At 64.1% G+C, this 43283-nt stretch carries 45 protein-coding genes (1 of these 45 only partly in view); 23 read left to right on the plus strand and 22 right to left on the minus strand.

The annotated features are described in order from the left end of the window. Positions 1–287, minus strand: partial view of an acyl-CoA dehydrogenase family protein gene (locus B8784_RS20965; protein WP_084400020.1) — the 5' end (the start) only. 829 nt of this gene lie to the left of the window's left edge; 287 of the gene's 1116 nt are visible here — the first part of the coding sequence; the start codon lies at positions 285–287; the stop codon falls past the left edge of the window. A 175-nt stretch (positions 288–462) separates the two neighbouring features. Here B8784_RS20965 and B8784_RS20970 point away from each other — a divergent pair, with 175 nt between their 5' ends. The 3 genes from B8784_RS20970 to B8784_RS20980 all read left to right on the plus strand — a co-directional run bounded on the left by B8784_RS20970 (position 463) and on the right by B8784_RS20980 (position 6224). Beyond that, a complete protein-coding gene (locus B8784_RS20970; protein WP_084400021.1) occupies positions 463–1035 on the plus strand; it encodes a hypothetical protein in 573 nt (190 codons plus the stop codon). A 113-nt stretch (positions 1036–1148) separates the two neighbouring features. Further along, a complete protein-coding gene (gene pepN, locus B8784_RS20975) occupies positions 1149–3743 on the plus strand; it encodes an aminopeptidase N (RefSeq protein ID WP_084400022.1) in 2595 nt (864 codons plus the stop codon). 87 nt (positions 3744–3830) lie between these two features. Then, positions 3831–6224: a PAS domain-containing sensor histidine kinase gene (locus tag B8784_RS20980; RefSeq protein ID WP_143435668.1), complete on the plus strand. Its 2394-nt coding sequence runs from the start codon at positions 3831–3833 to the stop codon at positions 6222–6224. Here the strand turns inward: B8784_RS20980 and B8784_RS20985 are convergent. The 4 genes from B8784_RS20985 to B8784_RS21000 are packed head-to-tail and all read right to left on the minus strand — an operon-like array spanning position 6221 to position 9697. Further along, positions 6221–6841 carry an ABC-type transport auxiliary lipoprotein family protein gene (locus B8784_RS20985; RefSeq protein ID WP_084400024.1) on the minus strand — a complete coding sequence of 207 codons (621 nt, stop codon included), beginning with the start codon at positions 6839–6841 and terminating at the stop codon, positions 6221–6223. The two genes, B8784_RS20980 and B8784_RS20985, sit on opposite strands and share 4 nt — an antisense overlap. Beyond that, a complete protein-coding gene (locus B8784_RS20990; protein WP_084400025.1) occupies positions 6838–7800 on the minus strand; it encodes an MlaD family protein in 963 nt (320 codons plus the stop codon). Before B8784_RS20990 ends, B8784_RS20985 begins: the two co-directional genes overlap by 4 nt. Beyond that, positions 7800–8570 (minus strand): ABC transporter ATP-binding protein, encoded by a 771-nt coding sequence (locus B8784_RS20995; RefSeq protein WP_084400026.1) that lies wholly within the window; start codon positions 8568–8570, stop codon positions 7800–7802. The genes B8784_RS20990 and B8784_RS20995 overlap by 1 nt, the downstream gene beginning before the upstream one ends. Further along, positions 8567–9697 (minus strand): ABC transporter permease, encoded by a 1131-nt coding sequence (locus tag B8784_RS21000; RefSeq protein WP_084400027.1) that lies wholly within the window; start codon positions 9695–9697, stop codon positions 8567–8569. The genes B8784_RS20995 and B8784_RS21000 overlap by 4 nt, the downstream gene beginning before the upstream one ends. A 103-nt stretch (positions 9698–9800) precedes the next feature. Between B8784_RS21000 and dgcA the strand changes: the two genes are divergently transcribed. Then, positions 9801–10778: an N-acetyl-D-Glu racemase DgcA gene (gene dgcA / locus B8784_RS21005; protein WP_084400028.1), complete on the plus strand. Its 978-nt coding sequence runs from the start codon at positions 9801–9803 to the stop codon at positions 10776–10778. On the opposite strand, the gene B8784_RS21010 is transcribed toward dgcA, so the two are convergent. The 3 genes from B8784_RS21010 to B8784_RS21020 are packed head-to-tail and all read right to left on the minus strand — an operon-like array spanning position 10775 to position 13360. Then, positions 10775–11206, minus strand: coding sequence for a hypothetical protein (locus tag B8784_RS21010; RefSeq protein WP_084400029.1), 432 nt, complete (start codon positions 11204–11206; stop codon positions 10775–10777). The two genes, dgcA and B8784_RS21010, sit on opposite strands and share 4 nt — an antisense overlap. After that, positions 11203–12264, minus strand: a complete 1062-nt coding sequence (locus B8784_RS21015) for a phosphotransferase family protein (RefSeq protein ID WP_233356272.1) — start codon at positions 12262–12264, stop codon at positions 11203–11205. Before B8784_RS21015 ends, B8784_RS21010 begins: the two co-directional genes overlap by 4 nt. Continuing rightward, complete coding sequence (locus B8784_RS21020) at positions 12257–13360, minus strand: hypothetical protein (RefSeq protein ID WP_084400030.1); 1104 nt, start codon at positions 13358–13360, stop codon at positions 12257–12259. Before B8784_RS21020 ends, B8784_RS21015 begins: the two co-directional genes overlap by 8 nt. Before the next feature lie 111 nt (positions 13361–13471). On the opposite strand from B8784_RS21020, the gene B8784_RS21025 reads away from it, so the two are divergent. From B8784_RS21025 to B8784_RS21060, 8 genes are all read left to right on the plus strand, one after another. Beyond that, entirely contained in the window at positions 13472–13891 is a 420-nt protein-coding gene (locus tag B8784_RS21025; protein ID WP_084400031.1) for a PaaI family thioesterase, read from the plus strand. Positions 13892–13999: 108 nt separating this feature from the next. Continuing rightward, positions 14000–15523 carry a flavin-containing monooxygenase gene (locus B8784_RS21030; RefSeq protein WP_084400032.1) on the plus strand — a complete coding sequence of 508 codons (1524 nt, stop codon included), beginning with the start codon at positions 14000–14002 and terminating at the stop codon, positions 15521–15523. Between the two features lie 64 nt (positions 15524–15587). Then, entirely contained in the window at positions 15588–15938 is a 351-nt protein-coding gene (locus B8784_RS21035) for a DUF423 domain-containing protein (RefSeq protein ID WP_084400033.1), read from the plus strand. Between the two features lie 101 nt (positions 15939–16039). Continuing rightward, positions 16040–16810, plus strand: a complete 771-nt coding sequence (locus tag B8784_RS21040; protein ID WP_084400034.1) for an SDR family NAD(P)-dependent oxidoreductase — start codon at positions 16040–16042, stop codon at positions 16808–16810. Positions 16811–16817: 7 nt separating this feature from the next. Beyond that, positions 16818–17189 carry a tRNA-binding protein gene (locus B8784_RS21045; protein ID WP_084400035.1) on the plus strand — a complete coding sequence of 124 codons (372 nt, stop codon included), beginning with the start codon at positions 16818–16820 and terminating at the stop codon, positions 17187–17189. Continuing rightward, positions 17186–17680, plus strand: a complete 495-nt coding sequence (locus B8784_RS21050; protein WP_084400036.1) for a PaaI family thioesterase — start codon at positions 17186–17188, stop codon at positions 17678–17680. The genes B8784_RS21045 and B8784_RS21050 overlap by 4 nt, the downstream gene beginning before the upstream one ends. Before the next feature lie 787 nt (positions 17681–18467). Next, positions 18468–18836 (plus strand): hypothetical protein, encoded by a 369-nt coding sequence (locus B8784_RS21055; RefSeq protein ID WP_084400037.1) that lies wholly within the window; start codon positions 18468–18470, stop codon positions 18834–18836. A 280-nt stretch (positions 18837–19116) separates the two neighbouring features. After that, on the plus strand, positions 19117–20610 hold the full coding sequence (locus B8784_RS21060) for an alpha/beta hydrolase (protein WP_233356273.1): 1494 nt from the start codon (positions 19117–19119) through the stop codon (positions 20608–20610). 133 nt (positions 20611–20743) lie between these two features. Here the strand turns inward: B8784_RS21060 and B8784_RS21065 are convergent, their stop codons facing one another. Continuing rightward, a complete protein-coding gene (locus B8784_RS21065; protein WP_084400038.1) occupies positions 20744–21013 on the minus strand; it encodes an usg protein in 270 nt (89 codons plus the stop codon). A gap of 302 nt (positions 21014–21315) precedes the next feature. On the opposite strand from B8784_RS21065, the gene groES reads away from it, so the two are divergent. The 10 genes from groES (at position 21316) to B8784_RS21110 (ending at position 29585) form a co-directional block, all read left to right on the plus strand. After that, positions 21316–21603: a co-chaperone GroES gene (gene groES, locus B8784_RS21070; RefSeq protein WP_084400039.1), complete on the plus strand. Its 288-nt coding sequence runs from the start codon at positions 21316–21318 to the stop codon at positions 21601–21603. 62 nt (positions 21604–21665) lie between these two features. After that, positions 21666–23318: a chaperonin GroEL gene (gene groL, locus B8784_RS21075; protein WP_084400040.1), complete on the plus strand. Its 1653-nt coding sequence runs from the start codon at positions 21666–21668 to the stop codon at positions 23316–23318. A gap of 339 nt (positions 23319–23657) precedes the next feature. Next, entirely contained in the window at positions 23658–24275 is a 618-nt protein-coding gene (locus B8784_RS21080) for a YceI family protein (RefSeq protein WP_084400041.1), read from the plus strand. A gap of 66 nt (positions 24276–24341) precedes the next feature. After that, positions 24342–25079: a CoA transferase subunit A gene (locus B8784_RS21085; RefSeq protein WP_084400042.1), complete on the plus strand. Its 738-nt coding sequence runs from the start codon at positions 24342–24344 to the stop codon at positions 25077–25079. Continuing rightward, on the plus strand, positions 25079–25708 hold the full coding sequence (locus tag B8784_RS21090; protein ID WP_084400043.1) for a CoA transferase subunit B: 630 nt from the start codon (positions 25079–25081) through the stop codon (positions 25706–25708). The genes B8784_RS21085 and B8784_RS21090 overlap by 1 nt, the downstream gene beginning before the upstream one ends. Further along, positions 25705–26037, plus strand: coding sequence for a zinc ribbon domain-containing protein YjdM (locus B8784_RS21095; RefSeq protein WP_084400044.1), 333 nt, complete (start codon positions 25705–25707; stop codon positions 26035–26037). The genes B8784_RS21090 and B8784_RS21095 overlap by 4 nt, the downstream gene beginning before the upstream one ends. Positions 26038–26057: 20 nt before the next feature. Next, positions 26058–26477, plus strand: a complete 420-nt coding sequence (locus B8784_RS21100) for a GFA family protein (protein WP_084400045.1) — start codon at positions 26058–26060, stop codon at positions 26475–26477. A 134-nt stretch (positions 26478–26611) separates the two neighbouring features. Next, positions 26612–28120: an acetyl-CoA acetyltransferase gene (locus tag B8784_RS21105; RefSeq protein WP_233356274.1), complete on the plus strand. Its 1509-nt coding sequence runs from the start codon at positions 26612–26614 to the stop codon at positions 28118–28120. Between the two features lie 50 nt (positions 28121–28170). After that, positions 28171–28602 carry a hypothetical protein gene (locus tag B8784_RS21725; protein WP_158085778.1) on the plus strand — a complete coding sequence of 144 codons (432 nt, stop codon included), beginning with the start codon at positions 28171–28173 and terminating at the stop codon, positions 28600–28602. Further along, positions 28599–29585 (plus strand): zinc transporter ZntB, encoded by a 987-nt coding sequence (locus tag B8784_RS21110; RefSeq protein ID WP_158085779.1) that lies wholly within the window; start codon positions 28599–28601, stop codon positions 29583–29585. Before B8784_RS21725 ends, B8784_RS21110 begins: the two co-directional genes overlap by 4 nt. Before the next feature lie 16 nt (positions 29586–29601). Here B8784_RS21110 and B8784_RS21115 read toward each other — a convergent pair whose 3' ends face one another. The 13 genes from B8784_RS21115 to B8784_RS21175 all read right to left on the minus strand — a co-directional run bounded on the left by B8784_RS21115 (position 29602) and on the right by B8784_RS21175 (position 42733). After that, positions 29602–30285 (minus strand): DUF938 domain-containing protein, encoded by a 684-nt coding sequence (locus tag B8784_RS21115; RefSeq protein ID WP_084400047.1) that lies wholly within the window; start codon positions 30283–30285, stop codon positions 29602–29604. A gap of 10 nt (positions 30286–30295) precedes the next feature. Next, positions 30296–32041 carry a class I adenylate-forming enzyme family protein gene (locus tag B8784_RS21120; protein ID WP_084400048.1) on the minus strand — a complete coding sequence of 582 codons (1746 nt, stop codon included), beginning with the start codon at positions 32039–32041 and terminating at the stop codon, positions 30296–30298. 105 nt (positions 32042–32146) lie between these two features. Continuing rightward, positions 32147–32299 carry a hypothetical protein gene (locus B8784_RS21730; RefSeq protein WP_158085780.1) on the minus strand — a complete coding sequence of 51 codons (153 nt, stop codon included), beginning with the start codon at positions 32297–32299 and terminating at the stop codon, positions 32147–32149. 73 nt (positions 32300–32372) lie between these two features. Beyond that, the gene (locus B8784_RS21125) at positions 32373–33020 is read right to left on the minus strand and encodes a tetratricopeptide repeat protein (protein WP_143435669.1); all 648 of its coding nucleotides are present in this window, start codon (positions 33018–33020) and stop codon (positions 32373–32375) included. 75 nt (positions 33021–33095) lie between these two features. Beyond that, a complete protein-coding gene (locus B8784_RS21130) occupies positions 33096–33704 on the minus strand; it encodes a hypothetical protein (RefSeq protein WP_084400050.1) in 609 nt (202 codons plus the stop codon). Between the two features lie 85 nt (positions 33705–33789). After that, entirely contained in the window at positions 33790–35712 is a 1923-nt protein-coding gene (gene dxs / locus B8784_RS21135; protein WP_084400051.1) for a 1-deoxy-D-xylulose-5-phosphate synthase, read from the minus strand. 45 nt (positions 35713–35757) lie between these two features. Then, complete coding sequence (locus B8784_RS21140) at positions 35758–36642, minus strand: polyprenyl synthetase family protein (RefSeq protein WP_084400052.1); 885 nt, start codon at positions 36640–36642, stop codon at positions 35758–35760. A gap of 10 nt (positions 36643–36652) precedes the next feature. Continuing rightward, positions 36653–36901, minus strand: coding sequence for an exodeoxyribonuclease VII small subunit (locus B8784_RS21145; protein ID WP_084400053.1), 249 nt, complete (start codon positions 36899–36901; stop codon positions 36653–36655). 73 nt (positions 36902–36974) lie between these two features. After that, a complete protein-coding gene (locus B8784_RS21150; RefSeq protein ID WP_233356275.1) occupies positions 36975–37532 on the minus strand; it encodes a histidine phosphatase family protein in 558 nt (185 codons plus the stop codon). Positions 37533–37746: 214 nt separating this feature from the next. Beyond that, entirely contained in the window at positions 37747–38901 is a 1155-nt protein-coding gene (locus B8784_RS21155; RefSeq protein ID WP_084400055.1) for a GNAT family N-acetyltransferase, read from the minus strand. 84 nt (positions 38902–38985) lie between these two features. Next, positions 38986–39858, minus strand: a complete 873-nt coding sequence (gene lepB / locus B8784_RS21160; RefSeq protein ID WP_084400056.1) for a signal peptidase I — start codon at positions 39856–39858, stop codon at positions 38986–38988. A gap of 364 nt (positions 39859–40222) precedes the next feature. Continuing rightward, the gene (locus B8784_RS21170; protein ID WP_084400058.1) at positions 40223–41287 is read right to left on the minus strand and encodes an MBL fold metallo-hydrolase; all 1065 of its coding nucleotides are present in this window, start codon (positions 41285–41287) and stop codon (positions 40223–40225) included. A 66-nt stretch (positions 41288–41353) separates the two neighbouring features. Beyond that, a complete protein-coding gene (locus tag B8784_RS21175; protein WP_084400059.1) occupies positions 41354–42733 on the minus strand; it encodes an L-serine ammonia-lyase in 1380 nt (459 codons plus the stop codon). 125 nt (positions 42734–42858) lie between these two features. On the opposite strand from B8784_RS21175, the gene B8784_RS21180 reads away from it, so the two are divergent. Then, the coding region (locus B8784_RS21180) for an amidase family protein (RefSeq protein ID WP_267890008.1) at positions 42859–43283 on the plus strand (425 nt) is incomplete at its 3' end.

Genomic DNA, 43283 nt, shown 5'->3' on the forward strand with positions numbered 1-43283 from the left:
CTGAAGAAATAGACCGTGGAAGCGAATGGCACCGGCGCCAGCGCACGGCCCATTTCCTCGGCAATCACACAGAGTTCGAGCATGCCGAGGCCGAGCCCGCCATATTCTTCCGGGATCGCCGTGCCCAGCCAGCCCATCTCGACGACCTGCTTCCAGACGCCTTCATGATGGCTCTTCTTGTCGTCATCCAGCACCTCGCGGACATGCGCTGTGGTGCATTGCGCACTGAGAAACTTCCGCGCTTCACTGGCGAGGAATTTCTGGTCTTCTGAAAAGTCGAAATTCATACGACCTCGTCTCCCTGTCTTATCTCTCTCTGCCCCCACAATAGCGCACTGCCACGGCGCGGAAAGCCGTCTCGCAGCGGAAGGCCGCAAGGGCAGCGGTAGATGAAATTTGTCAGACCAGTTTCACGCTGCTTCAAGCCCGCTGTGCAAGAAGGGCTCAGGAACGGAGATCAGCATGGCCAAAGCCCTCTTTCACAAATCCCAGCGCGTATTCGTGAAACCGGTTGGAACCTGGGCCCTTGTCGAGCGGGTCATTCCCCACTGGGTCAAGGATGTCGAGGAACCCCTGCGGGTGACATACGATGTCGGCCTTGGCCGTGACTTCACTGCCGGGGACCTTGTGTCCGAAGAGGCGATGCATGGGCGCGACCGCATGCACTCCAACGACGATCTCGTCACCGAACACTGGCGCATCCAGCGGGCAAAGAACCGCTGGCAGGACGGTGACGAAACAGCCGGTCATCCTTTTCCGGGCACATTCCCTGTCGTGATGACAGACGAGAATAACTGGGGCGGCTGGCGCGTGCCCGGCTCTGAGTATGATCGCGACCCCGAAAAGATCGAATATCAGGCCCGCCTCATCGCGAATGCGCCGCGCATGCTGCGCTTCTGCCGACAGCTGGCGGAGCTCGCCGCACAGAGCCCGGAGAAATTCCCGGAGGAAATGAAGCCGGCGGCGAGAGAGTGCCAGCTTGTCCTGCGTCACGTCTATAATGTGACGGATGCGCCGAAACAGGCGGCCGAATAAACAGCTTCGCGTGAAAGAATCGCTGCGGACTGGCCCGCTCGCGATTGTGGCAGTGCAGGCAGCATCCTATCTCTTCTGGCAACACACCTTGCCACGAAGAAGGACAGAACACGATGCGCACCGACACGCCGGTTTCCGTCAAGCTTGAGAACTACAGCCCCTACCCCTTCGAGATCGAGCACGTCTCGATGGACTTCTCTCTTGAGCCGGATGCGACCCGTGTGCGCACGAAGATGCAGGTCAAGCGCCTGAGGCCGGGCGCCTTCGTGCTGGATGGCGTCGGCCTGACGCTCAATTCCATCGCGCTCGACGGCACGACGCTCAGCGAGGCGGCCTATCAGAAAGATGAGGAAACCCTCACCATCGCCAGTGTGCCGGATGCCTTCACGCTCGAAACCGACGTGACGATCAATCCGTCGAAGAACACCGCGCTCTCCGGGCTTTACATGTCCGCCGGCCGCTTCTGTTCCCAGTGTGAGGCAACCGGCTTCCGCCGTATCACCTACTGGCCCGACCGGCCCGACGTGATGAGCCGCTTCCATGTCCGCATCGACGCCGACAAGGCGAAATATCCCATCCTCCTCTCCAATGGCACACCCGGTGAGGCCGGCGCCCTTTCCGATGGACGTCATTTTGCCGAATGGGACGACCCACACCCGAAACCCTCCTATCTCTTTGCGCTTTGTGCGGGCGACTATGATGTCTGGCGCGACACCTTCACCACGATGAATGGCGACCATGTCGATCTCGGCGTCTATGTCGACAAGGGCCAGGCCGACCGCGCCGAATGGGCGATGGAGAGCCTGAAGGCCGCCATGGTCTGGGACGAAAAGCGGTTCGGGCGGGCCTATGATCTCGGTGTCTTCAACATCGTGGCCGTGCGCGACTTCAACTTCGGCGCCATGGAGAACAAGGGCCTCAACATCTTCAACTCGGCCTATGTGCTCGCCCGGGAAGACAGCGCAACCGATGCCGACTTTGAAGCGATTGAGAGCATTGTCGGCCACGAATACTTCCACAATTGGACCGGCAACCGGATCACCTGCCGCGACTGGTTCCAGCTCTGCCTGAAGGAAGGCCTGACGGTCTTCCGCGACCAGGAGTTTTCAGCAGACCTGCGGTCCCGCCCGGTGCAACGCATCAAGGATGTGATGCGTCTGCGTGCGCGCCAGTTCGCCGAGGATGCCGGGCCGCTCGCCCATCCGGTGCGCCCGCAAGCCTATGGCTCGATCGACAATCTCTACACCGCCACCGTCTATGAAAAGGGCGCAGAGCTGATCCGCGCGCTCACCGTCTTCATCGGCGATGAGGCGTTCAATCGCGGCATGCAGATCTATTTCGACGAATATGACGGCACGGCCTCCACGATCGAGGACTTCTATGCCTGCTTCGAAAAGGCCTCGGGCCGGGACCTGTCGCAGTTCCGCCGCTGGTACGCCCAGGCCGGCACGCCGGAAGTCACCGTCAAGGAACGCTGGGATGGCGACAGCGCGACGCTGACCATCGATCTGGCACAGGAGACCCCGGTAACGCCGAAACAGCCGACCAAGCAGCCCGTGCCGATTCCGCTTCGGGCCGCCCTGCTTGATGGCAAGGGCGCCCATGCCGAGGCCGAGGGCTGGGACAAGGGCGAAACGGTGATTCGCCTCGAGGATGACCGGCAGAGCGTGACGGTCCAGCTGCCGGCCGGCAGCAAACGCCCTCTCCTTTCTATCAATCGCCACTTCAGCGCGCCTGTCCGTATCAAGCGCGCCCTCAGCAATACAGACCTGCTGGCGCTGGCGGCGGCGGAAACCGATGCCTTCAATACCTGGGACAATTTCCAGACGCTTGCGAAGACAGAGATCTTCCGCCTGCTGGATGAGCCGCAATCGCCGCCTGATGAAGCGCTTGTGGACGCGCTCGCTGAAGCGGTCCGTGCCAATAGCGACGATCCGGCCTTCGCCGCGCTGCTGACTGTCCTGCCTGACATCGGCGAACTCTTCCAGGAGCGCGAGCCGGTCGATCCGGCCGGCCTGAACGTCGCCCGTAAACGGTTGCGTCAGGCCCTGGCCGAGGCCCTGGCTGCGGATGCCGAGCGTCTTCTGGAGGCCCCCTCGCCTGCCCCCTTCAAGCCGAACGCGGAGCAAGCCGGCATCCGGGCGCAGAGAACCGCCATGATCGGCCTGACCGGCGCGCTGGACACAAGCGAGGCGGCAGACCGTCTGAAAGCGCTTTTCGACAAGGCGCCGAACATGACCGAAAGCCTGGCCTGCCTGCGCGCCCTGGTCACGCTGCCCGGCAAGCCGCGCGACGAGGCCATCGAGACCTTCTACCAGCGCTGGAAGGACAATCCGCTGGTCATCGACAAATGGTTCGCCGTCCAGGCCGGACAGGGCACCGCCGAGGATGCCCGACGCCTGTCACAGCACCCGGATTACGATCTCTCCAATCCGAACCGCGTGCGTTCGGTTGCCGCCGCCTTCTCCATGACCAACCTTGCGGGCTTCCATGCCCCCGATGGCGAAGGCCACAAGGTGATCGGCGACATCATCGCCCGGGTCGACCCGCTGAACCCGGCCCTGGCCGCGCGGCTGCTGACAAGCTTCGAACAGTGGAAGAAGCTGGAACCGGTCGCACAGGCAAGCGCGAAGCGTGTTCTGGAGGAATTGCGCGATCAGGGCCTGTCGAAGAACGCGATGGATATCGTCTCCCGGGCTTTGGATTAGAGCCCGACTCACGCTCATTAACGTAAGCGCAAACATTTCGGCGGATTTTTACGCTTTGTTTGCAAATTGCGTCGGGGGCATGAGGCGGTGGCTCGATCTCGCCAGCGAGGATACGGACGGAAGACCGAGACAGCGTCCGGCCAGCGATCGGCCGGCGCGCTGAAAACCGTTCTCGCGCTGACCCTTCTTGTCCTGACAGCGGCCCTCTCCCTGATGGGCTGGAACGGCTATCAGCAAAGCAAGACCCAGGAGCTGCGCGTACTGCAGCGCGACGCACTTCTGGCCGGCGAACGTCTGAACCGCCGTGCTGACCAGGCCATCGAGCGCATGGAAAACGAGCTGCGCGCCGGCGCGCGAAGCAATGCCATTGATCCGGACTATGTCGGTGTGGACGCGATCTTCACGCTCGACAGCGCCCTGGCGTCGGACGATGCCGAGCGAGTGCGTACCGGCGAACGCGCGGCCGAAATGATCAATGCGAACCGCCGGCTCGAACTGCTCGATGATGGGCGTTTCCTGCTGGTCGATGTCCCTGCGGTGGGCAATCCCGTCATCGCCACCGTAGACGCCGGAAAATGGCTGACCGCCCCCAATGGCGGCGCGCGCCTTCTGCTCTATGGCGAGACCAGTATGTCGGTTGGCAACCGGTCGGTTGTGCCGCCGGACCGGCGCATTCTCGAACGTGGCAGCGGCTTTCGCACAAGGCAGCTGATCGACCGCTCAGCGACAGCGTGTGTCGACCTGTCGAAAGCCGGCTTTTCGCTCTGCCTGTCACGGCCAAGCCCTCTGCTGACCGTACAAAGCGGGCTCAATATCCTGCTTGGCCTGCTCCTGCTGGCCGCCACGCTTCTGGCTTTTTCTGGCCTTTACAGTCAGGCCAGCCGGCTGCCGCGCCAGGGCGCAAGCCGCCAGCCCGCGCCAGAGCCGGTATCGGTGCCGGGCGGCAAGCTCGAGATTGCGGCGGCCAATGCCAGCATGGGATTCTGGAACGTGCGCACAGGCGACGGCAAGGCCTGGCTGAGCGACGAGGCGGCCCGGCTCCTCGGTGTGCCGAGCCATGGGGACATGCCCTTCGGCGCGCTCGTCAATGCCGTCTATAGCGGCCACCGCACACTCCTGAACGATGCCATCGGCGAAGCCCGGCCCAGCCGGCCATTTTCCATTCACGTGGCTACGACCTCATCCGGCGGAGAGACCTGGCTCGAACTGCGCGGCGGCCAGGCTTATCGCGAGGGGGCCGGTTCGGCGATTATCAGCGGGGTCATGTTCGATGTCACCGAAACCGTGCGCTCGCGCGAGAAGCAGCGTAACGCCGAAGCCCGGCTGCGTAGCGCCATTGAAAGCTTCCCCTGCCCCTTCGCGCTCTGGGATTCCAACAAGCGGCTCTTCTTCTGGAACCGGACCTTCGAACGCATCTTCGGCCTCGAAGAAGTCCTGCGCCCGGGCGTCAGCCAGGAAACGGTGCTGCTGGCACGCAGCGCCAATGTGGTGAGCGAAAAAACCGATCCGAACGATGGCGGCGTCACCTTGCTCGGCCTGCGCAGCGGCGAATGGATCAAGCTGGTCGAGCGTGCGACGAGTGCCGGCACGATCATCAGCTTCGGTCTCGATATGACGAGCGATGTCCGCAACGAGGAGCAGCTGACCCGGCAGAAGAAACAGCTGAAGAACCTCGTCCAGGAGCTTGAACGCTCCGAGGGGCATAATGCCGAACTCGCACGCAAATATAATGAAGAGAAGGCGAAAGCCGAACGCTCGGCCGATTCCAAGAGCGCCTTCCTCGCCAGCATGAGCCATGAGCTGCGCACCCCGCTCAATGCCATCAACGGCTTTTCGGAAATCCTGGCCAACGAGATGTATGGGCCCCTCGGCGACAAGCGCTACAGCGAGTACGCCATGGACATACTCAACTCCGGCCAGCACCTGCTCGACATGATCAATGACATCCTCGACATCGCGAAGATCGAGGCCGGCAAGATGACCATCGATCCCAAACCGATCGATCTCGTCGATCCTGTCGATGCGGCGGTGCGCATGATCCGCCGCAAGGCCGAGGACAAGGGCATCCGCATCGCCCTGCAAGCGGAAGAAAACCTGCCCGAAGTCGATGCCGACCACCGCGCCGTGCGCCAGATGGTGCTCAACCTGATTTCCAATGCGATCAAGTTCACCGATGCCGGCGGACGCATCATCGTCGCCGTCCAGCGCCGCGGCGATCAGATCCGCGTGGCGGTGCGCGATACCGGTGTGGGCATTCCCAAGGAACACCTGCCCCGGCTCGCCAAACCATTCGAGCAGGTCAACGAGACGCGCGAGCGCAATTCCGAAGGCACCGGCCTCGGCCTGGCGCTGACCAAGTCATTCGCTGAAATGCATGGCGGCTCGCTGACCATTGCCAGCGAACCCGGCCGCGGCACCATGGTGAGCTTCTACCTGCCGGTCAGCACCGAAACGCAGACGTCAGACCGGAACGTGGCCTAGCCCTCAAGCTCGGCATCGTCCTTGTCCGGGCGCGCCACGGCATGGTCGGCGACAAAGTCCGCTCCCTTGGCGACGCAGTCCCGCCCGGCCGCCGCTAGCGCCTTGGCCCGGGCCACCGGCTGGTTGCCCGATCCGCTGACCCTCGCCGAGACTGTGCCTTTCTCGACCGGTTCCCGGCTGCGCCCGTCCATCAGGGTCAGCTGGGCTTCGCAATAGCCATCATTGCCCTTCAGGCTGAAATCGGTGACCCGCCAGTAAAGCTCATAATGCCCACTGACCCCGGTCGCGTCATCGACGGCCAGGCCATCGCCATCGGCGGAGAAGCTGTCGACCATGGTGACCTGCAGCATGCGGGTTGCCCGGTCGGCCCAGGCAATGCCCGGCACGATGCGCAGCCCGCCATCGCCGCCTTCCGCGGCAATGGCACGGCTTGCAAAGAGACGCGGCGCATCCGGCTCGCGGACGACGACGGTCGCATTCAGCGATCGCTGGCTTTGTGGCACGCCGATCTGGAAGACGGCTTCCGGGCGCGGCTGTTCGGGCAGGACCGAAACACAGCCGGAGAGGCTCAGTCCCGACAGGGACAGGACGATTGCAGACAGGGTGGGCCGGATCACTTGCGGTCTCCTTCATACGGGACGGGGTCACTGCGCAGGAGGCCCTGCGGGTTCTGTTCGAGTTCACGGGTCAGCCGGTCAAGCCGGCGGATCAGGACGCGCAGGTCCTGCGCGATCAGGCGGAAGTCTGTCACCGCATCGGTTGCCGGGCCTTCGATGACGCCGGTTGCCGCGGTAATCGCCTGTTCGCTCGATTCGATGCTGCGGCGCGCGGAATCGGACATGCCTTCCAGTTCGGTCAGCAGGTCGCTGATCTGCGTACCGATCCGCGTCACTTCCTTCTCGGCATTCGTGCCGAGGCTGTCGAAACTGCGCGAGGCGCGGTCAATGCTCTCGGCGGCCTGGTTGACCGAAGCGAGCACTTCGGAAAGGTCTGCCGAAAGATTGCCCTCACCACTCAGGGAGCTGGAGATGGCCTCGATGTTCGCAATTGTGTTCGACACCGATTCCACATTCTCGTCGCTCAACAGCTTGCCGATGTTTTCGAGCGCGAGATTGGCCCGCCCCATCACTTCATTGCCGCTGGAAAACAGCTCGGCCACCGGGCTTGATATCGACTTGATTTCCGGCACCTCCTGATTGGAGGCCCGCTGCAAGCGCTCGGCATCCGGCGATCCGGCATTGATCTGGACGAAGGTCACACCGGTGATCCCGGCAAATTCAATGCTGGCCGTGGAGTCGGTCTTCACAGGCGTTTCGGAATCGACGCGGATACGGGCGCGCACCTTGGAGGCATCGTTGCGGTCGATGCCGATGCTTTCCACCTCGCCCACCTTGATACCGATATAGCGCACCGAAGCGCCGTCCTCGAGATTGACCGGGCCGTCGAAGACAATGTCATAGACATCGAAATCCTGGTTGAACTGAGACTGTCCGAGCCACAGCACAAAGCCCAGCCCTGACAGAATTGCCAGAATGACGAAGGCGCCGATCATGGCGTAATTCGCACGCGTTTCCATTACATCACTCCTGCCGCAGCCGCCCGTCCGCGCGGGCCGCCGAAATATTCCTTGATCCACGGATCATCCATGCTTCGAAGCTCGCTCATCGTGCCGACCGCAATCACACGCTTCTCCCCGAGGACGGCAATCCTGTCGCAGGTGGCCGCCAGCGTATCGAGGTCATGTGTGACGAGAAACACTGTCAGGGCCAGTGACCGCTGCAGGTCCCGCACCAGCTTGTCGAATCCGCCCGCGGTAATCGGGTCGAGCCCGGCGGTCGGTTCGTCGAGAAAGAGGATCGGCGGATCGAGCGCCAGCGCCCGGGCGAGCGCGGCGCGCTTGCGCATCCCGCCGGAAAGATCCGAGGGAAACTTGTCGCCAGCCGAGGTTTCGAGCCCGGCCATGCGGATCTTCTGGTCTGCGAATTGCCGCATGAACGCCTTGCTGAGATGGGTGTGTTCCTTCATCGGCACCATGACGTTTTCGCGCACGGTGAGATTGGAAAACAGCGCCCCGTCCTGGAAAAGGATCCCCCACTGGTCCTGAACCGCACGCAGGGCATCGCCTTCGAGCCCGGTCACATCCTCGCCGAAGACATCGATCGTGCCGGCGGCTGGTGGCTTGAGCCCCACGATCGCGCGCAACAAGACCGACTTGCCGCTGCCCGACGGGCCGATCACGCCGAGGATCTCGCCTTCGCGCACATCGAGATCGAGATGCTCGTGCACAACGTGAGGGCCATAGGCTGTCTTCAGGTCCCGGACCTGGATGGCGATGCGCTCCGTCATATGTCGAGCTCCATGTAGAAGACCGCGAACAGGGCATCGATGACGATGATCGAGAACAGCGCCTGCACGACCGACTTTGTGGTGGAGCGCCCAAGCGACTGGACACTGCCGCCGACCTGCAGCCCCTGACGGCAGCCGATCAGGGCGACCACCATGCCAAAGACCGGCGCTTTCGACATGCCGACCCAGAAATGCTGCAGCGGCACTGTGTCCTGAAGACGGTTGAAGAAGACCGTCGGATTGATGTCGAGCGCCACCCAGCTGACAAAACCACCGCCGCCAATGCCGAAGAGCACGGCAACCAGCGTCAGGACGGGGGTCATGATGAGCATGGCAAAGGCACGCGGCACGACAAGGACATCCATCGGGTCGAGCCCGAGCGTCTGCATCGCGTCGACCTCCTGATACATGCGCATCGCGCCGATCTGGGCGGTAAAGGCGGAATTCGTCCGCCCGGCCAGAATGACGGCAGTCAGGATCACGCCGAATTCGCGCAGCACGGCGATGCCGACAAGCTCGACGGTAAAGATGGTGGCGCCGAATTCGCTCAGCGTCGTTGCGCCGATAAAGGCGATAACCATACCGACGAAGAAGGAGAGGAACCCGACAATGGGCACCGCATCGAGGCCGCTATCCTCCATGACAGAGACAAGCGCGGTCCAGCGCATGCGTGCCGGCCGGAGGATGGCCATCAGCATCGAGGTCAGCGTGTCACCAAGAAAGGCCAGCATATCCAGCCCCTCATTGATGAAGCGCATCGTGGATCGCCCGGTGCGCTCGAGCAGGTCGACGAGACCAAAGGTTTGCTTCGGCTCGGCTTCTTCTTCCGGACCAGGCCGCAACGCTTGCGCCTGAGCGACCAGGGCTTTCATGCTCTCGGAGCCGTGCGTGATGGTCACGCTCTCAAGCCCTGCCCGGCAGGCGAGCCTGTCCAGCAGGAAGGCTGCCGCGGTATCGAAGCGACCGACATTCGAGAGATCGGCTTCCAGGCGCGTGAGGCCATCGGTCTCAAGCGCCTTGAGAGACGGCTCGACGGCATTCAGCGTATGCACGCCCCAGTCGCCCTCAAGCCTGAGGGTACCGGTGCCATCATGGGTGTCAAAGTCGAAGCGTGGTGTCGTCGGCATAATTCGCTTGAGGCTCAATTCCTGTTTACCTTAACACCCGACCTTTAAGGATGGCGCAGGACCATCTGTAAAATTCAATCAAAGTCAGGCACATTTGCGAAACATGATCACACTTTCCGTCGAAACCGTTTCCTCGCCGCTCGCCAGACGCTTCTCGATCTCGCGGGGGGCGAAGACCTCGGCGGAAACGGTCCGCGTTACGCTCGAACAGGACGGGAAACGCGGCCGGGGCGAATGCGTGCCTTATGGACGGTATGACGAGACAGTCGACTCCGTCACAGCCCAGATCGAAAACCAGCGAGTGGCGCTCGAAAAGGGGATGAACCGCCAGGCCCTGCAGGCCGCCATGCCGGCAGGCGCCGCGCGGTGTGCAGTCGACTGCGCGATGTGGGACCTTGAGGCCAAACGCTTCGGCAAGCCTGTCTGGACACTGGCCGGCCTGCCCGAACCGGCGCCGCTGGAAACGGCCGTAACCATCGTGCTCGACAACCCGGCCAGCATGGCGGAGGCTGCGAAAGACGCGCCCGGCACGCTGCTGAAGCTCAAACTCGGTGGCCCGGAAGACCTGGCCCGCGTGGAAGCCGTTCACGAGGCCCGCCCGGAAGCGAAACTGATCCTCGACGCCAATGAGGCCCTTGATGGCGGTCTCTTTCCCGAAATTGCCCGCAAGGCGGCCGGCCTCGGTGTCGTGCTCATCGAACAGCCCTTCCCGGCTGGCCAGGACGCATATCTCCGCAAACGTCCGCCGGTCATCGCCGTCTGCGCCGATGAAAGCGTTCACACGACAGAGCAGATCCAGGACCTGGCCCAGCTCTATGATGCGGTGAACATCAAGCTCGACAAGGCGGGCGGGTTGACCGAGGCGCTGGCCATGGCCCGTGAGGCGAAAAAGGCCGGGCTCGGCATCATGGTCGGCTGCATGGTGGCCGGCTCGCTCAGCATGGCGCCGGCCGTCCTGCTCGGTCAGCTTGCCGATGCTGTCGATCTCGACGGCCCGCTCTGGCTGGCCGAGGATATCGCCAACGGCCTGCGCTATGAGAACGGCCTCGTCTACCCGCCCGAGACCGCCCTCTGGGGCTAGGTCGCTTCACTCTCTGCCGCCGCGAAGGCCGGCGGGCTGGGCATGCGGGCCGCGCTGGTCGCCAGGAGATGCGCCCAGATCTGGGTATTGAGGGCTCTCGAAGCCTCGTCATCAGCCGCCTCAAGGCGGGTCTGAAGCGCAATCAGTTGCTCGGACAGGGCATTGCGGGTGGCCTTCAGGTCTGAGATTTTCAGCGAGGCGGCCTCAGGCACATCGTCTCCCATACCGGCGGCCTCCAGCAGCGCCCTCAGCCGTGCGATTTCATTGGCGAGCAGGTCGGCTTCCTTGTCCCACATCTCCCCGGCCATTACCGCCATGACACCGGAAATCCCGGCATGGCCGCCGGAATAGTCGCCCTCCAGTTTCGGGGCGACATCCTGAACGAGCGTGGCGCCGATGCGCTGCAGGATCATGCCGACATCGCTCATATCTTCACCCCATGTTTCTCTGCCAGCCGCGAGGCGAGCATCAGCTCGTGTGCGGCATGGGTAAACCAGCCCGACCAGGCGAGGATCGGGTCATCATTCTTGCCGTCGGCGAAGGCCCGCGCCGAAGAGATCCAGATACCGAGCCCCTTCAAGTGCGCAAACAGGCTCCACCATTCGAACGCCTGCGGGTCGAAAGTGCAGCCCGATGCTTCCTGCCAGATGGCAAGCGCCTCCGGCCACGGAATGAACCCGGCCGCGCGCGCCTGATCGCTGGCACACCAGAGCAAATCCGTTGCCCAGGCCAGATCCTCATAGGGGTCGCCGATATGCGCCATCTCCCAGTCGAGGACAGCGCAGATATGGCCCGCTCCATCGTGCAGGAAGTTGCCGGACCGAAAATCGCCATGCACGAGGGCGAGCTTTTGCGCCGGTGGCGGCGGACTGGCAGCGAGATAGCGGATCGCGGCTTCGGCGACCGGCTGGGGCTCACGCGCATGGGTGCGGATTTCGCTGGCCCAATGGTCGAGCTCGCGTTTCCAGCACTGCCCGGCCTCTGGCGTGTCGATCTCATCGGCAATGGGCGCGCCGTCGATATCCAGCGAGGCAATGGCGCCGAGATGGCGGAAGAAATCCCGCCCCACCTCAGTGCGATAAGGCTCGACCTCTTCAATGCGGAACGGGTTGAGCGGGGTGCCGCCCTCGATCCGGCCCATGACGAAGAAGGGCGCGCCGAGCGGGCCCGGATCGGTTTCCAGGAAGAGCGCTTCCGGGGCGGGAATATTGGCCTTGCCGTAAGCGGTGCGAATGGCGGCAAACTCGACCCGGCGGTCGGTGTCGATCAGGCTGTCGGCCGGGTCGCGCCGCAGGATCAGCCCCTTCACTTTCGGCCCGGTGGCATCCTCATAGGCGATATCGACCGAATAGGTCTCCCGGCTCGCCCCGCCATGGATGCGGTTCATATGCGTCACGCGCAGATTGCCCGCGCCCGGTATGTGGGCTTCCGCATAGGCCGCGAACTTGTCGGCCAGGGTGGGATTGTCGACAGCAGTATCAGGCATCGAACAGATCCTTCCAGCCGGACGCCTCGTGCGGGCCGATGAAAAGCTGTTCCAGCGCGCCGATCCCTTCAGAGCCCTGCCCGTCCGGGCCTTCATGGCGAACCTTCGCAATCGCCTGGATGTGAAGATTGTCCGGCTGGTTCCAGGGCATGGTCAGCGGTTTGAAGTCTTCCCGGCCAATTGCATACTCGCCCTTCCAGAGGGCATGGCCCCATTCCGGATGGCCATAGCCGATGCCCTTCATCTGGAAGACGCCAATCGGCTCATAATGGATCTTGTGCTCGCGGCCATAAGGATCATGCGCGCGCATGACCGCCGAGCGGACCCGCCGCGTGCCCTGTTCGAAGTCCGGGGTGAAGACCGGATCGGCCAGCGGCATAAGGCCGTCAGCATCGACGCCGTCCATGGCGAAGATGGAGCGGGTGTTCCAGCGATCGCCGTTCTCGTCCTCGTTGACATGGAAATAGACCGCCGCATTCGGGAAGTTCATCGGCGTCCAGACCCAGTAGAATTGCGGCAGCTTCTGCGGCACGACCGGTTGCGGGTCCTGCGCGCCCAGCGGTCGCACGCCCCAGCTCCTGTCGCGCGTGCCGAAGAAATTGTCGCTGGACACCTCAATCGTCTCGCCATCCACAGTGATCGTGCCCGACCAGCGGCCGTTCTGCGTCATGCGCGTCACGTCCATCATCATCCGCGAACCATTGCGGCGGGTAAACCGCGGCTCCTCGACCGGGAAGTGGCGCCCCTCGAAGGTGAGATCGGCCGAAATGCCCTCGGCCTCCTCGAACTGGACGCGGACCGATTTCAGCGGCTGCAGGACCTCAATGCTCATCGGGCCGATGCGGACATCCATGCGCTCGAAATTCATGATGCGCGAGAGATGGACCGAGCGCTGGATGCCGTCTTTCAGGACGGAAAACGCCCCGTCCATAATGTTGAGATGCGGATAGACCCCGAAGGCCGCCCCAAAGAAAACCTCGCCATCCAGCGAATAGCCATTGAAGAAATAGCGGTCGTAGAAATTACGGTCCGACCCGGCCACCCAGACGGGCTCCGGCGTCTGGTGAATCGGATATTCGTCACCCCATGTCAGCATGTGGTTGCAGCCTCCCTTTGCGTGACCTCTTGGCGGGTCTGTATAGCCCGATACAGTGACCAAAGCGGACCGAGGGATCAATCGCTAACGCTGGGGAAAAGGAAAACGCCAATGACATCAAAGGTCTCCGTCGAAGACGCGAATGCTTTTCTGGCCGAGGCCTTCAATGGCGCTCAGAACCGGTCCGAAGTCATCCTGATGGAAGACGGCCACGCCATGATGCGCCTGACCGCCGGGCCCGAGCACCTGCGCCCAGGCGGCTACATCTCCGGGCCGACGCAGATGACCATGGCCGACAGCGTGACCTATATGGCGATCTTCACGCGCCTCGGCATTACGCCGATGACCGTGACCAGCAATCTCAATATGAATTTCCTGCGTCCCTGCATCGGCGAGGCCGTGATTGCCGAGGCCAGGCTGATGAAGCTCGGGCGTACGCTGGCCCTTGCCGAAGTGGAGATCCGGGCCGAAGGCTCCGACAAAGTCGCCAGCCATGCCATCGTGACCTATTCCATCCCGCCGGAGGCCTGATCGAAAAAATTTCGATGCTGACGCTACGATATCCGGTCGAATACCTATTCGACGCCCCGGTTCATCAGCTACCCTGCCGCGCAAGAATGATAAAAAGCGGAGGAAGTCATGGCAAAAGCGGATAACGGCCAGGCAGACGGCATACTCGACGTCCTGATCGTCGGCGCCGGCATTTCGGGGATCGGGGCCGCCTGGCACCTGAGCACGCGATGCCCGGGCAAGACAATCGCCGTCTTCGAGGCGCTCGATAGTTTTGGCGGGACCTGGAAGGTCCACACCTATCCCGGCATCCGCTCCGACAGTGACCTCTATACTTTCGGCTACCGCTTCAAGCCGTGGGTCGGCCCGCCCATCGCGACCGCCGACGAAATCCTGACCTATATGCAGGAAGTGATCGATGATAACGGCCTCGACCGTTACATCCATTACAATCACCGGATCACCAAGGCGCGCTGGTCCTCGCAGGAGAAAGTCTGGACGGTGTCTTATGAGACGCCGGACGGCCCGGCGGAGGTGAAGACGCGCTTCCTCTGGATGTGCCAGGGCTATTACGATCTCGACAAGGGCTACACGCCCGACTGGCCGGGCATGGCGGACTTCAAGGGCGAGATCGTCCATCCGCAGAACTGGCCCGATGATATCGACCTCACGGGCAAGAAGGTGGTCTGCATCGGCTCCGGCGCGACAGCGGCAACCCTGATCCCGAACATCGCCGACAAGTGCGAGCACGTTACCCTTCTGCAGCGCTCGCCGACCTATTTCATCCCCGGGCGCAACGAGAACGAGCTTGCCGATGAACTCCGGCGGCTGGACATCGACGAGACGTGGATCCACGAAATCGTTCGCCGCAAGGTGCTGCTCGACCAGCACGAGTTTACCCAGCGGGCGAAGGACGAACCCGAAGAGGTGAAGGCCGAGCTGCTGGAAGGCGTACAGGCCTTCCTCGGCGAAGACTTCGACATGAGCCACTTCACCCCGCGCTACCGGCCGTGGCAGCAGCGGCTCGCTTTCGTGCCCGATGGCGACATCTTCCAGGGCATTGCTGCCGGCAAGGCCAGCGTCGTGACCGACCAGATCGACAGCTTCGTGCCGGAAGGCATCAAGCTCACCTCGGGCGACGTGCTTGAGGCCGATGTCATTATCACCGCGACCGGCTTCAATCTGAAATTCCTCGGCAATATCCCCTTCGAGATCGATGGCGCGGCGGTCGACTGGAACGAGCGGCTGACCTGGCGCGGCATGATGATAGAGGACGTCCCGAACATGCTGTTTGTCTTCGGCTATTTCCGCGCGAGCTGGACCCTGCGGGTCGACCTGCTCGGCGATTTCATGGTCCGCCTGCTGGAGCATATGGACACCCTCGGCGCAGTCGAGATCCGTCCGGAAGTGCCGGCGGCCCAGCGTGGCATGGAGCGGACGAGCTGGATGGACCCGAATGACTTCAATCCGGGCTATCTCATGCGCGGCCAGCACCTGATGCCGAAGCGCGGCAACAGCCCCGAATGGCAGCACACCCAGGACTACTGGCACGAAAAGGAAGATCTGCCGAAGATCGATCTCGACAGCGCGGTCTTCGTCTATGAGGACGCAGACGGCCATGTCGTCGGAAAACACCCGGCCGATGCGGCATGATGCCCGGCGGGATTGGGTCCCGCCGGTACTTGTCCTATAGGAAGGGGCAAGAGGTGATTTCACGATGCTGACTGTCTTCGGTTCCGTTCTCGGCTTTCTCGGTGTGGCGCTCGGCGCCTTCGGTGCGCATGGCATGGAAGGCCGGCTGACGCCGGAATCGAAAGGCTGGTGGGAGACCGCCACGCTCTACCTCCTTGTCCACGCCGTCGCGATCCTGGCCACGGGGCTCTCTGGCAAGACCGGGCTGTTTGCCACGGGCGGCTGGGCGATGGGGCTCGGCGCCATCATCTTCTCGGGCACACTTTATGCGATGGCCTTTGGGGGCCCGCGCTGGTTCGGGGCGATCACCCCGATTGGCGGGGTCGCTCTCCTCATCGGCTGGGCGCTTCTGGCCTTTGCGGCGCTGAAATTCTGAAAATCGTAGCGCCTGCCCCACGTCCGGGGATTGGCAAGCGGAAACGAGCGCCTATGGTGCGCGCGAATTGTGAACAGGCGTAAGAATCCCAGGAGGACATCATGGCCAGTCTCTTCGACATGAGCGGCAAGGTTGCCATCATCACCGGCTCCTCGCGCGGCATCGGCAAGGCGATTGCCGAGCAGATGGCCGAACAGGGCGCGAAAGTCGTCATCTCCTCGCGCAAGCCCGGCCCCTGCCAGGAGGTCGCCCAGGCGCTCAACGAGAAGCATGGCGACAACACCGCCATCGCCGTGCCGGCCAACATCTCTTCCAAGGACGAGCTGAAGACCCTCGTCGACGAGACCCACAAGGCGTTCGGCAAGGTGGACGTGCTGGTCTGCAATGCCGCCTCCAACCCCTATTACGGCCCGATGGAAGAGATCGGCGACGACGCGTTCGAGAAGATCCTCTCCAACAACATCATCTCGAATCACTGGCTGATCCAGCTGGTCGCCCCGGAGATGAAGGAGCGCAAGGACGGTGCGATCGTCATCATCTCCTCGATCGGCGGCCTGCAGGGCTCCGACGTCATCGGCGCCTACAACATCTCCAAGGCCGCCGACATGCAGCTGGCGCGCAATTACGCGCTTGAGCTCGGCCCCCACAATATCCGCATCAACTGCGTCGCGCCCGGCCTGATCAAGACCGATTTCGCCCGCGCCCTCTGGGAGAATCCGGAGAACGCCAAGCGCGTCGAGAAAGGCACGCCCATGCGCCGGATCGGCGACCCGGTCGACATTGCCGGCGCAGCCATCTTCCTCGCCTCGGATGCCGGCAAGTATATGGCCGGCCAGACCATCGTGGTCGATGGCGGGTCGGTGATCACCTGAGCGGCCCATGCACAAGATCGACCTTCCCAATAATCCGCCGGAAGCCGAGACGGATTTCGACACCTTCCGGGCGGTCGATATCCGCGTCGGCACCGTGCTCGAAGCCGCCCCGCTGGAGGGCGCGCGCAAGCCGGCCATCCGCCTGAAAATCGACTTCGGCGAAGGCGTCGGCGTGAAGAAGAGCTCCGCACAGATCACCGATCACTACACCCCGGACCAGCTGGTCGGCCGGCAGGTCGCGGCGGTGGTGAACTTCCCGCCGCGCCAGATCGGCAAGTTCATGTCGGAGGTGCTGACGCTCGGCTTTCCCGATACCGACGGCGCCATCGTCCTCTTCTCGCCCGACAGCCCCGTGCCGAACGGGGCGCGCCTGGCATGAGCCTCGACGTCGACCTCAACCAGTTTTCCTCCCACTTCCGCCCCCTGCTTGAGGGCATTCGCGGTGGTGAGTGGCCGAACAAGCCGAAGGGCCTCGCCCGGCTCGGCATCATGCCGGAGCACTGGCTGAAACATGTCGAGCCCGGCCATGTGCGCTATGTCTGGCCGAATGACGGCTCGCACGACATCCAGCCGGACCGCGCCTTTGGCGGCTGGGTCGGCGCCCTGTCGGACCATGTCGTCTCGATCTGCATGTTCTCGGCCCTGAAGGAGGGCGAGGCCTTCACCACGCAGGACCTTCAGATCAAGCTGTTCCGGCCGGTCACCCAGGGCGATATCACCATCGAGGCGCATGTCGTGAACCGCTCGAAGACGACCGGCTATGTCGAGGCCGAGTGGAAGACTGCCGAAGGCAAACTCCTCGTGAAAGTCATCGCCTGGAAAGCGATCCGCACCGTGGAAGCGATCCATGGCGCGCGCCCGCAGGGCTGACTTGCGGGTTTTTGGTTTTGATCCCCGCTCCGGCTTCGCCTGCGCGATGGATCGCGCTCAGGCTGTTTTTCTGTCTTGCTCCCGTATCGGCGCTGACGCGCCTCACATGGATCGCGCTCAGGGCTGCGTCCTTTCTATTTGATCCCCGCTCCGGCTTCGCCTGCGCGATGGATCGCGCTCAGGGCTGCTGCCCGATCACCCCGGCGAAGGCCGGGGTCTCAGGCCATTGAAGCGGTCCGCCTGTGGCCCGGGATCCCGGCCTGCGCCGGGATGAGCGGCGTGAAAGCAGCACCAAACCCGCCACGCGGTTGCCCGCTGGCGTTCTCTCCTCGCCCCGAAAGACAGGGCCGGGCGCGTCCTGAAAAGACGCTGATGGAACTGCCAGCCTTTCGGCGTGGCTATAAGCGCCCGTTGAGGACGCGCCCTGCGAAGGGTGTCGGCCGTTCGGGTGTCCCTTCCCGGCCCATCTCGGTAACGGTCTGCAACGCCAGGCTGCTGGCGTCCGCCTTCGTCCCACACGATGCTCACCGCCGGACGGGGCGTTAGGCCCGCCCGCAGCAGAAGTCACCTCCGCACCCCCACCGCCATCCGGCCGGTCCGGACCGCCCTGTCACGGCGATGGGATGGGAGGGGTTATAGCTGGCGGGTGAGAGGGGGCGGATGGATTACATTTTCGAATTAACTGCAATTCCAACGACGTCCCGATGACGTTGCCACCGCGATTACCACGCTCGCTTCCACGCCCGGCCTGTTCAAGGCGCTCATCACCTTACAGGAGGAAACGCCAATGACACATTCCAGGAAAGAGCGCCCTGGCGCATCGGTCTTTAAAGCCGTTTGCGTGGCCGGGCTGGGCCTTGGCCTGGCCGCGACCGCCAGCGCAAAAACGGACCGGGACAGCTTCGAGGTCGCGTTCAATTATGCCCCGAACGCCCCGGTCGAGCAGATCTATACCGACTTCGTTCACACGGCCCAGCGCGCCTGCCGCATCGATCCGCGCGTAACGCCGGTACCAACCCATCTGCGGGCCCAGCGCGCCTGCGAAACCGATCTGCTCGGCAAGGCCGTCGCGAAGACCGGCCTTGAAGACCTGATCGCTCACCACACCGACCTGACCGCAACAACACCTCGGACGACCCGCACCTCGTCCAAATAAGGCTCAGGCCGGTTTCACTGGAGCCCCGTCTCACACCAGTCGCGGGGCTCCTCTTTTTTCGGGATGCGTGCGCCATCCACAGCGCCAAAGCCCGACCGCTCCTGCCCTCCCCGAAGGCATGAGCCCCGATATCCGCCCCCCTCCGCGCGAAAATCTGTGACACCCCCAGCAGAGGGTGGTTGAAAAGCGTTGGGCCTGAAGGAGTCGTCACCCTGTCAGAAACAAGGGGGACCATCCGGGCCTGAATGCGGGTATCCTCTTGCAGGATCAGAGTGAAACGATGCTTTCCATACACACTTTCGGCCCCCTGCGGCTTTGCCTGGATGGCGAAGACCTGCCGCTGCCCGCCTCGCGCAAGACACGGGCGCTGCTTGGCTATCTGGCCATTTCGAGCAGCCTGCACAGGCGCGACCGGCTCTGCGAACTTTTCTGGGATGTCCCCGACGACCCGCGCGGTGCGCTGCGCTGGTCGCTGAGCAAGCTGCGCCGGGTGGTGAATGCAGGCGAGGAGACCCGCCTGCTGGCCGACCGCGAGCGGGTCCAGCTCGATACCCCGCAGCTCTCGATCGATTTTCATGAGGTGCGCCAGATTGCCAATGGCAACGAGGCTTCACCGGAAGAGCTGGAAGAAGCCTGGGAGAAAGCCGGTCCGCTCCTGCTGGAAGACTGCGAACTGCCCAACCTGCCGAATTTCGCCATCTGGCTCGAGCAGCAGCGCAATGAAGTTGTCCGCCTGCGCATGCGGCTGGCCCGGCGTCTGGCCGTCTATCCCCCACTGCCCCCGGAAGCCGCCGAACGCTGGGCCGAGCGCTGGCTGATGGATGCGCCTTACGATCCGCTGGCCGCCCAGTATGCCGTCGCCGCCCGCCGCCGCCTCGGGCGCGAGCGCGAAGCCGGCACGCTGGCCGAGGAACTGACGCAGCGCTTCGAGGAGGCCGGCCTGGAGCCGCCGGACATGAGCATAGACCCGAGCGTGGAGACGGCCCCCACAATGCCGGTGCGCGAGGATGTCGTGCAGCTGGAAAAGCCGCGCCAGGCCATCCGCTTTGCGCGCGCGGCCGACGGCACGTCGCTGGCCTGGGCCAGTGTCGGCAGCCCGGACAACCCGCCCCTGGTCAAGGCAGCCAACTGGCTCTCTCACCTGGAGCTCGACTGGGAAGCGCCTGTCTGGAGCCCGCTCTTCCGCGAGCTTGCCCGCACCTTCCACTTCATCCGCTATGACGAGCGCGGCTGCGGCCTGTCGGACTGGACCGTGCCCGATATCAGCTTCGACACCTTTGTCTCGGATCTCGAACTGGTCGTCGATGCGGCCGGGCTCGAGCGCTTCCCGCTGCTCGGTATCAGCCAGGGCGCGGCCGTCTCGATCGAATATGCCGCGCGCCACCCCCACCGGGTGTCGCATCTCATCCTGTTCGGCGGGTATACGGCCGGCTGGCGCCATCTCGCCTCGCCCGAAGAGGTGAAGGAACGCGAAGCCGTCATGGTGCTCACCGAGACCGGCTGGGGCCGGGCGAACCCCTCCTACCGCCACATCTTCTCGCGCACCTTCATGCCGGATGCGAACACCGAGGAGCTTGCCTGGTTCGACGAGTTCCAGAGACGCACCACCTCGCCGGAAAATGCCGTGCGGTTCCTGGAAGCGTTCTCCCGGATCGATGTGCGCGACCGGCTGGCGGATGTGAAGGTGCCGACCCTCGTCATCCATTGCCGTGGCGACCTGCGCATTCCGCTGGCGTCCGGCCGGGAAATGGCGGCGCGCATTCCGGATGCGTAATTTGTCGGCCTGGACAGCAACAGCCACCTTCTGCTGGGCCGCGAGCCAGCCTCGCAGGTCTTCATCGAGACGGTGCGGCGCTTCCTGTCGGCCTGACGGGCCATGGGCTGACAGCGCGGGGGCGCGGCGAACGCTAGTGCAGTTTCAGCTCGTCGCCGACGAGGCGGACCTCGGCCGGCTTGATCAGGTCGGCATGGGCGATGTTGATGGAATGGATGACGGCTTCGATCTCGCGGCGCCAATGGTCGAGAAATTCGGCCAGCCGGGGAAATTTCGGCGCCTTGTCAACGGTCTGCCAGACGAAGCTTTGCAGCAGTTTGGGGAAGTCCGGCCGGTAATAGATGATCTCGGCGGTCAGCAGGCCGCCGCCGGACAGTTGGTCTCTGAAATCATTATCATTCATCCATACACACTCCTGTCGGTTGATTCCGATACCGGAAGTGTGGCAGACGCGCCGGAAGCGTCAAGAAAAATACGTTTATTCAGGACGTTAGCAGCACTCCCTGATGGCTGCCAGCAGCGCGTGCCCCGGCGCCCGCGAGACCGGGCATCCCGGTGCACACTTTTCGCCCTGCCGCCTGTTGACGCGAGCCCGTCCCCTTCCTAATTCCAAGCCGTTAGCACTTGCCCGGAGTGAGTGCTAAAAGTCTCAAATGTGTGGCCCAACCGGGCAAAACTGAAACGCAACCAAGCAAGAGAGAGCTCATGAAATTCCGTCCCCTGCATGACCGCGTGCTCGTGAAGCGCGTCGAGGAAGAAGAGAAAACCGCCGGCGGGATCATCATTCCTGACTCCGCCAAGGAAAAGCCGCAGGAAGGCGAAGTGATCGCCGTCGGCAAAGGCGCGATCGGCGACGACAACAAGGTCGTTCCGCTCGAGGTCAAGGCCGGTGACCGCGTCCTGTTCGGCAAGTGGTCCGGCACGGAAGTGAAGGTCGACGGTCAGGACCTGCTGATCATGAAGGAAAGCGACATTCTCGGCGTCGTCGAGTAAGGCGCGCCCCCTCTTCCCTAGAACACCAAGACCAGAACGTAATCTGAAAAGGAATACGAGATATGGCTGCTAAGCACGTCAAATTCAGCTCGGATGCGCGCGAGCGCATGCTCAAGGGTGTCGACACCCTCGCCAATGCCGTGAAAGTCACGCTCGGCCCGAAAGGCCGTAATGTCGTCATCGAGAAATCCTTCGGCGCCCCGCGCACCACGAAGGACGGTGTCACCGTCGCCAAGGAAATCGAACTGGAAGACAAGTTCGAGAATATGGGCGCCCAGATGCTGCGCGAAGTCGCGTCCAAGGCCAATGACGTCGCCGGTGACGGCACGACGACCGCCACGGTTCTCGGTCACGCCATCGTTCGCGAAGGCATGAAGCGCGTTGCCGCCGGCATGAACCCGATGGACCTGAAGCGCGGCATCGACAAAGCCGCTGCCGAGGTCGTGCGGGATCTCGCGCATCATTCGCGCAAGGTGAAAGAGAACAGCGAGATCACGCAGGTCGGCTCGATTTCCGCCAATGGCGACAATGAAATCGGCGGCATGATCGCCAAGGCCATGGAAAAGGTCGGCAATGAAGGCGTGATCACGGTCGAGGAAGCCAAGTCGCTCGAGACCGAACTCGACGTCGTCGAGGGCATGCAGTTCGACCGCGGCTATCTGAGCCCGTACTTCGTGACCAATCCGGACAAGATGAATGCGGAACTCGAAGACCCGTTCATCCTGCTCCACGAGAAGAAGCTCTCCTCGCTGCAGCCGATGCTGCCGATCCTCGAGCAGGTCGTGCAATCCCAGCGCCCGCTTCTGATCATCGCTGAAGACGTCGATGGCGAAGCGCTCGCCACGCTGGTCGTCAACAAGCTGCGCGGCGGCCTCAAGGTTGCCGCCGTCAAGGCACCCGGCTTCGGCGACCGCCGCAAGGCCATGCTGCAGGACATCGCCGTCCTGACCGGCGGCCAGGTCATCTCCGAAGACATCGGCATCAAGCTGGAAAACATCAGCCTCGACATGCTCGGCACGGCCAAGAAGGTCGAGATCGACAAGGACAACACCACGATTGTCGACGGTGCCGGCTCGAAGGACGACATCGAAGCCCGCGTCTCGCAGATCAAGAAGCAGATCGAGGACACCAGCTCCGACTATGACAAGGAGAAGCTCCAGGAGCGCCTTGCCAAGCTCGCTGGCGGTGTCGCCGTGATCAAGGTCGGCGGTGCCACCGAAGTCGAGGTGAAGGAACGCAAGGACCGCGTCGACGACGCGCTCAACGCGACCCGCGCCGCTGTCGAGGAAGGCGTTATCCCGGGTGGTGGTGCTGCCCTGCTGCGGGCCGCCCAGCACATCGATGTGAAGGGTGACAATACCGACGAGCAAGCCGGTATCGACATCGTTCGCCGCGCCCTCGAAGCGCCGATCCGCCAGATCGTCGAGAATGCCGGCCTCGAAGGCTCTGTCGTCGTTGCCAACATCCTGAAGGAAAAGGATCGCGGTTACGGCTTCAACGCCCAGACCGAGGAGTATGGTGACCTCTACAAGATGGGCATCATCGACCCGGCCAAGGTTGTCCGCTCTGCCCTGCAGAACGCGGCCTCCGTGGCTGGCCTCCTCATCACCACCGAAGCCGGTATCGCCGAAGCGCCGAAGAAGGACGAGCCGGCCGGCGGCGGCGGCATGCCCGACATGGGCGGCATGGGTGGTATGGGCGGCATGGGCTTCTAAGGTCCGCTCACGGACCTGGAAGGCCACGGCAGTGGCAAGCAAAGCCCGAGACATCGGCCCGCGCGACTGCCAACGCCAACATCCAGAACCAGACAGGGGCGGTGCTTTCGGGCACCGCCCTTTTTCTTTGCGCGACACTCTTCTGCCCGTCATCCCGGCCAACCGGAGGGCGCGCCGGGACCCAGACGGTCCCGGCGCGGGTCTTTCGGGCCCTGGGTCCCGGTGTTTCGCTTCGCGAAAACCGGGATGACGCGTATTAAGGATGACGCATATTGAAACTGTGGTGCGGGTGACATCCGCCCGTTTATGCGAAACTGACCTCGTTTCAGGAGCCCCGCCATGCCGCCTCCCGCCATGAAAGCCGCTTGCGCCGCCCTCGCCCTCAGCCTTGCCGGTTGCGCCAGCCTGCTGACGCCGGATGTGAAAGCCACGCGCGAGGCCCTTCGACCGGGCGCCTATACGCTCGACGAAGGCCATGCCGCCCTGGTCTTCCGGGTTGGCCATATGGGCTTCTCGCACTTCGTCGGGCGGTTCGACCGCTTCGAGGCCAGCCTCGACTTCGACGCCGACGCGCCGGAAAGCGCCCGGCTTGAAGCCATTGTCGACATGACGAGCCTCAGCCTGCCGGACAAGGCGTTCGCCGAAACGCTGATGGGCCCGGGCTGGTTCGACGCGGACACCTATCCACAGGCCATCTTCCGCTCGACCGGCATCACGCTCACGGGCGAGACGACCGGCGAAGTAACCGGCGATCTGACCCTGCATGGCGAGACCCATCCGGTCACGCTGGACGTCACCTTCAATGGCGGCGCCAACGACACGCTGCGTGGCGCGTATGTCACGGGCTTTTCCGCGACCGGCGCCATCGACCGCGCCGACTTCGGCATCGACAAATATCTCGGTCCTGTTGCCGGCACGGTCGATCTCAGCATCGAAGCCGAGTTTATGCGGCAATAGAATTTGGAATATTCAACAGGCGTTGAGGCTTGCGTCACACTCTCTCGCGACGTAAGGATCACGCCCATGAGCAAGATCTACAACACAGCCGCGGACGCCCTTGACGGGTTGCTCTTCGACGGCATGACGATTGCCGCCGGGGGCTTTGGCCTCTGCGGCATTCCTGAGCTTTCGATTGCCGCGATCCGCGAGGCCGGCACCAAGGATCTGACCATCTATTCCAACAATGCCGGCGTCGACGGGTTTGGCCTTGGCGTGCTGCTGGAAAGCAAGCAGGTGAAAAAGATGGGCTCGTCCTATGTCGGCGAGAACAAGGAGTTCATGCGCCAGTATCTCGGCGGCGAACTCGAACTGGAATTCAACCCGCAGGGCACGCTGGCCGAGCGCATGCGCGCCGGCGGGGCGGGCATTGCCGGCTTCTACACCAAGACCGGCTATGGCACCCAGATCGGCGAAGGCAAGGAAGTGAAGGAATTCCACGGCGAGAAGTATATTCTCGAAGAGGGCATCTTCGCCGACCTCGCCATCGTGAAGGCCTGGAAAGCGGACACGACCGGCAATGCCGTCTTCCGCAAGACCGCGCGCAACTTCAACGAGCCGGCGGCCATGTGCGGCAAGGTCTGCATCATGGAAGTCGAGGAAATCGTCGAACCCGGCGAGCTCGACCCGAACCACATCCACCTGCCCGGCGTCTTCGTGCACCGGCTCGTCCAGGGCGAGTTCGAAAAGCGCATCGAGCAGCGCACGGTTCGGCAGCGCTACGACACCAGCACGAGCCCGGCTGGCACAGGGGAGGAAGTGTAATGAGCTGGACACGTGACGACATGGCCAAGCGGGCCGCGCAGGAGCTCGAAGACGGGATGTATGTCAATCTCGGCATCGGCATCCCGACACTGGTCGCCAACTACATCCCCGAAGGCGTCTCGGTGACGCTGCAATCGGAAAACGGCATGCTGGGCATGGGCCCCTTCCCCTATGAGGGCGAAGAAGACCCGGACCTGATCAATGCCGGCAAGCAGACCATTACCGAACTGCCGCACACCGCCTTCTTCGACAGCTCGATGAGCTTTGCGATGATCCGCGGCGGCAAGATCAACATGGCGATCCTGGGGGCGATGGAAGTCGCCGAGAATGGCGACCTCGCCAACTGGATGATCCCCGGCAAGCTGGTCAAAGGCATGGGTGGCGCGATGGACCTCGTGGCGGGCGTGAAGCGCGTCATCGTCGTGACCGACCACACCTCCAAGTCCGGCGCGCCGAAGCTGATCAAGGAATGCACCCTGCCGCTGACCGGCAAGGGCGTGGTCAAGATGATCATTACCGATCTCGGCGTCTTCAACGTCGTCGAGGGCGGGCTCGAGATCAAGGAGGTCGCGCCCGGCGTGACCCGCGAAGAGATCTACGAGAAAACCGCCGCGAAGATCGTCAATTGAGCACGCTGCCACCCTGCCCGGCTTGCCAGTCGGCCTATACCTATGAGGATGGCGCGCTGCTCATCTGTCCGGAATGCGGGCATGAGTGGTCGCCTGAGGCCGACGCCGAGGCAGCGAAAGTCTGGCGCGATGCCCATGGCAATGTGCTGGCCGACGGCGACACGGTGACGGTGATCAAGGACCTGAAGATCAAGGGCTCGTCCTCGGTCGTGAAGGTCGGCACGCGGGTGAAGAATATCCGCCTCGTCGAGGGCGATCACGATATCGACTGCAAGATTGACGGCATCGGGCAGATGGGCCTCAAGACAGAGTTCGTGAAGAAGGCCTGACGGCTCCCGGGAGACGCCCAATGACAGCAACATGCCTGTGCGGCGCGGTCAGCGTGACGATCGAGGCCCGGCCGGACTTCGTCCATGACTGCAATTGCAGCCTGTGCCGCAAGGTCGGCGCGGCCTGGGGCTATTTTCCCTCTGCCGGTGTCAGGACGCGTGGTGAGACCGCCTCTTTCATGCGCCGCGACAAGCCGAATGCCGGTGTCGAAGTGCATGCCTGCAAGACCTGCGCGGCGACCACGCATTTCGCGCTGGCCGAAACGTTCAAGGCGGCGAATCCCGAAGCGGATCTTGTTGGCGTGAACATGAAGCTCTTCGCACCGGAAGACCTGGACGGCGTCGAAGTGCGCTATCCCAATGGCAGGGACTGGGACGGCGTCGGCGCCTTCGAATACCGGCGCCCGGCCATGACGATCAGCACCGCCTCTCCCTGGTAGTCAGCCGAAAAGCCATAAGGCCCGTGCCGCGTATGAGCCCTCCCGGATCGCGCGGCCATTTGCGTTGCGTCATGGATTGAAAGCGCCGGGGACTGCAATAACAGTGGGCGTCAGAGAACAAGGGAGAAAGTGAGATGGCCAAAGGTGCGATGCCGGTCCTCCTCGGGGTAGGACAGTCGATGAGCCAATGGGATGGCCGCGATGGCGCCGAGGGCGCGCCCTCCCCGCTGAGCCTCGCGCGCGATGCCGCCACCGCCGCGCTGGAGGATGCCGGGGTCGCCGCCGGCGAGATCGACACGCTGAGCTTTGTGCGGATCTTCGAGGACTCGGTGCCCGGCGCGCCGCATCCGCATGGCCACAACACCAATCTGCCCGGAACGCTGGCGCGCGATCTCGGCGCGTCGCCCAAGCGGCTGATCTATTCCGATGTCGGCGGCCAGAGCCCGCAGGCACTCGCCAACGAGATGGCCGCCCGCATCCATGCCGGCGAGGCGGAGGTGGCGCTGCTGGCCGGCTCGGAAGCGAACCGCGCCTCCAAGGGCGCACGCAAGAACGGCGTCGAGATCGACTGGGCCGATGGCAGCGAGCTCGCCTATGAGGATCGCGGTCTGGGCCCCCAGATGCTAAGCCGGCCCGAAATCAAGCACGGTCTCATCGCGCCGGCCTTCTTCTATGCGATGTTCGAGAATGCCATTGCCGCGCGCCAGGGCCGGACACGCTCGGCCCATCGCGAAGCCATGTCGAAACTCTTCCACCCCTTCACCAGGGTGGCCGCCGACAACCCGTATGCGCAATTCCCGGTCGAACGCAGCGTGGATTTCCTCTCCACGCCCTCGCCCGAGAATTACGAATTCGCCGACCCGTTCCTGAAATGGCATATCGCCCAGGATGCGGTGAACCAGGGCGCAGCCGTGCTCATCATGTCGGAAAAGAAGGCCGATGCGCTGGGCGTGGCCAAGGACAAGCGCGTCTACCTGCATGGCGGCGGCGAGGCGGGCGACGACCTGTTGTCGGAGCGCCCGATGATCGACGGCTCTTGGGCGATGGAAACCGCCATCAAGCGCGCGCTCGACCAGGCCGGAAAGACCTCGGGTGGACTCGCCCATTTCGATCTGTATTCATGCTTTCCGTGTGCTGTCTTTTCAGCAACACAGGCGCTCGGCATCGATCCGTTCACAGATGAACGTGCCCTGACGCTGACGGGCGGTCTGCCTTTCTTTGGCGGGCCCGGCAACAATTATTCCATGCACGGCCTGGCCAGCATGGCCGAGACGCTGCGCACCGATCCAGGCAGCTATGGCCTGGTGCTCGCCAATGGCGGCTGGATGACCAAGGAGGCCGTCGGCGTCTGGTCCACCACCCGGCCGGAGCGCTTCACCCCGGCGGAAAAGGCCGCCAAGCCGACAGAGACCGTCCCGCTGGAGGAGGCGCCGAGCGAAGGCACCGTGGAGACCTACACGGTCGTCCATGGCCGCAAGGGCCCGCAGCATGGCGTCATCTTCGCGCGCACCGCCGAGGGCAAGCGCTTCATCGCCACGGCCGCGCCGGAAGCGCTGGACCGCCTGCGCGAGGACACCACGCCGGTGGGCCTGAAGGTGACAGTGGAGACGAAGGACCAGGTCAACACATTCCGCTTCGCCTGACCGGGCCCGGCGTGTAGCATCGCCCTACAGACGACTCGGAAGGCGACCGCATGACACGACGACTGGCCGGCCTTGCCGGCGCCCTGGCCATCAGCCTCGCGACAGCCACGGGCTGTGCCACACAGCCTGATCCCTGCACGCCGGAATGGATCGAGTGGAAGACCGACCAGATCCTGACCCGCTTTGCCCGCTCTCACAGCGGCACGGTACAGGCCCTGCGCGACATCTCCGGACAGGTGGAAAGCCCCAATGCGCTGACCGCGATCCGCGTGGCCACGATGATCGATGATTTCGAGGCGCTGGCGCAGGATTTCGACCGCATCGTCATGCCGGAACTCAATGACGCGATCCGCCTCTGCGGCGAGCCGCGCAACTTCGTCCCGGCCTTTTCGGAATTCCTGCGCCGGGAAGGCGTCGGCGAGGATGTGATCGGCTGGATCGAGGCCATCGGCTATGTCGCGATGGAGCAGCGGAACCGGTGAACGAGACGGTCGATAATCCCCTGATCTTCGGTTTCGAATTCGACGAGGCCGGGGGTGTGCGGCGGCTGGACTGGGCGGAGGTGTCGAGCGGCCCGGCCGCGCCGGCCACAGGCCGCCGCTGGCTGCATCTCAACCGCCTGTCGCCGGCGGTGCGCCAGTGGCTGACCGAGACGAGCGGGATCGACGAGGTGATCGACGACGCGCTGTTGCAGGAGGATACCCGCCCGCGCTGCCTGGCGCATGGCGATGGCCTGCTGATCAATCTGCGCGGAGTGAACCTCAATGAGGGCTCCGAACCGGAAGACATGATCGCCATCCGCATCTGGATGACGGCCGAGGTGATCGTTTCGCTGCGCGCCTTCCACATCAAGGCCGCCCAGGATTTGCGCGACCGCATCATGGCCGGCGAGGTGCCGGCCTCGAACGGCGTCATCCTCGCCGAGCTGGCGGAACGGCTCACCGACCGGATCGAGCCGGTGGTGAGCGAACTGGACGAACAGGCCGATGAGTATGAAGACACACTGCTGGAACCGGGCGCCACGCTGCCCAAGACGGCGCTGGCGAGCTTCCGGCGCAAGGTGCTGACGCTCAGGCGCTACATCATCCCGCAGCGCGAGGCGCTCGCGCATATAAGCCGCGAAGGCCAGCACCTGTTCGATGCCAGCCAGACCCTGCAATTGCGCGAGATTGCCGACCGGGTCACGCGCATCGGCGAAGAACTCGACATGATCCGCGAGCGCACCATGGTCTTGCAGGAGCAGCTGATCGAGGAACGCTCCGAGCGGATGAACCAGCGCCTCTTCGTGCTCTCCATCATCTCGGCCATCTTCCTGCCGCTTGGCTTCGTGACCGGCCTGTTCGGTGTGAATGTCGGCGGCATGCCGGGTGTCGGCAGCCCGCTCGCCTTCACCCTGCTCTGCCTCGGCATGGGCGGGCTGACGGTGACGCTCTTCTTCCTGTTCCGGCGCATGCGCTGGCTCTGAAGCCTGCGTGGCGGCCCTAGTCCTTGCGGAAGATGACGCTGAGATTATTGGCCGGCATGTCCACGACGGTTTCGAGCGAGAGGCCAGCCGCCGCAGCCAGCGGGAGGATGTCGCGGTCAAGGTCGCGCACGCCCCAGGACGGGTCGCGGCGCTTCAGGTCTTCGCTGAAACGGGCATTGGACGGCGCAATCTCGCCTTCGCGCGCGAACGGGCCATAGAGAAACAGCTTGCCGCCCGGCGCGAGCCGCCGCCCTGCCCCGGCGATCAGGCCTTCGGCAGCCGCGAACGGGGCGATGTGGACCATATTGGTGCAGAAGATGGCCTCAAGCGGCGGCGCTGTCTCGATCTCGCCCCAGCCGGGCTGGCTGGCATCGATCTCGAGCGGGCCTGACAGCCGTCTGTCCGCCCCGGCGTGCTGCACCCAGGCGGCCTGGCTTGCCCGGCTCATGTCGTCAATGTCGGAATAGATCCAGGCGAGGCCCGGAAACCGCTCCACCATCAGCGCGCCATGCTCGCCTGTGCCGGACGCGATCTCGAGCACGCGGCCTTCCAGCGGCATGTGCGCGGCGAAGACATCGCCGATCGGCCCGGCATTTCGCGCGACCGAGGGCGAGAAACGGCGGCCGTCGACCCCGGTGTTGCGCTGTTCCAGCGCGACCGACTTGCCGCGGCTGCCGATATCGTCCCTGTCCTCGCCCATAATGGGCCTCCTAGCTGCGAGCCTTGAAGCGGCCCCGCAGGTCCGGCTTCAGGATCTTGCCATTGGCGTTGCGCGGCAGCGGCTCGGTCTGGAACTGGATCTCGACCGGCACCTTGAAGGCGGCGAGCTGGCTGGCGACATGCGCGCGCAGCTCATCCTCGGTCACACTCTTGCCAGGCGTGAGCTGGACGACGGCGCCGACTTCCTCACCCAGCACCTTGTGCGGGATGCCGACGACAGCGGCATCCATCACGGCCGGATGGTCGTAGAGCGCATGCTCGACCTCGATGGAGTAGATGTTCTCCCCGCCCCGGATCAGCATGTCCTTGGCCCGGTCGACGAGATAGAGAAAGCCCTCCTCGTCGAGGCGGGCGAGATCGCCGGTGATGACCCAGCCCTCATGGAAGGTTTCGGCGGTGGCGTCAGGCCGGTTCCAGTAGGCCTTGCAGTTGGACGGGCTCTTGCACCAGAGCTCGCCCACCTCGCCGGGCGGCAGCGTCTGGCCATCCGGGCCGACGATCTTGAGATCGACCGCGAGCGGCGGCGCGCCGGCGCTGTCGGGCCGGTTCACATAGTCCTCGCCGAGGTTCAGCGTCACCGTCGCGCAGGTCTCCGTCATGCCCCAGCCATTGCCGGGCGCGGCTTCGGGGAAGCGCTTCTTGATGGTCGAGACGAGTTCCGGCGCGGACGGGGCGCCGCCATAGGAGACGACCTGGATCGAGGAGAGGTCATACTTCTCCCGGTCGGGATGTTCGAGCACCTGCCAGGCAATGGCGGGCACGCCGCCAATCGTGGTGATCTTTTCCCGCTCGATGATCGGCAGCGCCTTGTCGGCGTCCCACTTGTACATCGAGACGATCTTGTCGCCGCGCAGCAGCGTCGGGATGAGCACGGCAAAGGAGCCGGTGGCGTGAAAGAACGGGATCGAGAGCAGCGTCGCGCGCTGTTCGTTCGGGTCCGGCTCGGGCACGGCCTCACCGCGGCGCAGGAACATGCGCGCCTGGCAGCTCATCGAGTTGAGGAAGTTCGAGATGACCGCGCGGTGGGTCGCCAGCGCGCCCTTGGGCTTGCCGGTCGTGCCGGAGGTGTACATCAGCGTGGCATCGTCATCGGGGCCGATCTCGATCTCCGGCAGAGCCTTGTCTTCCAGCCCGGCCCAGTCCTTCGGCTCGCCGACGATCTTCTCGAAATTGTGGACGCGCGGATCGTTGCGCTCTTCCTCGGTCTCGCGGGCGATGATGATGGATTTGAGGTCCGGCAGGTCGTCGAGATGCTCGCGCACGCGCTCGAAGATCTGCGGGTCGACAATGGCGACCTTGGCGCCGGAATTCTTCAGCCCGTATTCGAGCTCTTCCCCGGTCCACCAGGAGTTCATCGGCGTGACGATCGCCCCGGCGGCGAGCCCGGCGAAGAAGCTGACCGACCATTGCGGATAGTTGCGCATGATGACGGCGACGCGGTCGCCCTTCTGCACGTCGAACTTATCGACCAGCGCATTGGCGACATGGCTGACGGCCTTGAAGTGCGAGGTGAAGGTGGCGCGCTCATCCTCATAGATCAGGAAGTCGCGTGTGCCATGCATGCGCGAGGCCTCGAGAACGAAGCGCAGCGTCGGCGGGGCTTCGGGATAGTACTTCATCGATACGCCATCGATGACGCCCTCGCCCACCGCGAGCGGTGTGCCGGGCGCGGCGATCATGCGATTGGCCTCATCGATCGAAATGACCGGCCAGGACGCCTCTGTATCCGCTGCCATACTTCTCCTCCGGATGCTTTGTGTCGTTGCAACGGCAATCAACCATGAGCGCCGCCCGGAAGAAAGAGCTTCACAAGTGAAATTTCATGACAGATCGACGCGACGTCAGCTTGCCGGCTGGAGAGAGGCCGATTGTGCCGGAGTGTCTACAGCGGGCGCCAGCATCTCGCTGCCGGCTTCGTCTGCCGGGACGGGCCAGAGCAGCATCACCGCAAAGCAGGCCAGCGCGGCCAGAGCGATCACGATAAAATCCCGCATGGGCTCCATTCCTTCCCCTTGAATGAGAAGGAATGGAGCAAGGTGTGTGCCAGCCTACACGCCGGATATCGACTTATTTGCCGAGTTCGCAGAACTGCACCGTGCGGGCGGTGCCATCGGGCTCGACCAGTTCGAATTTCGGCCCGGCCAGCTCGTCGCCATCGCAGAGATAGCCCATCTGGTACATGTCGAGGACATAGGTGTTGTCGGGCTCCAGGGCGCCGGCGAGCATCAGGTCGGAGGCGGCCTGGTGGCGGCCGAGACGGAACAGGATCTCGAAACGCTCCATCGGCGAGAGGGCCTCGGTGTCGAGCGTCTCTTCGAGCTGGGCCTGTTCGGCCGAGGCCTCTTCGAGAAGGGTCGCGGCCTGCTCGGCCACGGCGCTGCCCGGATACTCGTTCACGATCTCCTCGAGGTCGTCGACGGCACCGTCGACATCGCTGCCGGCGCCATAACGCAGGGCGGCGCGCTTCATCAGCGTCTCGGCCATCTGCTCGTCACTCATGCCGGGATCGCCGAGAAGCTGGGTCAGCCGGTCGATCGCGGTCTGCTCATTGCCGGCATCGACCAGCGAATTCACCGTGCCCATGGCGAGGTCGTATTTGGACTGGCCGGCCTCCGGCGCAGACGGTGTCGGCGCGACCGTGTCAGCCGGATTTGACGACGCGCAAGCGCTTGCCAGGATCAGCACACTCGCCCCAGCCAGAATTGATCGGATCATGTCAATTTCCCCAATGATGTGTTGTCTCTACGCGCCTAACCTAATCCGGCCCACGCGGCGAGAATGTGACTGTTTTCAGGAAACACCCGGATTTTCGCACCAGCCGAGCTTTTCAAGGTGCTCATTGTCCTGGCCGAGCGTCCAGTCGTCATCATCACCCTCGCGGCAGAGATAGCCGGCGGCGACGAGCAGCTCCGCCTGCTCCTGTGTCGGCGCCAGTTCGGAGGTGCGATAGCGTTCGACCGCGGCCTCAAGCTCGCCCGTGGCGACCATGTCATCGAACCATTCCGGCAGAGTCTGCAGCCCTTCCAGCCGGCCGGCCGCCGCGCCCCAGGCATCGTCGGCATAGCCAAGCTCGGTCCTGGCGTTCGCGGCCACCGGCGAGTCCGGGGCGAGTTTCAGCGATTCGCGGAAGTCGGAGACCGCGCCGGGAAGATTGATCCTGGCCTGACGGCGCGCGGTTCCGCGCTCGAACAGCAGGCGCGCGCGCTGCTCGTCCGACAGGGCCGCCGTCTCGACGGTCTCGTTCAGGGACTGGATCGTCAGCCAGGGATGCGATTCGGCCTTCGCCTCATCTATCGCTTGGTCGAATTGGGCCGGTGTAAGTTCTACCGCCGGCGGCGGCGCGGTCTCACAGGCAAATAGGCCCAGGCAAAACAGCCCGGCCAAACAGGAACGCCACATCGTCTACCTCCAGTCAGTCTGCTTTGGCCGGACCCTATAGAGAGCCGATTCCGCGGGCTAGGCAGTTACCGAAATGTAAGGCAGTTCAGGCGCGTGCCAGCCGGTCGATCTCCTGGACATTGCCGCGTCCGAGCGCCTCGATGGCGCGGGCGGCGATGCTGCGGGCATCCAGGCCGGCCTCTTCATACATGAGTTCCGGCTTGTCCTGGTCCTGGAAGATGTCCGGCAGGCACATGGTGCGGATCCTGAGCCCGGTGTCGAGTGCGCCGACCTCGGCGAGGTGTTGCAGGACGAACGCGCCGAAGCCGCCCCGGGCGCCCTCTTCCAGCGTGATGAGCACTTCATGCTCGCGCGCCAGCCGGTTGACGAGCTCCTCGTCCAGCGGCTTGGCGAAGCGCGCATCGGCGACCGTGCAGGACAGCCCCTGCGCGGCCAGCATGTCAGCGGCCTTCAGAGCCTCCTGCAGGCGGGCGCCATAGGAGAGGATGGCAATGCTGGTGCCTTCCCGGACAATCCGGCCCTTGCCGATTTCAAGCGCTTGCGGGGTGTCCGGCATGGCGACGCCCGTGCCGGTGCCGCGCGGATAGCGGAAGGCGCTTGGCCGGTCGTCGATCTCGACAGCGGTGCGGACCATGTGGGCCAGTTCGGCCTCGTCGGAGGCGGCCATGCAGACAAAGCCCGGCAGTGCGCCGAGATAGCCGATGTCGAAGCTGCCGGCATGGGTCGGCCCGTCGGCACCGACAAGCCCGGCGCGATCGATGGCAAAGCGCACGGGCAGCTTCTGGATCGCCACGTCGTGGACGACCTGGTCATAGCCGCGCTGCAGGAAGGTCGAATAGATCGCCGCAAAGGGCTTCATGCCATCGGCGGCAAGCCCGGCGGCGAAGGTGACGCCATGCTGCTCGGCAATGCCGACATCGAACATCCTGTCCGGAAATTCCTTCTCGAACAGGTCCATGCCCGTGCCGCCCGGCATGGCGGCGGTGATGCCGACGATACGGTCATCCTTGCGCGCTTCCGCGATCAGGCTGTCGGCGAAGACCTTGGTGTATTTCGGCGGGCCAGGCTTGGACTTCTGCTGTTCGCCGGTGACGACGTTGAACTTGGCGACGCCGTGATACTTGTCGGCGGAGTTCTCGGCCGGCTCATAGCCCTTGCCCTTCTGGGTGACGACATGCAGCAGGACCGGGCCGGTCTGCATCGCCTTGCAGTTTTCCAGAACCGGCAGCAACACATCGAGGTCGTGGCCATCGATCGGGCCGACATAATAGAAGCCGAGTTCCTCGAACATCGTGCCGCCCATGGCGAAGCCGCGCAGATACTCTTCTGCCTTGCGCGCCTGATTGGCGAGGCCCATCGGCTTGACGATGTTCTTGGCGAACTTGCGCAGGCCGCGATAGGAGCGCGAGGAAACGAGCTTGGAGAGATAATGACTCATCGCCCCGACGGGCGGGGCGATGGACATGTCATTATCGTTCAGGATGACGAGCATGTTGCTGGCATCAGAGCCCGCATTGTTCATCGCCTCATAGGCCATGCCTGCCGACATTGCGCCGTCGCCGATGACGCAGACGACCTTGTTGTCCTTGCCGCGCAGGTCACGCGCCTTGGCAAAGCCGTGCCCGGCGGAAATCGAGGTCGAGGCGTGCGCGGCGCCGAACGGGTCATACTCGCTCTCGGCGCGCTTGGTGAAGCCGGAAAGCCCGCCGCCCTGGCGCAGCGTGCGGATACGGTCACGCCGCCCGGTGAGGATCTTGTGCGGATAGCACTGGTGGCCAACATCGAAGATCAGCTTGTCGTCGGGCGTGTCGAAGACCGAATGGATCGCCACGGTCAGCTCGACCACGCCGAGCCCGGCACCGAGGTGGCCGCCGGTCACCGAGACGGCATCGATCATCTCGGCGCGCACTTCGTCGGCCAGCTGCTTCAGCTCCTCTCGCGAGCGCCCCTTCAGATCAGCCGGAATCGTCACGCTGTCCAGAAGGCGGTTTTTTGCGGGGAGGGTCATCAGATGGTCCTTTCGCGGGGACGCTTTTTTCGTCTCGACTGATATTTATCTTGTTCTGTCGAGAACATAATCCACAGATTGCAGCAATATATTGGCCCGATCGCGGAAAAATGCGAGGTGCTGCTTGGCCTGTGCAGCGAGCAACTGCACCCGTTCCCGTGCGCCATCAACGCCCAGAACCGTCACAAAGTTCGCTTTTCCGGCCGCTTCGTCGCGCCGGAGCGTCTTGCCGACGACCTCCTGATCGCCCGTCACATCCAGCAGATCGTCGGCGATCTGGTAGGCAAGGCCGAGATCCTGGGCAAAGCCGGCGAGCGCATGGCGCGCCCCGTCGCTGGCATTGCCGACAATTGCCGCCGATTCGACGGAGTATGAGATCAGCGCCCCGGTCTTTAGCCGCTGCATGCGGGTAATGGTGTTGAGGTCGCGCGGGGCCTCGTCTTCCAGCATGTCGATCATCTGCCCGCCGACCATGCCTTTCGCGCCGGCCGCATCGGCCATGCGCTCGATCAGCCGGGTGCGCACCGCCGGGTCCTTGTGGGTGTCCTCGCCCGCGAGGATCTTGAAAGCCAGCGTCAGCAGCGCATCGCCCGCCAGTACGGCGGTGGCTTCATCGAACGCCTTGTGGACGGTCGGCTGGCCGCGGCGGATATCGTCATCGTCCATGCATGGCAGATCGTCATGCACCAGCGAATAGGTGTGGACGCATTCCAGCGCGGCGGCGACGCGCAAGAGCGCGGTATCGTCGGCCTCGAACAGCGCGCCGGTCTGGATCACGTAGAAGGGGCGCATCCGCTTGCCATTGGCGAGCGCGGCATGGCGCATGGCACGCATCAGATTGGCCTCGGGCCCCTGTGCCGGCGGGATGAGCTGATCAAGCGCAACGGTGACCTTGTCAGCGATTTCGGTCAGGCGCTTTTCGAAATCCATGCCGACCCTCTCAGTCGAAGCTGGCGGGTTCGGTCTGCGGCTTGCCGTCGCCGCCCTGCACGATCTGCTCGATCTTGAGCTCGGCGGCTTTCAGGCGCGATTCGCAGTGCGCTTTCAGCTTGGCGCCGCGCTCATAGATCTCGATGGACTTTTCGAGCTCGACATCGCCAGCTTCCAGGCGCCGGACGATCTCCTCCAGCTCCTTGAGGGCGGCTTCGAAACTCATCTCGTCAATTGCGTCGGACGCCTTGCCGGCCATTCCACAGCTCCCGCGGCTTTTGAATGAAAGCGGCACCCTACGCAGGTACCGCAGGCTTCACAATGGCGGAGGCTCAGGATTTGCCGCGATATTCGTAAATCCGGTAGCTCCAGTACTTGTCGCCGCCATCGCGCACGCAGACCCAGCCGAGACGCGCCATGGCCGGGCGCAGCATGCGGTTGAACCAGCCATGCGCGGCCAGATAGACCTTGCCCTCGGTGGAGGCCTCATGCAGCCGCTCTGCCGCCGCGCGGGCGCGTTCGCGGGCCTGCTTGTTGCTTTCGCCGTCGAGGCTGTGGCCATAGAGCCAGGCGGTGCGCGCGATCACGTTCCAGGTCTTGGGCAGGTATTTGCGGTTGCGGAAACGCGGCGGCGGCAGCGGCGCCTCGCAGAAGACGGGATGTGTCTCCGGCTCGCGGCCGCTGGCCATCATCGCCGTCTCGATGGCGCGGGGCGCCGTCGAACTGAGCACGATGTCGGCATCCCTGACCGCCGCCTTCAGATTCTCGGGCACGACCTGGTCGTGGGCCAGGCTGCCGGCCTCATAGCGGTCCCACCAGTCGCGGTATTCGCGCCAGTCGAGCCGCGGCCCGGCCCGGCGGTCGAGCGCCGGACGGCCATGACGTGACACGATGATCGGCCCGCGTGCAGGATTTTGTCTGTCAGTCTCGCCGCCAGTCATGGTTCACATTTGCCTAGCCATTACCCCTCGAACCGACCCTGCCGGGTCTGATCCGCATTCTCAACCGGACTAGCGGCTTAGAGGGATTGCGGGCCGGACTCAATTCTTTTGCTGCGTAGGCAGCTGGGGCGGACACGGATGAAAGGCAAGCCCGGCATCCCGCCTAGTCCGTATCGGCGCTTTCCAGCGCGGCGGCCGTGCGCCCGAACGCCTTGCCGAGGCCATTGAGGCGCCGCAGCGGGGTAAGCTCGGCCAGGCAGATCTGGTCCAGCCGGCGACGCGACTGCGTCATGAGATGGGCCAGACGCGCGGGGCTGAGGCGCTCGCCGCTTCGCCAGGCCTGCCCGAGCAGACGATCCGGCCGGAAGGCGAGCTCACGGGCCCGCACCACGCCGGAGCCGACGGGCAGCTGGTAGTTCGAATAATGGCGCTTGTAATGATCGAGCCCTGGCCCGGCATCGTAGATCTGCGGGCCGTCCTGGGCGGCCATCGTCTCCAGCATCATCTGGACCAGGATATTGCCCGGCGAATATTGCGCGAAAGCCTGCTCATAGGCGGTGATCCAGCCATGCATCACCTTGTCGGACTGCAGCAGCAGCTCGCTGGCGGCGTGCTGGCCGTCGAAATACAGGCTGACATGGCGCAGCCGGAAGCGCGGGCCTTCCGCGGCCCGCAGACGCTCCAGCAGTGCCTGCGCCCAGCGCGGGGCCAGGACATCGTGACGCCCGGTGCGACGAAACTGCTCACGTTTGAGGGCCATCAGCAGCTCGAACGTCTCGTCGCTGGCATCGTCAAAGCGGAATTCCACCTCGCCGAAATCCCGCTCAAGATTGCGGCCGAGCCGGCGCATCTTCTTGAAGTGTTTGGGCCAGCGCTGCGTCTGGTTGGCGATGAAGCCCTCCCAGTCGCCGTCGAGCGCGGTCATGTTGGCGCCCGCGAATCGCAGCCGCGTTTCGCTTTCGGCCACCTGCGGCAGCCAGCCATAGGCCGACAGGCCAAGCAGGCCGAGCCCCTTCAGGAAGGCGTGCGGCGTCAGGGTCGTGTGTTCGGAGAGGACGGGCCCGTGCCAGTCGGAAAACGGCCCGCCGACGGGCCTTGCCCAGGCGCCGGGACGCCGGTGAAGCGGCCAGAAGCCGACCGGCTCGCCGCCCTCGAAGGCCACACCGAAACGGGTGTCTGCGCGCACTTCGGCCACCAGACGGGCGAAAACCGGATCGAGAAACGGGTCGTCATAGATCGCGCGGGCATCGCGCAGCCGGTCGAACGCGATCCACAGATCGTCGGTCATCTGGTCGAGGCGCAGCAGCCGGAAATTCATGTGTGCCATCCCTGATCAGCTCGGCGGAGGTCGCCAGCTATCGTGCAAGGACTGCGCCACATTCGCGCAATAAGGGAATTCTTCCTAGAGCCCGCGCCAGAGACGCTTTTTCATGCATGGCTCGGCATTGGCCCGGTCGCAGGAATAGGTCGAGAACAGGACCGTATCGGCCCGCCCGATCAGATTCTCCGACGGCACGAAGCCGACCGAGGCCTTCTCCGGCGAGACACCGCGCGGCAGCTCGCAGCCGGCCCGGTCGATCACGCCCTGCTCATTGGGCGGACAGTGCCCGGTGGTGGAGCGGCCATCCTCGGAATTGTCGCGATTGTCGCCGATGAAGAGGTAATGGCCTTCCGGCACCTGGAAGACCGGTGTGGTGTCGAGCGAGCGGATCTGGTCCGGGCCCTGCTGCCATTGGTGGCTCAGCCAGGAATGACCGTCGATCGTCTCACGGTATTCGCGCGCGGTTTCGGTGAAATTGGCGCCATGCGGCACATATTCGATGCGGCGGACGAATTCGCGCTGGATCGGCTCGCCATTGAGATAGAGCTGCTCGTCGATCATCTGCACTTCATCGCCCGGCAGGCCGATGATGCGCTTGATCATCACCCGGTCGGTGTGCGGGTGCATGAAGACCGCGACATCGCCGCGTTCGGGCTTGCCGCCCATGACCCGGCCGTCGCCATCGGGAATGATGCGCCAGAGCCCCCAGGGCAGGCTGTAGCGGCTATAGCCATAAGCGAACTTGTTGACCGCGACCCGGTCACCGACCTGCAGGGTCGGCACCATGCTCTCCGACGGGATGACGCGCTGCTCATAGACGAGGAAGGAAAACATGTAGAAGGCCGGAATGAAGATGGCGAGGGTGACCGCCCATTCCCGCAATTCCTTGAGAATCTTGTCCTTGAGCGACCGCTTTTCCTCGGACGCGTCGGAAGTCTGGGAGGTATCGCTCATATCAACTTTGACGGCTGTTCCATGGCTGGCAGCCCGGCTGCCCTGCCCGTTATGTTTGACGTGTTGACGCGCAGGCATGCGCGCCGATCGGCCCCAAGGCTTTGAGGGGCGGCGTGCATCCGGTCAAGAGGCTGTTCGCCAGCGGCTGCCATTCCTGCCCTGTAGACCGATCCCGCCGCAGGCGCCAGATGAGGCGGCCCGGCCATGATGTCGCGCCCTGACATAGTGGGCTTCTCAGGCCCGTCTGTAAGGCAGAATTCGGTCAAGGCTGTCTCCGGGCCAGGCAATAAGACAGCGAAACCTAGCCCGGGGGCAGGAATAAGGCGACCTCAATTTCATCGCAGGCCCGAAAGGGGCATGGGGCTTACAGCGTGCGGTACCAGTCCACGCCGTCGGCATCGCGCGTGACGGTGGCCTGTCCGCGTGCGATCAGGCAGTTGAGGTGGGCAATCGCCTCGCCGGTGGCCATGGAGATGAGATCGTCCCCGATCTTGCGGCCGAACAGCACCGCGAAGACATCGACGGCGCGTTTCGGCGCCTCCTGAAGACGCTTCTTCAGCCGGGTGAGCGCCGTCTCGTGCCCGTTGATCAGATGGTCGAGGCGTGTGTGAGCGCCGCGGAACGGCTCATTATGGGCCGGCAGGACAAGCGCATCCTCGGCGAGGGCGCCTCTCAGCTTGCGGCAGCTTGCAATCCAGCCTTCCAGCGGATTGGCGTCTGGCTCCGTCGGGTGCACCGACACGTTGGACGAGATGCGCGGCAGAAGCTGGTCGCCGGAAATCATCACGTTCAGGCTCTCGCTGTAGAGGCAGGCATGTTCGGGCGAATGGCCCTTGCCCATCAGCACCGTCCAGTCATGTCCGCCGAGCCGGATGCGGGCGCCCTCTTCCAGGCGGTGATAGGCATCCGGCATGCGGCTGACCCCGCGCCCGAATCCGCCGAACTTGCGCTTGTATTCCTCGATATGATGGTCCTGCCAGCCGGCGGCGCGGTAGAAATCGATGCCCTCCTGCGGGGCATCGCGGCCGGTATCGGCGACCAGCATGCGGCAGGAGATGTATTCCAGCCGCGACATCCACAGCCGGGCGCCGGGGAATTTGCGCGACAGCCAGCCGGCATTGCCGACATGATCGGGGTGCATATGGGTGACGATGATCCGCCAGACCGGCCGGCCGTCCAGCTTGTCCTCGAAGATCTGGCGCCAGGCGCCTTTCGTGTCTTCCAGCGGCATGCCGGTATCGACAATGGTCCAGCCCGGCTCGCCATCGTCGATAAGCCAGAGATTGATCCATTTCAGCGAAAAGGGCAGCGGCATGCGCACCCAGTGGAGCCCCGGCAGCAGCTCCATCGTGTCGCCTGTTTCCGGCACGGAATCAAAGGGATATTCGAGCCCGGCTTTGACGGGCGTCTTCGACTGAAAACCATCCATATCCGGATCATCGCATGGCGCGGGGGCCGCTCCAAGATTGACCGCGGGTCAAGAGATCATGCCAGCTCAGCAGGCCACGACATTAACGGCGAGCCCGCCCGTGCTGGTCTCCTTGTACTTCGAGGACATGTCGATGCCGGTCTGGCGCATGGTCTCGATCACCTGGTCGAGGCTGACCTTGTGCTGGCCGGTGCCGTGCAGGGCGAGGCGCGCGGCATTGGCCGCTTTCACGGCCCCGAAGGCGTTGCGCTCGATGCACGGGATCTGGACCAGCCCGCCAACCGGATCGCAGGTCAGGCCGAGATTGTGCTCCATGCCGATCTCGGCAGCCACGCAGACGGTTTCGGCATCCGCACCCCAGATCGCCGCCAGCCCGCCGGCGGCCATGGAACAGGCCACGCCGACCTCGCCCTGGCAGCCCATTTCCGCGCCAGAAATGGACGCGCGCTGCTTGTAGAGAAGCCCGATGCCGCCCGCCGTCAGCAGGAAGCGGCGCGCCTTGGCATGATCGAGCACGCCATCCTCGCAACAATAGTGTCGAATCACGGAGGGAATCACCCCGGCGGCGCCATTGGTCGGAGACGTCACGACCCGTCCGCCAGCGGCATTCTCCTCGTTTACCGCCATGGCATAGACGTTCAGCCAGTCGAACAGCTGCTCGCGCTCGTTCGAGCCATGCTGGTGCTTGAGCTTTTCATAGAGGCCCGGCGCGCGGCGGCTGACCTCGAGCCCGCCCGGCAGGACGCCGCTCTGCGAGAGGCCGCGCTCGATGCAGGCCATCATCGTCTCGGCGATCTTGTCGAGGCGTTTCAGCGTCTTCTCGCGGGCGCGGCGAGCATCCTCATTGAGCAGGACCAGCTCGTCGATGCGCCAGTCATGCGCTTTACACTGCCGGATCAGCTCTTCAGCCGAGTCGAAGGGGTGCGGGGCGCCGCGGGCGCTGTCGACCAGGTCGCCCTTCACCGGCTTTTCCATCTGCGCCTTGGAGGCGATGAAGCCGCCGCCCGTCGAGAAATAGGTACGCGAGAAGACCGGCTCGCCTGCCCCGGCATAGAGGTGCAGCGCCATGCCATTGGGGTGGAGTTCGGGCACGGTCTCTGTGTTGAACTCGATGTCCTTGACCGGGTTGAAATCGATCTCAGGCCCCTCGGCGAGCTGGATGCGTTTTCCCCGCACGATGCTGCGGAAGCGGGCTTCGGCCTCTTCCGGGTCGGCGGTTTCCGGCTGCATCCCGATCAGGCCCAGGATGACGGCCTTGTCGGTGCCATGGCCCACCCCGGTCAACGCGAGCGAGCCCTGCAGCTCGATATGGATGCGGGTGGCGCCCGTCAGCTTGCCGGCGCGGGCGGCGACCTGCAGGAAACGCCGCGCAATGCGCATCGGGCCGACGGTGTGCGAACTCGATGGCCCGAGGCCGATGCGGAAGAGATCGAGGACAGAAAGCATGGGCGGCCAGACGCAACAGGAGGGGAAGACTTGAAACAGGGCTAGCCCGCGCTTGCTTTCCCGGCAAGCCGGGTGCAGCGTCCCTGCCCGCAAGCAAAAGAAAATGACCCGGGAGGAGATACATCATGACCGACTTTACCCGCCGCGCCCTGCTGCGCGGGTCCGCCGCCACCGCCGCGCTCTTGCCCTTTGCGGGGGCCTGTGCGCCGAGCCGGGGGCTGACCGCGTCATCGACACCATCGGCCACGATGGACGGGGTGCGCATGGCCGAGCTGATCGCGGGCGGCGAGATCTCGTCTCTGGACTTCACCGACGCCGCGATAGCACGGGCGGAAAAGGTCAATCCGTCAATCAATGCGATTGCCTCCAAGATCTATGACCAGGCGCGAAGCCGCGCCGCCGAAAGCCCCGAGGGCACGTTTGGGGGCGTGCCGACCTTCATCAAGGACCTGATGGACTGGAAAGGCGCGCCGAGCTTCTATGGCAGCCGCGCCTTCGAGGGCTACGCGCCGGAGGAAGACGGCGTCTTCGCGGCACGCTGGCGCGAAAT

The sequence above is a fragment of the Henriciella aquimarina genome (assembly GCF_002088975.1).
In the GTDB taxonomy this organism is placed as follows: domain Bacteria; phylum Pseudomonadota; class Alphaproteobacteria; order Caulobacterales; family Hyphomonadaceae; genus Henriciella; species Henriciella aquimarina.

Coding starts and splice junctions, on each gene's coding strand:
- B8784_RS20970 (WP_084400021.1), top strand. CDS start 463: ATGGCCAAAGCCCTCTTTCACAAATCCCAGCGCGTATTCGTGAAACCG.
- pepN (WP_084400022.1), top strand. CDS start 1,149: ATGCGCACCGACACGCCGGTTTCCGTCAAGCTTGAGAACTACAGCCCC.
- B8784_RS20990 (WP_084400025.1), bottom strand. CDS start 7,800: ATGGAAACGCGTGCGAATTACGCCATGATCGGCGCCTTCGTCATTCTG.
- B8784_RS20995 (WP_084400026.1), bottom strand. CDS start 8,570: ATGACGGAGCGCATCGCCATCCAGGTCCGGGACCTGAAGACAGCCTAT.
- B8784_RS21000 (WP_084400027.1), bottom strand. CDS start 9,697: ATGCCGACGACACCACGCTTCGACTTTGACACCCATGATGGCACCGGT.
- dgcA (WP_084400028.1), top strand. CDS start 9,801: ATGATCACACTTTCCGTCGAAACCGTTTCCTCGCCGCTCGCCAGACGC.
- B8784_RS21010 (WP_084400029.1), bottom strand. CDS start 11,206: ATGAGCGATGTCGGCATGATCCTGCAGCGCATCGGCGCCACGCTCGTT.
- B8784_RS21015 (WP_233356272.1), bottom strand. CDS start 12,264: ATGCCTGATACTGCTGTCGACAATCCCACCCTGGCCGACAAGTTCGCG.
- B8784_RS21020 (WP_084400030.1), bottom strand. CDS start 13,360: ATGCTGACATGGGGTGACGAATATCCGATTCACCAGACGCCGGAGCCC.
- B8784_RS21025 (WP_084400031.1), top strand. CDS start 13,472: ATGACATCAAAGGTCTCCGTCGAAGACGCGAATGCTTTTCTGGCCGAG.
- B8784_RS21030 (WP_084400032.1), top strand. CDS start 14,000: ATGGCAAAAGCGGATAACGGCCAGGCAGACGGCATACTCGACGTCCTG.
- B8784_RS21035 (WP_084400033.1), top strand. CDS start 15,588: ATGCTGACTGTCTTCGGTTCCGTTCTCGGCTTTCTCGGTGTGGCGCTC.
- B8784_RS21040 (WP_084400034.1), top strand. CDS start 16,040: ATGGCCAGTCTCTTCGACATGAGCGGCAAGGTTGCCATCATCACCGGC.
- B8784_RS21045 (WP_084400035.1), top strand. CDS start 16,818: ATGCACAAGATCGACCTTCCCAATAATCCGCCGGAAGCCGAGACGGAT.
- B8784_RS21050 (WP_084400036.1), top strand. CDS start 17,186: ATGAGCCTCGACGTCGACCTCAACCAGTTTTCCTCCCACTTCCGCCCC.
- B8784_RS21055 (WP_084400037.1), top strand. CDS start 18,468: ATGACACATTCCAGGAAAGAGCGCCCTGGCGCATCGGTCTTTAAAGCC.
- B8784_RS21060 (WP_233356273.1), top strand. CDS start 19,117: ATGCTTTCCATACACACTTTCGGCCCCCTGCGGCTTTGCCTGGATGGC.
- B8784_RS21065 (WP_084400038.1), bottom strand. CDS start 21,013: ATGAATGATAATGATTTCAGAGACCAACTGTCCGGCGGCGGCCTGCTG.
- groES (WP_084400039.1), top strand. CDS start 21,316: ATGAAATTCCGTCCCCTGCATGACCGCGTGCTCGTGAAGCGCGTCGAG.
- groL (WP_084400040.1), top strand. CDS start 21,666: ATGGCTGCTAAGCACGTCAAATTCAGCTCGGATGCGCGCGAGCGCATG.
- B8784_RS21080 (WP_084400041.1), top strand. CDS start 23,658: ATGCCGCCTCCCGCCATGAAAGCCGCTTGCGCCGCCCTCGCCCTCAGC.
- B8784_RS21085 (WP_084400042.1), top strand. CDS start 24,342: ATGAGCAAGATCTACAACACAGCCGCGGACGCCCTTGACGGGTTGCTC.
- B8784_RS21090 (WP_084400043.1), top strand. CDS start 25,079: ATGAGCTGGACACGTGACGACATGGCCAAGCGGGCCGCGCAGGAGCTC.
- B8784_RS21100 (WP_084400045.1), top strand. CDS start 26,058: ATGACAGCAACATGCCTGTGCGGCGCGGTCAGCGTGACGATCGAGGCC.
- B8784_RS21105 (WP_233356274.1), top strand. CDS start 26,612: ATGGCCAAAGGTGCGATGCCGGTCCTCCTCGGGGTAGGACAGTCGATG.
- B8784_RS21725 (WP_158085778.1), top strand. CDS start 28,171: ATGACACGACGACTGGCCGGCCTTGCCGGCGCCCTGGCCATCAGCCTC.
- B8784_RS21115 (WP_084400047.1), bottom strand. CDS start 30,285: ATGGGCGAGGACAGGGACGATATCGGCAGCCGCGGCAAGTCGGTCGCG.
- B8784_RS21120 (WP_084400048.1), bottom strand. CDS start 32,041: ATGGCAGCGGATACAGAGGCGTCCTGGCCGGTCATTTCGATCGATGAG.
- B8784_RS21730 (WP_158085780.1), bottom strand. CDS start 32,299: ATGCGGGATTTTATCGTGATCGCTCTGGCCGCGCTGGCCTGCTTTGCG.
- B8784_RS21125 (WP_143435669.1), bottom strand. CDS start 33,020: ATGATCCGATCAATTCTGGCTGGGGCGAGTGTGCTGATCCTGGCAAGC.
- B8784_RS21130 (WP_084400050.1), bottom strand. CDS start 33,704: ATGTGGCGTTCCTGTTTGGCCGGGCTGTTTTGCCTGGGCCTATTTGCC.
- dxs (WP_084400051.1), bottom strand. CDS start 35,712: ATGACCCTCCCCGCAAAAAACCGCCTTCTGGACAGCGTGACGATTCCG.
- B8784_RS21140 (WP_084400052.1), bottom strand. CDS start 36,642: ATGGATTTCGAAAAGCGCCTGACCGAAATCGCTGACAAGGTCACCGTT.
- B8784_RS21145 (WP_084400053.1), bottom strand. CDS start 36,901: ATGGCCGGCAAGGCGTCCGACGCAATTGACGAGATGAGTTTCGAAGCC.
- B8784_RS21155 (WP_084400055.1), bottom strand. CDS start 38,901: ATGAATTTCCGGCTGCTGCGCCTCGACCAGATGACCGACGATCTGTGG.
- lepB (WP_084400056.1), bottom strand. CDS start 39,858: ATGAGCGATACCTCCCAGACTTCCGACGCGTCCGAGGAAAAGCGGTCG.
- B8784_RS21170 (WP_084400058.1), bottom strand. CDS start 41,287: ATGGATGGTTTTCAGTCGAAGACGCCCGTCAAAGCCGGGCTCGAATAT.
- B8784_RS21175 (WP_084400059.1), bottom strand. CDS start 42,733: ATGCTTTCTGTCCTCGATCTCTTCCGCATCGGCCTCGGGCCATCGAGT.